This is a genomic window from Nocardiopsis sp. NPDC055551, from assembly GCF_053619415.1.
In genome coordinates this window covers 173,015-229,961 of record NZ_JBSHJJ010000011.1, presented here as the reverse complement: position 1 = coordinate 229,961, position 56,947 = coordinate 173,015, and the positions used below count along the sequence as shown (strand labels likewise).

Genomic DNA, 56,947 nt, shown 5'->3' with positions numbered 1-56,947 from the left:
GTCACCCACACCGCCACACCACCCCCACCACAGACTTCCCGCGAGATGACGACGTGAGGACCTTCGCCCCATGACCACCACGTACGCACCCGGCTCCCTGGTCTCGGCCCGGGGCCGCGAATGGGTGGTGCTCCCCGAGAGCGCCACCGACATGCTCGTGCTGCGCCCCCTGGGCGGCAGCGACGACGACGTGGCCGCCCTCTTCCCCGCCTTCGAGAAGGTCAGCGCGGCCACCTTCGACGCCCCCGACCCCACCGACCTGGGCAACGCCGAAGCCGCCGGCCTACTGCGCTCGGCCCTGCGCATCGGCTTCCGCGCCGGGGCCGGCCCCTTCCGCTCCCTGGCCGGCATCGCCGTCCAACCCCGCGCCTACCAGCTGGTGCCGCTGCTCATGGCGCTGCGCCAACAGACCGTGCGCATGCTCATCAGCGACGACGTCGGTATCGGCAAGACCATCGAGGCCGGCCTCATCGCCTCCGAACTCCTGGCCCAGGGCGACGCCAAGGGCCTGGCCGTCCTGTGCTCCCCGGCCCTGGCCGAACAGTGGCAGACCGAGCTGCGCACCAAGTTCAACATCGACGCCGAACTCGTGCTCGCCTCCACCGTCTCCCGCCTGGAACGCAACACCGACTACGGCCAGTCCCTGTTCCACAAGCACAAGCACGTCATCATCTCCACCGACTTCATCAAGTCCACCCGCCACCGCGACGACTTCGTCAAGTACTGCCCGGACTTGGTGATCGTGGACGAGGCGCACACCTGCGTGGCCGCCGACGACACCCGTTCCAACCAGAGCCAGCTGCGCTACGAACTCCTCCAGAAGGTCGCCAAGGACACCGAACGCCACCTGCTGCTGGTCACCGCCACCCCGCACAGCGGCAAGGAATCGGCCTTCCGCAACCTGCTGGGCCTGGTCAACCCCGACCTGGAAAAGGCCGACTTCGACACCAAGACCGGCCGGGAACTCCTGGCCCGCCACTTCGTCCAGCGCAAACGCGCCGACGTGCGCCAGTACCTGACCCGCGAGGGCGACGGCCTGGTCGACGACTCCCTGGCGGAGAAGACCGCCTTCCCCGCCGACCGTCTCTTTCGCGACGAGAAGTACAAGCTCTCCGCCGACTACCGGTCCCTGCTGGACGAGGCCATCGCCTACGCCGGTGAGCGCGTACAGCAGGCCGGTGCCGATGGCGGGCGTGAACGCCGGGTGGCCTGGTGGTCGGCGATCGCCATGCTGCGCTCCCTGGTCTCCTCCCCGCGTGCCGCCGCCAAGACCCTCACCACCCGCTCGGCCACCGCCATCGCCAAGGACGCCAAGGAAGCCGACGAACTCGGCGCCCCCACCGCCCGCGACTCGGTCGACTCCGACCAGCTGGAGGGCATCGACACAGCCCCCGGCGCCAAGGCCGACGAGGAACGCGACAAGCATCCCCTGCTGCGCTTGGCCAAGCGCGCAGAAGAGTTGGAGGGCCCGGCCAAGGACACCAAGCTCAAGTCCCTGGTCAAACACCTCAAGGGTCTGCTGGAGGAGGGGTACAACCCCATCGTGTTCTGCCACTACATCGACACCGCCGAGTACGTGGCCGAGCACCTGGACGGCAAGCTCAACGGCCGCGCCAAGGGTGAGAGGCCCGGCTACCGCACCTCCGTCAAGGCGGTGACCGGCACCCTGTCCCCGCAGCAGCGCGTGCAGCGCATCGAGGAGTTCGCGGAGGAGGCCGCCGCCGAGACCGCCCGCCAAGCCGAGGAGGAAAGGGCGGAGCAGGACGGGAAGGGCGCGGGCGGACCGGGCACCGAGTCCCGCCGGGTCCTGGTGGCCACCGACTGCCTGTCCGAGGGCGTCAACCTCCAGCACTACTTCGACGCCGTCGTCCACTACGACCTGGCCTGGAACCCCACCCGCCACGACCAGCGCGAAGGTCGCGTGGACCGCTACGGTCAAAAGCGCGACGAAGTCCGCGTCATCACCCTGTACGGCGAGGACAACGGCATCGACGGCAAGGTGCTGGAGGTGCTCATCCGCAAGTACCGCCAGATCCGCAAGGACCTGGGCATCGCCGTGTCCGTGCCCGATGAGTCCTCGGCCGGGGTCACCGACGCCATCGTCGATTGGCTGCTGATGCGTTCGGCGCGCGGCGAGCAGGACGCCCTGTTCGGCACCGAGGAGCTCACCACCAAGACCGACGAGCTGGACGCGCGGTGGAAGTCGGCGGCCGAACGCGAGAAGCTGTCCCGCTCCAAGTACGCCCAGCGCGCCATCCACCCCGAGGAGGTGGCCCGCGAGGTCGCCGCCATCCGCGAGGCCCTGGGCGGCAGCGAAGAGGTTCGCGCGTTCGTGGAGACCTCACTGCGGGAGTTGGAGGCCATCCTGCGCCCGGCATCGGATGGCTTCATCGCCGACGTTTCCGGCACCCCCGTGGGGTTGCGTGACGCCCTGACCCCCGTGCTGGGCATCCCCGTGGAGGACGACAAGCCCTTCCCCGCCTTCCCCTTCCGCCAGAGCACCGCCACCGCGCGCGGTGAAGCGGCCTTGGTGCGCACCGATCCGGTGGTGGGAGCGTTGGCCTCCCACGTGCTGGACGCCGCCCTGGACCCGGCCACCGCCGGTGCCCGGCCCGCCCGAAGGTGCGGGGTGGTGCGCACCAAGGCGGTGGACAAGGCCACCACGTTGTTGCTGGTGCGCTACCGCTTCCACCTGAGGCTGCCCTCCCGGCACGAAACCCGACAGCTGGTGGCCGAAGACGCTCGACTGCTCGCCTTCCGGGGAGCACCGGAGCGCGCCGAATGGCTGAGCCAGGCCGAGGCCGCCGAGTTGTTGAACGCCACCCCGGACGCCAACGTCGAACCGGAGCCCGCCAAGCGCCGCATGGGCCGGGTCCTGGAAGGTCTGCCCGGACTCTCCGACCACCTGGACGCCTACGGCCGTGAACTGGCCGGCGAACTCGCCGACTCCCACCGCCGCGTGCGCGGGGCCTCCGGCGAGATCCGTCGAGGCCTGAAGGTCGAAGCCCAAGAAGGCGCCGACATCCTCGGTGCCTACGTCTACCTGCCCGTCGCCGGCGCTTCCGCTCCCAGCGCCGTCCCCAACACCGCACTTCCCAACGACGACGCCCCCGCCGGAGGTACCGCCTGATGTCCGCCATCGCCAAGAACCAGGTGTTCACCGCCGTGCACACCGTGGGTGGGTTGCTGCCCGCCGACATGCTGGTGCGCATCGCCGAAGGCAAGGACGTGCCCGGCTCCAAACCCGCCGACTACGGGGTCATCCTGGGGTCGGTGACCGACGAGGCCGAACGCCACTGGGCCTACTTCAAGGGACTCTGGCGCGAACTGCGCAAACAGCTGCCCACCCAGGCCGACGGCACCCCCACCACCGACCACACCGGCATCGCGCTGAACCGATGGGTGCTGCCGCTCTTCAAGGAGCTGGGCTTTGGCCTGCTGCCCGAGATGGGCGAGGGCGGGCTCGTCGCCGACGACGATCCGGAAAGGGTCTTCCCGCTCAGCCACCGTTGGCAGCATGTTCCCATCCACGTGCCCACCTGGGCCACCGACCTGGACAAGCGGCCCGGGGGAGCGGGCACCACCCCGCCGCAGTCGCTGGTGCAGGAGGCGCTGAACCGCACGTCGGCGCACCTGTGGGCGGTGGTCACCAACGGGCGACAGCTGAGGTTGCTGCGAGACTCCAGCGCACTGGCCACGGCCGCGTACGTGGAGTTCGACCTTGAAGCGATCTTCGACGGTGAGCTGTTCAACGAGTTCGTGCTGCTGTACCGATTGCTGCACGCCTCCCGGTTCCAGGTGGCCGAGGGCGAGCCGCCTGCTACGTGCTGGTTGGAGAAGTGGCGCACCGAGGCGATCACCTCCGGGACGCGGGCCTTGGAACAACTGCGCAAGGGTGTGCAGGAGGCCATCACCGTCCTGGGCACCGGCTTCCTCAAGCACCCCGCCAACGCCCGCCTGCGCGAGAAGCTGGACACCAAGGCCCTGCACGCCGCCTTGCTGCGCATGGTCTACCGGATGCTGTTCCTGTTCGTGGCCGAGGACCGGGGCGCCCTGCACCCGCCCGGCGCCGATGAGCAGGCCAAGGAGCGTTACGCCGCCTACTTCTCCTCGGCGCGATTGCGCTCCCACGCGCGCAGGCGTAGGGGCACCGCGCACGCCGACCAGTACCGGGCCTTGAAGCTGGTGCTGGACGCCCTTGGTGGCAACGGTGAGGGCAACGAGAACGGGCGTCCCGAACTCGCCGTGCCCGCGCTCGGTGGCCTGTTCACCGACACCGAGGCCGACGCGCCCTTGACCGGGCTGGAGCTGTCCAACGACGCCCTGCTCGGGGCGGTGCGGCACCTGGCCCAGGTCCGTGACACCGCGTCCAAGCGCTGGCGTTCGGTGGACTACCGCAACCTGGACGCCGAAGAGCTCGGGTCGATCTACGAGTCGCTGCTGGAGTTGGTTCCCAAGCACAGCGCGGCCGAGCGGACCTTCGAGCTGGTGGAACTGGCCGGCAACGACCGCAAGACCACGGGCTCGTACTACACGCCCTCGTCGCTGATCGAGACCCTGCTGAACTCCTCACTCGACCCGGTGATCGATGACGCGGTCAAGCGCGGATCGGTCGCGGCCACTGCGGCGGGTAGGCCCGATGAGTCGGAAGCGATCGTCGCCGAGTTGTTGAAGCTGAACGTGTGCGACCCGGCCTGTGGGTCCGGGCACTTCCTGGTGGCGGCGGCCAGAAGGATCGCCAAGAAGGTCGCGGCGGTACGGGAAGGCAACCCGGAGCCCACCGTGGACGTGGTGCGCAGTGCCATGCACGAGGTGGTGGCGCACTGCATCTACGGGGTGGATCTGAACCCCATGGCGGTGGAGCTGGCCAAGGTGTCGCTGTGGTTGGAGGCGTTGGAGCCGGGCAAGCCGCTCAACTTCCTGGACGCGCACGTCAAGCACGGTAACGCGCTCATCGGTGCGACCCCGAAGCTGCTCCGGGGCGGTATCCCGGATGAGGCGTTCAAACCGATCGAAGGTGACGACAAGAAGTACGCGCGCTTCCTGGCCAAGACCAACAAGGAGGAGAGTAGCGGGCAGCTCAGCGTGCTGGACATCGCCGATCTTCCTGTGACTGTCGACAACACCGCCCACGCGCGGCAGTTGGAGCAGATCACCGGTATCACCGCTGATTCGCTGGACCAGGTGCGCCGTCAGGAGACCGCCTACCGGGAGTGGACGGAGTCGGACCAGTACGTGCGCGACAAGCGGGTCGCCGATGCCTGGTGCGCCGCGTTCATGTGGCGCAAGACCCCGGATGCTCCCAGGGCTGTCACACAGGAGATCTTCCGTAACCTGTCCAAGGCCAAGGAGGGTTACGGGGCACCCTTCACCACGGTGGAGGAGATCGGGGAGCTGAGCGAGCAGTACCGGTTCTTCCACTGGCACCTGGAGTTCCCGGACGTTTTCGCCTCGGTTGATGGTGCGAAGGCGGACGAAGGTACCGGGTGGTCCGGCGGGTTCGACTGTGTGGTGGGGAATCCGCCGTGGGAGCGGATGAAGCTCAAAGAGCAAGAGTTTTTCGCCCAGCGTGATGTGGAGATCGCTGAAGCCCCCAATGCTTCTGTTAGAAGAGAACTCATATCGAAGCTGTCGGATAGGAATCCGGACCTAGCTAGCATGTTCTATGCTGCTAAGCGCCAAGGCGATGGCGAAGCTCAGTTCATCCGTGAATCAGGAAAGTATGAACTGACTGGAATCGGCACCGTAAATACCTATGCTGCATTTTCGGAGTGTGGTTATTCCCTGGCTGGCCCCAAGGGGCGAATGGGAGTGATCGTTCCTACCGGTATCGCCACTGATGCTACCACTCAGTACTTCTTCAAGGCCCTAGTTCAGAACGGTTCTATCGCGGCCCTCTACGACTTCGAGAACGCTGCGCCACTATTCCAAGGGGTGCATCGCTCATTCAAGTTCTGCGTCCTGTCTCTCGCTGGGAGTGACCTGCGGGAGTCGGAAGCATCCTTCGCGTTCTTCCTGCACGATCCGGCAGAGCTGGATGACGCTGAAAAGGCGTTCACTATGACCCCGGAAGAGATCACCCTCCTCAATCCTAACAGCGGTACATCTCCGGTTTTCCGGGGTCGCCGTGATGCGGAGATCGTCCTGAGCATCTACAGGAGGGTGCCAGTGATTATTCAGCGCACCGGCGATTTTCAGAATCCCTGGTCGATCGACCTCGGTAGGGTGCTGCACATGTCGGATGACTCCGACGTATTTGAGATAGGGTTCCCTTCCGGGAATGCCTTTGATAAAGGTTTAGTTCCAGGTGTCGGGCTGCTCCCTGTCTATGAGGCTAAGCTTTTCCATCATTATGACCACAGGTGGGCAACTTACACATCTCAGGAGTCTTCTGATCGAATTTCCCAAGAGGACAAGAAAAATCCAGAGCTCCTCGTTTCACCCAGGTACTGGATCAAAAAGGCCGATGTCGATCGGAAGATGTCTTCCTTCCAATGGGATAGTGAGTGGGTTCTCGGCGTCAGGAAGATTTGCCGTTCCACTGACGAGAGGACTGTGATATCTTGCATTCTTCCGAGCGCTAGCCTGGGGGACTCTGGGAATCTGGCTCTCCCAGGGGATCCCAGTCATGCTCCTCTGTTTTTGGGTGGTTTGTCTTCTTTTGTTTTTGATTACATTCTGCGCCAGAAAAGCGGCGGTACTAATCTAACTTTTCTTCTTCTTGAGCAGCTCCCCTTGCCTTCCCCTGGAAGCATAAAAGGGTTTTGGGAGTTCATTGTAAATAGGGTTATTGAGTTGAGTTATGCTGCATTTGACTTGAGGTCGTTCGCGCAGGATATGGGCGATGTAGGGGAGCCGTTCCGGTGGGACGAGGAACGGCGTGCGGTGATGCGGGCGGAGCTAGACGCTCTGTTCTTCCACCTGTACGGGATCAAGCGTGATGACGTGGCCTACATCATGGAGACATTCCCAATCGTGAAGAAGAAGGATGTTGCCGAGTACGGCACCTACCGGACCAAGGAACGCATCCTGGAGATCTACGACCGGATGGCTGAGGCTGGAGTCTCTCAGGACACGCCGCTCGTTGATGGCGAGAACTTCGTCTCCGAGTTGACCCCGCCGCCTGGTCACGGCCCCCGCCACGCTCCCGCCTGATCTACCCACAACAAGGCCCCGTCTGTTCGGTGACAGGCGGGGCCAGTTGCGTTCAGGGGTGTTTAGCGCATGTTGTTCTGGGTGGGGGTGAGGAAGGATTGCCACTCGTCAGCGCTGAAGAAGAGTGCACCGAGTTCACGATTTTGGGTATCTCGGATTCCGGTGACCGGTCCTTTGGCGACTTCTACACACTCGCCGTGTGCGGCACTGTAGCTGGACTTGAACCAGGCGCATGATGCTTCATCAACGAACACAGCGTTCATCCCTTCTTGCTCCTGTGGTCTTCGGCGATGCGTTCCAGGAGTTTTCGGGTTTGTCGTCCCTTGTCAAGGGCGGCAGCTCGTAGCCTGTTGAACGCGGCCGTGTACTCTTCGATATCTTCCTGGTCGGTGAGGAAGTGGCTCGCAGTCTGTCCCTCAGCGTAAACGGCAGTCAGGCCATGATGGCTGACGCGCAGAACGACGAATCCGGCCAGTCGCATGGCCACATGTGCACCTGTGGAAAACGGTAGCACTTGGAGAGTGACGCCCGATTCGTCCACTAGCTGAATCAAGTGTTCTACCTGATCAGCCATGGTTTCGGGGTCGCCGACCTGCTGGCGTAGTGCGCCTTCGGTCACGATCAGCCATAGCTCGGGACGGTTTTCCTGCCGTAGGACCTGTTGCCGCTCCATGCGGACGGCGAGTTCACGGTCAGCGTCACCACTGGGGTGGAGTGTGGCCTTGATGATGGCTTTGGCGTACGCCTCAGTCTGAGCGATACCCGGGATGATCTGCGAAGCGTAGTACTCGATCAGGGTGGCTTGTGACTCGATGTTGGCGTAGGTGCGGTAGCTGCGCTCAAGGTCGTAAGGCTGCCACCGGTCGGGTTGGCGAGCCTCCTTCCGAAGCGCGAGCATCCTCTCCAGCTGGTCCTCCGCTCCGTAGACCTGCATGAGGCGCTCGACCGCTGCTGGTCCCGGAACGACGCCACGGTCTCCAGGGGTTTCCCACCGGGCCAGGCTGCCACCGGTAGTTCTGGTCGCCCGTACGACCTCGCTGAACTTGCGATCACCGCGAAGCCTTTTGAGTTCCTGCGCAAGCTGCCATTGAGCAAGCGTGGGGTTACGGTCCATCACTGAATCCTGCCTTCCTTCGCAGCTTGGGACAACTCGGACCACTTGTAGATACGACTTGTATTTTGATGTTGCATGAGTTTCACTGTAGCCAGTTGCCTACCACGGGTGGTGCAACTTCGGGCAACTCATGTGTCTTGGAGGCGACGTGGTTGATGACAGCGGAACGAGGAAGCGTGGTGGCGTAGCGGGTGAGGTGGGTTGGGAGAACTATGGGGGAGGGGTGTGGGGTGCGCGCAAGGAACGGGGGCTCTCCCTCTCCCTCCTCGCTGACCTGGCGTTGACCACGCCCGAAGTCCTCCAGGAAGTCGAATCAGGCGGCTGTGACCCCGGGCTCCGTATCGCCCGGGACCTCGACCGGGCTCTGAACGGTGGCGGTGAGCTCTGGAACTCCTGGGCTGCGGCGCACCTGGCCGCGCTCTTTCGCTCCGAGCGGCCGCCCACCATCAGCGACGCACTTGGTGAGGTCTTCCAGGTCCGGGCCTACGCGCCCCTCGTGCTCCCGGAGCCCTACCTCACCGACTCCTACGCCGCCGCGCTGCACCGGCTCGAAGCTCCGATGAGCCTCCCGCTCTCCACCGAGGTTCGTTCCGAGACATCCGGCCTACTCCGCCCCACCGGTACCACCACGTCCCACTGCCTGGTGGTCGACGAAACCGCCCTGACCCGGTACCTCGCACCCGCCGAAGTCCTCCGCGCCCAGCTCCTGCACCTGCACCACCTGGCCCAGCAGGACCACGTAACCGTGCACCTCATCCCCGCTATCACCGGCCCCCACCCCGGATTGCGCGGCGCCTTCTGGACGCTGTGCTACTCCCCGGCCCGCACCATCGTCTATACCCCGCACCCCTGCGGGACCGGCCACTTCCACCGCGAATCGGCCACGGTCAAGGCCTACACCGACCTGTTCGCCACCCTCCAAGGGGTCGCCCTGTCGGCCGAGGAGTCCCTGCACCGCATCGCCGAACTGGCCACGCGGCTGACCCCCAGCCCTCGCCAGGCCCTCACCGACCACTGACCGAGCACCGAACCAGCCTCACCCCGGCATGAAAAAGCTCTGGCGGGTGCTGGTAACACCCCCAGAGCAGGCCGATCGAAGTTCCAGCAGTTCCCGCTTAAAGAAACGAAGGAGTCTGACCGACATGTCCATTGTGCCTCAGCCGTTCCCGCTCGTGCACGTGCACCCGGCCCTCAACCCTGCCCCCGACCCCGCCCCGAACCCCATCCCCACCCTGGGATTCGCGGGGCGCCGCTGGCCCTGCCTGCTCTACCCGGGCGACCTGGCCCACCTGGCCACCATGCGTCAGGACCTGTACCGCGACCTGGCCCGACTGTCCGGACTGTCCACCGACGCCGCCGCCGACATGGTCCTGTGCGCCAGCGAACTCTTCGCCAACGCGATCGATCACAGCCGTTCGGGTGAGCCCGACGGCAACGTGATCCGCACCCTGACCATGCCCACCGCCACCACCCTCCGCCTGGGCGTCATCGACGACGGCCACCGCACCACCCCCGCCCCGGTCGGCCCGCCCACCGAACCGGCCATCCCCACTGACCGCACCCTCGCCGAATGGGATGAGGCCGAACGCGGCCGGGGCCTGCTCATGGTCGAACACCTTTCCCAGCGTTGGGGCAGCCGCAAGGTCCTCGGCTTCCCCTTCTGCGAGGGGCTGGGCACCTTCCTGTGGGCCGAGTTCGCCTTCACCGGCCCCCGCGCCCCCTTCGGAGCCCTGGCGTGAGCGCCGGACCTGTCACGGGTGAACTGCGCGCGGTGCTGGACGCGCCCCGGGGACAGCGCTTCTCCCGCCCCGGGGCCTCGCCCCGGCCCTTGGCCACCCCGCGTGCCCGCAGCCACGCCCGGGAACAACACCTCCTGGCCCAGATGGCGGCCCACCCCAACGCGGTCCTCCCGCTCTGCTCACCCCCGCGCTCCACCCGCACCGACGAACCCGTCACCCGCCTGGCCGAACCCGGTGACCGGAGGCCTCTGCCCAAGCGGCCCGGTGGAGTTCCACCGATCCCGCGGCCCCGGCCGGCCCCCGACGATGGCCCGCCGCCACCGCGTCCCCGACCGGAGCGCCCGCCCCTGCCCAGGCGCCCGCGCAGCCACCGCAAACCCCGGCCCCGTCGCCGCTCCCACACCGGCCGGCACCTGCTCGGCTACGCCCTGGCCACCGCCGCCGGCGCCCTGGCCCACCACCTGGCCCCGCTCCTGCCCTGACCACCACCCGACCCACGACACCCACCCACCACCGGGCCGCGCCGCCCCCCGGCGCGGCCCCACCTCGAACCCCTCACCCCACCATCCGAACTCCGCCCAGGCACCCATCCCACCCATAGAAAAGCCGCGCCGGGACACCCCGACGTGGCCCCACCCTCTCCTCACACCACCTGCTCCCACCCCACGGCTCGGGTTATCCACAGCCCCATCACCAGGCCTCGCCAGAAGCCCCCGCCGCGCCCTAACGTTGTCGATATTGGGGGAGCTCATCTTCCGACCACATCCCCCTGCCCACCTCCGACCGCCGCCGACTCCGCCCCGTCTCCCGCTCGGGCCCTTCACAGGACTGACCTCCCGGCTCTCATATCGATGCTCTTGCCGCGCAGGACCTGGATCAGCGCTCTGTCACACAAGGCGCCACTCTGATGGCCTGTGTTCATCCGCCGCACCCGGTGCTGTCGTCGGTTGGCTTGACCGAGAGATGTAGGAGGGCGTGCGGTCCGGTGTGAATCCTCAGAAAAAACTCCGTTGTTCGGGAACCACCACCTTGCTGTGTCCGTCGCATGTACAGTGATCACCTGTTAGCAGCGTTCACAGCAACTTGGAGGCCTCCTGTGTATTTGTGTCAACTAGAGCTGAAGGGTTTCCGGTCGCTCGCCGACGAGACCATCACCCTTCACCCCGGGGTGACGGTGCTGGTGGGGGAGAACAACGCCGGCAAGTCCAACGTCATGGATGCCATCCGCCATTTGACCGCGCCTCTGGACGGTAGGCGCGATATCCACCTCCGGGCGGAAGACGTCCACCGGGACGGTTGCCTTGATGGCCGTCACCACGACTCGTGCCGTACCGAAATCGAACTGTCCGCGCGGTACACCTCGGCGGAGCACAATGATCTGGCCCTGTACAACTCGGCCCTGGCCAATGACGGAAAGAGCGTCGTCTACCACCTGGCCTACACCCCGCCCGCTCTGGGAGAACAACGCGGCAAGTCGACGTGGCAGGCGGGCGACGCCGTCACGACCGACCGTGACCCCGAACCCGCGGCCCGAGAGCGTATTCGGCACCTGTACCTACCGCCGCTGAGGGATGCTCAACGGGAACTGGCGTCCGCCTCCGGCCGCTACCTGCACGGTTTCATCGGCGGGTTCCTGCTCGAAGAGGACGAGGTCGACTCGTTCCTGAGCGATGTGGGGGAACGGTTCGGACAGATCGCCGAACTCACACCGTTGACGCAGGCCGCGGACTCCGTCCGTGAACGGTTGGTCGAGCTCACCCAGGGCGCCCACACACAGACCACGGGCTTCGGATTCTCTCGACCGACCCTTCCCGCGGTTGCGCGTTCGCTGCGGCTGCGTCTCGAAGAGGAAGGGATGGGCCTCCAAGAGATCTCCGAGAGCGGTCACGGTTACGCGAACCTGCTGTTCATGGCCACGCTCTTCGCCCAGTTGCGCAACGCGGCCGAGGCCGACCTGACCCTGCTCCTGGTGGAAGAACCCGAGGCCCACCTGCACCCCCAACTCCAGAGCATCCTCATGGACCACCTCCAGGAAGAGGCCGAGCGAAGCCAACAGGCCGACGCCAGCGGCCAGGAGTGGCTGGGTCGCATTCAGGTGGTGGTGACCACCCACGCGCCCCACATCGCCACTTCGGTGCCGCCCGAGGACCTCGTCGTCCTCCAACGGCGCACCACCTCGCTGCCCTCCGACGCGCGGGAGATGAGCGATGCCCCTGCTCAAGCGAAGAAACACTGCACCACGAGTGTCGCGGTGCGGAACCTGAACATGGATGCGCGCGAACTCGGCAAGGTGGGGCAGTACCTGAATGCCACGCGCAGCACCATGCTCTTCTCTCCCCGAGTGCTGTTGGTGGAGGGCATCGCCGAGGGCATTCTGGTGCCCGCGTTCGGGAAGCTGGTTCTCGACCCGGTCTCCCAGAGGCGCTTGCGCGGAACCGCCGTGGTCCCCATCGACGGGGTCGACTTCGAGCCCTACCTCAAGGTGCTGCTCAAACGCGATGAGGTCAGTGGCCGGCGGATCGGACAGCGTGTCGCCGTCATCACCGACGGGGACTTCCACGGGACCAGCGACGGCCGAGTTCCCGATCGCCGAAAGAACCTGAACGCATTGCTCGAAAGACTCGCGGCCGGTGGAGACGTTGCACAGGTCTTCGCCAACGAGACCACCCTGGAACCCGAGCTTGTACGGGCGGCCGAAGGCAACGCCACGATCCTCAGGAAGGCCTGGGCCCGCCAACGTCCCAATGCGGGGGAGAAGGACTGGCACGAACTCATGGAACTGCCGGACGGACAGCGGGACAAGAGGTTCGCCAAGATGTTCGGCGAGTGCAAGGTGCGTAAGGGGGACTTCGCCCAGGATGTACTGGCGGTATCGGCGCAGGAGGACATTCCCGTAGTCGTGCCCGAGTACTTCGAGAGTGCGTTGACGTGGATCACCGAGGGGGTCACCAATGGTCGCTGAGTACACCCCCCTCACCACGGAGAACAACACCCTGGCCGACCAGGCGCACACGGCGCAGCGCGGCATCGTGGAGCGCGACCTGGCTCCGGGAGAGGCCGTATGGGTCCAGGCCTGTCCGGGAGCCGGTAAGACGCGGGTCATCGTCGAACGTCACCTGAACCGCCCCCTGCCAGTGAGGCGGGGCCGCGCCATCGTCTCCTTCACCAGGGCCGCCGGCCGTGAACTGCGGGCCCGGAGCCGGGACCGGGGCAAGCCCGAACTCAGCGGATACCCGCACTTCATCGGCACGCTGGACGGTTTCATCTGGCGCTATCTGGTCCGGCCATACCTGGACTCCTCAGGGGTGGGCGAGGACGGTTGGAGTCGGCTGGACAGCTGGGAAGATCACCCGGAGGCCCGTGTCGGGGAACGCGTGAGTCTGGACGACTTCGAGTACACGCCTTCTTCCCGGGGTGTTCCTCAAGCGCGGATGAAGTACTCGAAGCGTAAGAGGTACAGGCCCGAGCAGGTGGGGGTGCTCGAACAGTGGGCAGCCGAGCAGAAGGCGCAGCTCATCAGGAGCGGCTACCTGACCGGCGACGAACTGCGGGAGCGGGCGCTGCGCAACCTGGACGACCCCGGTACCGCTGCGGTGATGGCGCGGATGCTCACTGGCCGTTTCCACGAGCTGATCGTCGACGAGGCGCAGGACTGCTCGGTCAAGGACGACGCCGTGCTCCGCAGGGTGAACGAGCTGGGGCTTCGCCTCATGCTCGTGGGTGACACCGACCAGAACATCTACGGGTTTCGCGACCGAGAGGAGAGCGCCGTATCGGCGCCAAGGCTGGTGGGTGATCTTCCCCGTATGGAGCTTCGCCACAACTGGCGCAGCAGCCAGGTGATCTGTGATCTCACCGCCACCCTGCGTCAGGGGAGCGGGAGCGACACCGCGGTGGGGCCGTCCCGGGAGGACGATACTCCGATCCTGCTCGTACCGCGCGATGACGGTGACCACAGGCCACGTGAGGTGTTCCGGAGGGAAGCGGACCGGTGTGGTATCCCCCAAGACGAACGTCTGGTCCTCGCGCGGCAGTGGGGCACTTTGCCCAAGGACCTCATCGGTACCCCTTACGCTCCCCTGGATCCGCTGAACCGCTTCCTCTGGGCGGTCGGGGTGCTTCGGGCATCGGCTTCGCCGCGCAGGCGCCGGGAGAAGGCGTCACGGATTCTGCGTGAACACATTCTCGACCTGTGGTGCTCAGGAGGTGGGCTTCCCGAGGAACAGCGGATCCGCCGGTCCGGCCTGCCCAAGGTCGGAGTGGACCGGGCGGAGGCCCTGGTTCTCGCCCACCTACCCGAACTCGGTACGCCCCTGTCCTCATGGGTGCCGGAGGCGGAGAAGGTGTTCAACACCTACGGGCCGACCATGAGGGGCGACCATCCACCAGGGGCCCTCCGCTGGAAGCCCGCCGATGCGGTCTCACTCGTCGGTACCGCTGCGGAGGTGGCTGGGGCGCCCGCCCCGGACGCGGACGGAGTGGGTACGGCCGGCAGCGTCCACCAGGCGAAGGGTGGCGAGGCCGACGCGGTTCTCATGCTCCTCACCCCGCGGCAGGGATACCGGCCCGGGATGATCGACCACTGGATCAACGGCCGGGAGGATGAAGCGGTGCGCATCCTGTACGTGGCAGTCTCTCGGGCGCGCAGACTGTTGACCCTCGGAGTCCCTCCGGGTGATCTCGGACGTGTCGCCGGCCACCTCGAACAAAAGGATGTTGCTTACCGCGTTCTGGACGGCTGAGCCCGATGACGGTGAAGACGATGCGGTTTCTGCCATCGCGCCCATCGCCTTCCGGGAATCATCGGTGGCTACGGTCGTCGCCCTCGCACTGTCCGGTCGAGGCGTGACCTGGCATCACGGGGTGCGCGGCGTTATATCTAGAAGTGGACGCACACGCCCCGCAGGGCTCGTTCAAGTTCCCGGATCACATAGTTCATCCGGTTTGACCTGGAACGAAACACAAAGGCAGGCACGGGAAACCGAGATCATGTAGGTGTCTACGCCACGTGATCACGAAGGTCTGCCGTGCCTGCACTCCTATCCTCCCGATCCCGGCCGTGCTCACCAAACTCGGACCCCTGGACCCCCAATCCATTACGGACCTGCGCCCCTACCTGGACACCGTTCCCCACGAGGGCGCTGGTACTCCCTGACCTGCATCCTGCTCCTGTGTGCGTGCGCCACCATCTCCGGTGCAAGGAGCATCGACGAACTCGCAGAGTGGGGCCGACGCACACACCCCAGTGTCCTGGCCTCGCTCGGAGTACGAACCCACCCCTGGTCTGGCGGTATTCCCCGTTGGAGACGAACATCTGTTCATCTCCTTCGGAGGGGTTGGGAGCACAGTCCGCGATCAGAAGTCGACTGATGGACGGGGTACTCCCCAGTTCTCCAGACCCTCGATAGCGGTGTGGGCACCCGGTCCCCTCTCTGTCAGATTGGGGTGAAACATCCCGATATGTCTGGTTAGACAGACGGAGACGAACAGGGGAGCACCACCCGCATGACCAGCAAGAACACCACCAACCCGGCCCCCAGACCCAAACGCCGGACCTTCACCGCCGAGCACGATGCCTGCACCACCGGCACCGAACACGGAGCACTGCTACGCCGTGAGCGCCTTTACCACTCCCACATCGTGGAATGGAAGAGCGCCCGCGACGCCGGCGCCCTGGACAAACTCACCGACCGCCGCACCTCACCGGCCCGGAAGAAGAAGCACCCCGCCCAGGCCGAAGCCGAACAGCTGCGCGCCAAGATCGCGAAGCTGGAGAAGGAGGTGGCCGACCGCGATCACGCCCTGGAAGTGATGGGAAAAGCGTCCGCGCTCTTGCAGGCACTCTCCAAGAGCGCGGACTGAACACCCGGGTCGAACCCGTCCTACACCAGGCTGTTGAGAACCTGCGCCCCCACGTCGGCGTCGTCAAGGCCTGCCGCCTGACCGGCCGCTCCCGCGCCACCCACCACCGGCGCCTGAACCCGCCCGAGCCCACCGAACCGGCCCCGCGCACACCGCACCCGGCGGCCCTGACCCCCACCGAGCGGTCCCAGGTGTTGGAGCTGATGAACAGCGGGCCCTACGCCGAGCTGCCACCCGCCCAGATCTGGGCCCGGGAGCTGGACGAGGGCCGTTACCACTGCTCGGTGGCCACGATGTACCGGATCCTGCGTGGACACGGTCAGGTGGGGGAGCGCCGCCGCACGGCCACCCACCCGCCCAAGACCGTGCCCGAGCTGCGGGCCGACGGACCCGGGCAGGTGTTCACCTGGGACATCACCCGACTCAAGGGGCCCAGGCCCAGGGAGTACTTCCATGCCTACGTGGTCATCGACATCTACTCGCGCTACGTGGCCGCGTTCACGGTGGAGCGATCCGAGTCCGGGGCCCGTGCCGCGGAGCTGATCAGCGGCCTGGCCACCGCCAACGGGGTCCCGCCCGGGGTGGTGCACGCCGATCGGGGCGCGGCGATGACCTCCAAGGAGGTGTCGCAGCTGTTGCTGGATCTGGGGATCGAGCGGTCGCACTCGCGGCCCAAGAACTCCAACGACAACCCTTACTCCGAAGCGCAGTTCAAAACCCTCAAGTACGCGTCGGACTACCCCGAACGGTTCGAGTCGCTGGCGCACGCCCGCGAGTGGATGGAAGGGTTCATGGCCTACTACAACCACGAGCACAGGCATTCGGGGATCGGTTACCACACCCCTGCGTCGGTGCACTTCGGTACCGCCGGTCAGGTCCGTGACCAGCGGGCACGGACCCTGGCCGAGGCGTATGCGGCTCATCCGGAGAGGTTCTCCCGCCGACCGGAACCACCTCGGCTGCCCGAGACGGTCTGGATCAACGACCCCGCCAAACGCCGAGAGGCCGCGTTACAGAACCCGTGACCGGCTCACCGTTTCATTTGATTTGACACCCACCGCTACCGCTGCCAGATGGGGGAGCCCATATGACCGAGAACGTCGGGCGGAGCGCGCGGGCCCTCCTGTTCGAGGGAGATGGATGCCTGGTGTTGATCAAACGCACCAAAACCGGTCAAGGGCCCTACTGGGTCACCGTGGGTGGGGGAGTGGAACCGGAGGACGTCCACATCGAGGCGACGCTGCGCCGTGAGGTCCTGCGCCGCTCATGCGGTATTCCACTTGAGTCTGATCGGAGGGTCCGAGGGCCTCTCTCTGCCCCAAAGCACTTTGGTTCAGGAAACTGTCTCAATCACCCCCCACCAATGGGCCGGCTGCCATCATGAAAATGCCTCCCGCATGGCACCCGCAGCGTTCAACAGGCCACCCCCTAAGCTTGAAAGAGAGTTCGGTATGACGATCTCCTCGTGTGAGGCGGAGGTGACGCACGGCATGATCTTCAGCCAGCCCGAAGACCCGCTGCTCCGCTCCGTACTCTCCCTGTTCCGGGTCGCGCGGGACCAAGGACACAGCCTCAATCGGACCAAGATCGCCAAGCTGCTCTACCTCGCAGACCTCTCCGCGGTCGAGAGCGGAGGTGTCGCGTTCAGCGGTGCCACCTGGCGATGGGAGAACTACGGCTCCTTCGACCCCGCCCAGTATCGGGTCGAGGACGCCTTGGTCGCAGCCGGGATCATCGAACGGACACAGGATCCCCAGAGCCCCTGTGGGGAGATACGACTTCGCCTGGTCGAAGACGTCGACGCGCCCCTGGGAGCCGAATCCCTCACCGTGCTCGGCGAGGTCGTCGCCGAACTCGGTGGCCGATCCGCCGCTCAACTGAGAGACCTGACCTACGAGACCGCTCCCATGGTGCAGGCGCAGACCGACGGTGAACGCGGCGTGCTCCTCGACCTGAACCGCGCCAGACGGCGTAAACAGTACGCCGCACTCAAAGAGCGTTATCGAGCTCGGTCGGCCGACCGAGACCCCGTCGAATCCGACCCTGGCGTGGGGGAGGACCTTCTGGCAGAAATGGCCGAGTCCGCCGACGCTCGTCGCCGCGCGAACACGAAGGCGTTGGGTGAGGAGTGAAGCCCCCGATCAAACGCGGTGGGATCTACTGGGTTCCCGACCGTCTTCTCGCCCTGCCCCCTGACTACGACCGGGACCCGCATCCTCGACGTTCGGTTACACCAAGGCGGACTCGACCGCAGAGAAGCCCCCACGGTCGACGCCCGCTACGGCATCGACCAGTTCACCATGACCGAGCTGCGCTTCGACGCCTCCTGAAGTCCACGAGCCGCTCCCGGTTGGGCCGTGCCGACCCCTTCGGGTACCTCCCACCTCAACCGGCCAGCGCGGATTCTCAGGGAAGCGTGATCCCTCTCGATCCGTGCCCGAAGCAGGCCCCCAACCGGCCAAGTACGGAAAAGGGTCGCGCACACCACCTCGGGTAAGCCAGGGCTGTTTCATTCTCGGTGAGCGGTGATGTTCGTGCTGGTCAGCGAAGACCGATCACGTCCAGCGGGCGGATGAACGCCTCATACGATGCCCACCGGATCGCGTCGGGCACGGTGTCCTGCCCCAACCGGCCCAAGAACCCCAGGGCGAGAGCTCGCAGCACGGCCAGGTTGTCGGGGGCGTGCCCGCAGCGGACCTTGCAGCCGTCCTCGCCCAGCGACACGTCCTTGACGTGGTGCCAGGCCTCGATGCCCCAATGTCCACGCACCAGAGCGCCGATCCGGGCCGCGTCCGCCCGCTCCACCTCCAGCGAGGTCACCGCATAAGCCAAGGTTCACGACACCTTCCCGGTACGCAGATCTCTGACGTGGCGGCGAAGGCGCACCGCCTGGACCGCGTGCGGGAAATCCGTCCTTCCAGCCAGGTCGATGGCCTTGACGGTGCGGGTCTCAGCGCGCCCGTGGCCGTGGTCGCGGGTGGTGGCCAGCGTGGGAGCCTGAGCCCAGGGCAATGCTTTGACCTGGTCGAGCAACGTCTTCTGGTTGCGTTTGACGGTCAACACGTAGTCGGCGTGCAACTCCTCGACCAAGTACGCGGCGGTGCCGGTCTGGGTGTGCAGGGCATCGGCGGTGAGGACCACACCGGCCAGGCCCACACCCGCCCACAGGGTCTCCAGGGCGTCGATCTCGCTGGTGCCCGCCGGCACTCGCACCTGCGCGACCAGACACCGGTCCGGAGTCAGGGCGGTGAACAGGTGCACAACCGGGTCGGTGGACGTGGCCGATCCACGCAGGGTCTTACCGTCGACCGCCACCACCTCAAGGACATCGGGTCTGACCAGGGCAGCCAGAGTCTCGGGGGCCAAGGCGAGCAGGACGCGGCGGATGGTCGCCGGGGACGGAGCGGTGCGTACTCCCAGAGCCGCGCAGGAGATCCGACAGCCCAGACGGGCCAGGGGGCGGGAGGGGGCGGCGTCGGCCCACTGGCCGATCGCCCGTAGGTGGCGTGCTCCGGCGACCATCGCGCACAGGGCGCAGAGCAGGACGCTGGCCATGCTGTGGCGGCGGCCCCGCGGCGAGCGGGGGTCCTCCAGAGCGGCGATCTTGCCGACAAGGCAGACAGAGGCAGGGGAGGTCGTGGCAGACTGGGGGCGCAACGGAGCCCTTTGGAAGTCAGAGATGTGAGAGTCCCTGATCTTCTAGCGGGCTCCGTTGCTTGTTGGTGCGGGTTTCGACTGGATCGCTACGGGGCTGTGATCAGCATGGACACGCTCACGATCCCGACTTTGAAACAGCCCTGGGTCGAAACAGGTGGCGGAACGGAGCGGACCGTATGCGATCGACTCTGGCTGGAAAATCCGCCGAACTGGAGCGCGCTCGGCACCCGTACGCTTTCCTGAGCGTTCCGCCGCATACGGCGGGGGACGATCGACGCCCACTGAGCCGGTGGAAGGCCGCAGGCTTTCGACGCGCCGGCGCCTGCCTCACCCGGCTCTGTGTACACGCCGTGTTCGCCATGGCCCCGACCGATCGGATACCTGCCTGAGATGCGTGCCTACCTGTCCTTCCTGGCCACCAACCGGCGACCGCTGCTGGGCTGCTTCGCCCTCTTCCTGTTCTCCTCCTTCGGCCAGACCTTCTTCGTCTCCCTCTTCTCCGCCGACATCCGCCAGGACCTCGACCTCACCCACGGCCAGTTCGGTTCCCTGTTCATGCTCGCGACCCTGGCCGGTGCCCTGACGATGACCCAACTGGGCAAGGTGGTGGACCGTCACGGCGCCGGGAAGATCGTTCCCGCGCTCGCGCTGATGCTGGCCTTGGGCGCCGCGATCATGGCGCTGGCCACCCAGGTGTGGATCCTCTTCCTGGCCCTGTTCATCCTGCGGCTGTTCGGGCAGGGCATGATGACCCACACCTCCTTCACCCTCACCGGACGATGGTTCGATCGGGAACGTGGCCGTGCCACTTCGGTGGCCACCCTGGGGTTGAACGTCGGTGAGGCCGTCCTGCCGCTCGCGATCGTCGCCCTCCTGGCCATCGCCGGCTGGCGGGAGGCATGGTGGATCGTGGCCGCGCTGCTCCTGTTGCTGGCGTGGCCGATGTCCGCTCTCATGGGCCGGAGGCGCACGCCGACCGACGCGGTCGATGGCCGACCGGTGACCGTGGTCCGTGGCTGGACACGACGTCAGACTCTGCGCGACCCCTACTTCTACCTGCTGCTCGCCGCCATGGCCGCGCCTGCCCTGGTCGGTAACACCGTCTTCTTCCACCAGGCGTACCTGACCGAACTACGTGGATGGTCACCGGCCCTGTTCGCCTCGGCCCTGTCGGTGTACGCGATCACGACCGTGGTGTTCAACCTGGTGGGAGGCGTCCTCGTCGACCGCCTCACCGCACTGCGGCTCGTCCCCTTCTACCTGGTTCCCCTCGGCCTGGGATTGCTCGTCCTGGCGACGGTGGAAGGACCGTGGAGCGTCGTGCTGTTCATGCTGCTGTACGGGATCACGAACGGGTTGTCCCTGAGTCTGTTCGGAGCGGTGTGGCCGGAGGTGTACGGGGTGGAGCACCTGGGCTCCATCCGGTCGATCATCGTGGCGGTCCTGGTGTTGGGATCCGCTGCGGGTCCCGGTGCTACCGGGCTACTGATCGACGCCGGGGTCGATTACCCGGCCCAGATCATGACCCTGGGCACCTACTGTCTGCTGGCCTCGGCCGCCGCGGCGTGGTTCGTCTCGCGCATCCGAACTCGACTACGGGATGAGCGGATCGAGATGGTGTGAGCCGACCGAGCACCGTGGCCTGAGAAACCCGGAACCTGGACGCGGTTCCGTCTCTTCACCGACCTCGCGTGTGGCGTTCTCCTCGGGCGACCCGTCCTCCATCACGCCGCGGATGGGGATTTCATGGCCCCGGGTCTCGGCCATGAGGCGATGCCGCCACAGAGACAGGACGTTGCCCTGCCCGCCTGAACCGGACCGGGTGCTTCCGACAGGATCGACCGGAAGCACCCAGGGCACGTGTTCCTTGGGCCAGGCCGAGGCGGTAGCGGCCGGTTTCGCTACGTCGACCGTCCCGGCAGGCTGTTCGGGACGGTGGTCAAGATGAACTCGACAGCGACGCAGGAGAACAGCTCACGTCGACTGCGACCGTCCTTCTCCAAACCCTCGAAGAGTGCTCGCAGTTCCTCTTCGACACCCGGCATCACGTCCTCGTCCCAATGGACGCGCAACCGGCTCAGGAGGAGTTGCGGCGCCTCGTAGGCAAGTTCGAGTGAGACGTCGTCGAGACGGGTGATCTCCAGCGCGACCTCCTTGGAAACGGTGGCGTTCACCTTCTCCAGCGGCAACCTCAGAAGAGGCCCTTGGACAGGAAGGATGTGCATATCCAGATCCTTGCCGGAACCGATGACGCACAGCTTCTTGAGGGGCAGACCGCTGACGGGCAGCGTCGGGGACCAGACTTCGGATGTCATCGAACCTCCACGTTGCGCCGGCCGGACCATAGCCGACCGGGAGCGAACAAGCACACTCGGTGTATACGAGTAGGCACCGACAGTTGAGATCCGGTGTCTGGGTCGAGGCTCGGATGTGTGTTCGGTCGGCAGGGAGAATCGGTGCTCACTCGGGCCGGTTTCACGAGGGGCGGGTGGAACGCGGCTAACGAGACTTCACCGAATGCCTCGCCCGGGTCTGCCACCAGCTGCCGGGGAAGATGCCGAACGGTGCCCGAGAAGCCCCGTCAGGGGACCTCCACCACGGCTACCTCGGGCGCCGATTCCGCTGACAGGTCGATCACGGCCAGTTCGGTGTTCTGGGGAACGTCGAACACCAGCTCGTACTCGGTGCTGTTGCCCGGGTTGGTCTCGTCCGCGAAGGTGCAGATGTCGTCGTCCGTGGAGTACTGGGTGCCGTCTTCGGAGTACGCGTACACCCCTTCCCAGGAATCCGACGGCGGGTAGGCCGGCGTCGACCCCACGTTCTGTGCCCTGATGGTGAGCACGTGGTACTCGCCCGACGCGGAGTACTGCTCACCACACGACTCATCGTTGTAGGTGGCCGAAGCGCGCGCATCGGTGACCTCGTAGTCGAACACACCGTCGCTCGGCTCGCCTTCCGGAGGCCCGGCGGGTACTTCCGAGGGCTCTTCCTCGTACTCCTCCATCGCCTCCATGTCCGTCTCCTCGACGGGCACTTCGGTATCTTCCGCGAAGTCTTCAAACGCGGACTCGAATTGAGAACGGATGTAGGCCTGGTTTCCGAACCATCCGATACAGAAACCGAACAACAATGCGACCACGCCGATCGCGGTAGCCACGATCCAACCGGTTTTGTTCACAACAATCTCCTTACAGGGGCCGGCGCGGAGCGGGGAGAGCAACCGGCTTGGATATGGTTTTTCGTATTCTATTCGGTGTCGCGCGTGTCGCTGGATGGTTTCCGCAGGTCATGGCCGCTCTTCGTTGACCTTGGAGCGACCAGGCGGCGGGGGCTGGGCGCCATCGCGTCAGAGTCCCCAGGGAGAGCGAAACGCTCTGATCTGGCAGATCGGTTTACCCGAAAGAGCGCCAGGAATCGTAGTTCAAATCACACTCCCATTGCCGGCAATCGATGGTTGCCGAACGCATTCGTGATCATCCCGCGCCACGCTGTGGCCGCGGCGGATGTCCGGGCGGTCTTCGGCGTCGAGTCCGACCACCGACCGGCCAACACCTCGTGTTCCCGCTCGATCTGTCCGGCGAGGCCACCCTCCGGCGTGCTCCGCGTTCGTGACTCACCTGCTGGGGGCGTTCCGATTCCGCGGACATGGGTCGGACGATCCGTCCGCGCCGCGCTCTCTCGCCTTGGTCGGTGCTGTCGAGAGCACCTGTGGCGCGGATGGGGCCGTTCACGCGCCCCGATGGCCGATCGGAGTGAAGGGCGGGGAGGTCGCGGGGGTGATGGCCGCCGGCGAGGTGGAAGGGGCGGGAGGCTCCAGACGTACGGTCTCGTTTTCATCGCAGCCGGTCAGGAGTAGGCCGAGGGCGGCGGTGGCGAGGGCCAGGCGACTGCGCATGGGGACTCCTTGAGTTGATATCGAGTGTGAACTAAGGACTGTTAACTATGTTCACATAAGTCTAGTGTATGTTGTTTGTGTAGCGCAAAGGGGTCTTCCCCGCGCCGCCCGGCCCTCGGCGGAGTCGACTCCGCCGGTATCCACATCCACCAGACCGGAGTGATCCCATGAGTTACGGCCACCACCCCCACGGTCGACCCGCTCCTGGCCCCCGACCGGGCATGTCCACCGGTGCCAAGTTCGGCATCGGATGCCTTGGGTGCTTCGGCCTGGGCGTGATGGGTTTCTTCGCCCTGCTCTTTCTCGGCGCGCTCGTGTCCACCACCGATGACGGGGGCGACACCAGCGTGGCCGCCGCCCCGACCGGTACCGACGACGGGGGCGGTGCGGGCGAGGCGGAAGACGAGGGTGCGGAAGAGGCGCAACCCGAGGAAACACACCCAGGCCTGGGAGAGACCATCGAGCACGGCGACTGGGAGATCATCGTGCACGCGATCGAGTACGACGTCCCCACCGCGCAGCTCGACGAGTTCTTCGCCGAGGAGCCCTCGGGGCAGTGGGTCACCGTCGAGTTGACGGTGAAGAACCTCGGCGGTGAGCCGCGATCGTTCGGTGAGCGAGACCAGGTCCTCATGGACGAGGCCGGTTCCATGTACCGGTACGAGCTGTGGGCCTCCACGCTGTTCGGCTTCGACACCAACCCCGGTTCCGAAGAGACCGGCGTGCTCGCCTACGACGTGCCGGTCGACTTCGAGGTCGATCACATGCTGGTCAACGGACAGGGCGGTTTCACCGATGGGGTCCGCGTCGACCTGGATTGAGCGGGCCATGGGCCTTCGGCGTCGAGGTCTTGGCCCGCGACCCCTCGTCCGAGTGAGTCAAGAGTCCTTTCCGGTTCGGAATTCGGTGCGGACGGCACCGGGAAAGCGGTGATCTGCCATGTCCGATGATTCGGTGCGCACGGAGGACGGTGCACCCGACCAGCTGCGGGAGGGCGGCCGTAGAAGGCCGCCGCTGCCCCTGGTGCTGCTCGTGGTCGGGGCGCTCGGCGCGGGAACCCTCCTGGGGTGGTCCTCGCGATCCCCGGAGAGGGCCCCGGTCTACCTGGAATTGGCCGAACGGCATGAGTCGACCGGGTCCGACCTGGACCAGGCCCTGGAGAAGGAAGTGGACTACCAGGACACCATCAGCGGTCTGCGTGAACAGGTGGAACAGCTCGAACGCCCGTTCCGGGAGTTGGACGAACGCGAGGAAGGGCTGGACGATCGGGAGAAGGAGATAGGCACTCGCGAGGGTGAGCTCGACGACCGCGAAGGCGACCTGGACGAACGTTCCGAAGAGCTCGACCAACGAGAAGAGGACCTGGACACCCGGGAGGGCGAGGTCACCGACCTGGAGACCGAGGCCGAGGAGAACAGCTTCCCCGGTTCCGGGACCTTCCTGGTGGGCGACGAGGTCTCACCGGGGACCTACCGCTCCGAGGACACCTCGGACTGCTATTGGGCGAGGCTGTCCGGCACCGACGGTTCCTTGGATTCGATCATCGCCAACAACTTCGGGGGCGGCCGTCAGATCGTGACCATCAGTGGTTCGGACATGGCCTTCGAGACGAGCGGCTGTGGCGAGTGGAACCGGGTCTGAGCCTCGGGCGGCCCTGAACCCGTGGCCCCACGTCGATCTTGTTCGTTCGCCTCGTTCATGGTCGTTGAGAGGCGTGTCGTCGAAGGTCGGTGGGGCGGGCAGGCCCTTCTTCGCATCGAGATTTAATTGTTAACCACATTCACAAATTTGCTGTGTAGAGTGCTTTTTGTGAAGTGAGCGATGTCCTTGCTGACCAAGACGACGAAGTCGCCCTCTCGGTTTACCGGGGTGGGCGGAGTGTCCCGAGAAGAGACTCTTGTCCCGAACCCGCACGCCCCTGCGGCTCCGTGGCGAGAACAAGCCCTGCTTCTGACATCGATCTTTCCGACCGCCTGGTCCTCCGGCCGAACTTCGTAGGAAGGTCGCTATGGAATTCCCCGAGAAGGTCTCCGCTCTCAGCACCAAGGTGCAGAACCAGCGGGAGATGACTCAGACCGAAGAGGCGGCCAAGACCGCCTTCGTCATGCCCTTCATCGCGACGGTCCTGGGATACGACGTCTTCGATCCGCGTGAGGTGGTCCCCGAGTTCACCGCCGATGTGGGGGTGAAGAAGGGGGAGAAGGTCGACTACGCCATCATGCGCGACAACGAAGTGCAGATGCTCATCGAATGCAAGAAGTCGAACGGGACTCTGACGGTCGAGAACGCCTCACAGCTGTACCGGTACTTCTCCGTCACCAACGCACGGATCGCCGTCCTCACCAACGGTGTCGAATACCAGTTCTACACCGACCTCGACGCGCCGAATCGGATGGACTCCAGGCCGTTCATGGTGCTCGACCTCGGTGACGTCGATGAGAGTCTCCTGCCCGAGCTGCGCAAGCTCACCAAGGCGTCCTTCGACCTGAACTCGGTGATCGACGCCGCCGAGAAGCTCAAGTACATCGGCGCGATCAAGCGCACACTGGCCGAACAGTTCCAGGTACCCGAGGACGAGTGGGTCAAGTTCTTCGCCGGCCGCGTCTATGACGGTCCCTTCACCAAGCGGGCTCGCGAGCAGTTCACTCCACTGGTCCGGGAGGCCGCGTCCACCTTCCTCGACGACCAGGTCAACATCCGGCTGAAGAAGGCCCTGGAGACGACACGGCCTCAGCTCGATCCGACGTCGAGCGACAGCGCCGATGTCGCCGAGGAGGACCTGAGTAGGGGGACCGGGATCGAGACCACCCTGGAGGAGCTGGAGGGATACCAGGTCGTCAAGGCGATCGCGTGCAGTGAGGTCAAACCCCAGCGAATCGCACAACGGGACTCCAAGAGCTACTTCGCGATCCTGCTGGACGACAACAACCGCAAGCCGATCGCGCGCTTGCACTTCAACGCCAAGTCGAAGAAGTACCTCGGCACCTTCGACGCGGACAAGAACGAGACCCGCCACCCGCTGGGGTCGATCGACGAGATCTATCTCCACGCCGACAAGATCCGCGAAGCGGTACGCGGTCATCTGGAGTGACGGCCGTGATTCCTCTCCACCCCTGGCCCCTGGCCGGGGTTCAGCTGTTCGGCGCTCCCGTGTCAGGGCCCTGCTCCGTCGGTACCGCCTGTGAACCGGCCCAGGTGGTGGAGAAGAAATGGCGGGCCGCCTCGTACAGCACCCCCGGAGCACGCACGTACAGGCAGGGGGAGTGCCGCCCGTGCCTACCCCGGTCGTAGAAGGTGATGTAGGCGGCCTGATCCGTGACGATGACGCGGTAGAGGTGAGGGAGGTCGAACCGGCGAAGCTCGACCTCTCCCCTGCTCTTGGCCACCGAGACCAGATATGAGGTGTTGGCACGGATCTGATCTCGGAGCAGGTCGGGGGCGAATCCCGGGTCGGTCGGTTCCAGCTCCTCGGCCCGCATGGTCAGCCACTCGCCGGGAACCGCGTCGGGATCGGGCAGCAGCACTCGCACGGATTCGACCCGGCCGGTGGTATCCGACCACAGCGGCGTGAACACGTCCCTGGTGAGGGTGTTGCCACGGCCGGTCAACACCCCCACCCAGCGCGCCTGCGCCAGATCCCGAGCCACATCCGTCTCCGCCGACGCCTGATGGCGGTACACGCGCCGCACACCGGTTCCGGTCAATCGAGCAAGGAGAGTGACCAGCCACCAACGCGGGTGGGAGGAACGCATCCATCCCAGGAACATGAGAACCATCGTGGCCAGGATCGAGCTGAGGACACCGAGGACGAACGCGCTCACGTGATCACTTCCTTTGCTCTGGCAGGCGGGGACCGTGATGGATCAGAGCAGATAGGGGATGAGTTCGCGGACGGTGTGCGCCGCGTTGTGCGCGGCCAGAGCGTGGGCGTCGTCGTCCTTCTCTGCGTCCGCCCGATCGGAGATCCCTCGGACCACGACCCAGTCCGGGTTGCCCTCGGCCCGTACGGAGTTCTCCTGCCAGAACTGGCTGAGCCCGCCCGACTCCATGTCCACGGCCATGATCTTGTCGTTGTAGTGCTTCAACCAGTGCCGCACCTCGGAATCGCCATCGGCGATCACGGCTTCACCCGAACCGATCAGGCCGTGGTGGACCTCGAAACTGCGTTTGCGGTGCCCGTCCACGCGCCCGCGGATGACCGCGGGCTCTCCCCGGTCGGTGAAGTAGGCGTTCACCGCGTGGACGACGCGGGCCGGCGCTTGACGTTCCTCGCCACGGCGTTGAACGCTGTCGCCGGCGGTGACCTTGCGTGCGTCGTAGTAGACGATGCGGGTCGAGACGATGACGTCACCGATACGGGCGCCTCCGGTGGGAGTGTCGCCGAGCCCGCCTCCGATACCGACCAGGACCCACAGCCGGGGAGAGAAGTGGTGGCGCAGGTGGTCCAGCGCCGACATCACCGATCGTTGCCCGGGGCCGAGGGTCTGGGTGGTCACCACACTCGCGGTTCCGCTTTCGGTGGAGACGTCACCGGTGCTGAAGAACAGTCCTTCTCGTTTGTGGGGGCGTTCCAGTCCCAGTTCGTCGAGAACGGCTCGCCTCTCCACCGGCAGGATCGTGACGATCCCGATGTCCTTCCGTTGGTCGGGCTCGGCGGGAGTGCGTGTTGTGGAGGGCTTGGCGGAGGCCGAGGGTACGCTCACCTGCGTCTGGTCTCCGAAGACGGTGTTGCCGAAGCTGTTGGTTCCGCCCATGTTGACGATGCCGCTGTTGTTCGAAGCTTCGTTCAGGTTCATGTGAATCATCCGTTCTGTGGATTACCGGGACCGGGTGGGGATGTCTGTGCCTGAGGATGGACCTGGTCTCCGAAGACGGTGTTGCCGAAGTCGTTGGTTCCGCCCATGTTGACGATCCCGCTGTTGATGATCTGTAGTGCGCGATCGTCGAAGTCGGAGATGTCCACGCCGCGAGAGTCCAGAAAATCGCCGGTGGCTTTGAGCAACCGATTTTCGACGTTCTTGATGTGGCCGAGCAGCGTGGTCTTGTCGAGTTGGACCTTGCTCCAGTCCTCCGCCGGCTCCTGGCGGATGCTGATTCGACTGCCGATCTTGCTGTTGCGTCGGGGAACGAGGGTGAAATCGACGCCTCGGAGTGCCAGGGCCCTGTGCAGGAGACCGGAGAGGGCCCTGGCCAGGTAGAACGGGTAACGGGTGATGCGTCCCAACGAACGGATGTGGCGAGGGAACCGGAGTAGATCGTGCCAAGCGGCACCGACGATGGCTCGTTTCCCTTGCTGGCCGAACTCCTCTCCCTTGCGGAAGCTGTCCGGGGTGTGGGTCAACACGCAGGCCGCGAACACCAGGATCAACGTTCGGCCACGCACCCTGAGTTGGAACAGCACCGTGGCCACCAGTTCTCCCCCCGCATCGGGGACGCTCACTTCGAGGAAGTGGTGGTGCGCGGAGTCCTGCCGGTCGATGATCCGGCGCATCGCGGCCGGATCCACCGATTCCCACAGGATGGAGCGGTCAACGGACACGTCCGACTGGGAGACGTAGATACGGTCGCGCACCTGCGCCGGCAGACGGAAATTCTCATGGTCATCGCGAAGGTCGGTGACGGCCGCGCGCAAGTGGTCCATCAGTTCGTGCGGCTTGAAGGGCGGGTGCCGGTGTTCCCGTTCGTGTAAGGGCTTGTCGTCGCTTCCCTTGCGCAGGAGTTGGACGCTCATGGGCGGATTCCACTGATGGATCAGTTCCCCCGCCCCGATGAAGGGCGACTCTTCCCCGAAGAGCGTGAACACACCCGTGTCTTCGTCCTCACCGTCCTTCTTGTGGGCGGGGCGTTGGTAGACCACGCAGGGATGCCTCTGCTGCTCGTCGACGGCCCTCTCCCGATGGGAGAGGCGCCTGGGCCTGAGAGCGGTGGCCTTGTGGGCGTGGTTGATGCACGCCTGGCGCAGACCACCGACGATCGCCGTGAGGAGGGCGACGGCACAGCCCAGGTAGAGGGCCAGCGCTCCCTGAACGGGATGGGAGAAGGCCAGGACCACCATGGTGAGGGCAAGGACCAGGGCGAACGTTCCGGTGTTCTTGAGACGTTTGCTCTCCTGCCCGTACTTCCAGCTGGACCTGGAAGGCAACTTCGGTCGACGCTTCCGCCTCTTCTTCGCCGGAAAGGGCTCTTCGGGCCGCGTGAGCTCCTTGGAGATTCGCCAGGCGTGGTCTAGGAGTACGAGAAGTGCGTATCCGCCGGCGACCAACAGGGTCGTCACCGTGAATCCCCAGTAGCAGGGTGCGGCGAGTGCGGCGATCAACCCCGACCTCGACAACGACGTCAGGTGCAGGGACAACCACGCGTGGCGCATCACCGGGACGAGGTCGAATTCGTATGAGGGGGCCGCGCGTCGTGAAGGGGCCGTGCACACCTCCTTGATGACGAGGTCTCGGAAGTCCTCGTCGACGTGGACACCGGTGCAGAGGTGACGGGTGGCCCCGGTCGGTTCCTCTCCGTGGTTCTGAGGAGGGGGAGAGACGGGGGGTGGAGAGGCGTGAGCGGTGATGGACATGCACTTCTCCTGCGCCGATCCGGTTAAGGTCGAGATGACCATAAGTGGATCGGATGATTAAAGTCAAGATGACCTTTAAGGAGATCGCGGTGGACGAACGCTTGGCGCGAGCCGTTGACGTGGGGTTGTCCCTGGTCACGGTGGATCTGGCCATCTTCACCATTAGGAACGGGGCGTTGATGGTCCTGCTGATCGAGCGCGGGGAGGAGCCGTTTCAAGGACACTCGGCCTTGCCTGGTGGAAGAGTCCGAAGACGGGAGACCCTCGACCAAGGTGCTCGGCGCGAACTCTTGGAGGAGACCGGGGTCGACGGCTCCCGGCTCCACCTGGAACAGCTCGGTGCCTACGGTGATCCCGACCGTGATCCGCGGGGGAGGGTCGTCACCATCGCCTATCTGGCCTTGGGGGCGGACCTGCCCGAGGCGGTGGGGGGAAGCGACGCGGCGCATGCCCGTTGGGTGCCGGTGGAGGAGCTCATCGCGATGTCCACCCCCTTGGCCTTCGACCACGTCCGCATCCTCGATGACGCTCTGGAACGTGTTCGGGAGAAGTTGGAGTACACCACCGTCGCCACGGTCTTCTGTCCCGAACCGTTCACGCTCAGCGAGTTGCGGGCGGTCTACGAGGTGATCTGGGGGCGTGAACTGGATCCCAGTAACTTCCGACGAAAGGTCACCAAGGCGGAGGGTTTCGTGGACCCCATGGGAGAGCAGCGCGCCCAGCCGGCGGGTCGACCGGCGGCCCTGTACCGCAAAGGCGGATCCTCGCTGCTCACGCCACCGCTGTTGCGGTCGGCCTCGTGAACGTGGAGGGTCAGCCCGCGCGACCCGGTCGCGCGGGCTGAAAGGACGAACGAATCCGAACCGGTGAAGTTGCTCGACGCTACGTCCCCATGCCATCTTCAACGCGTTCGAGCTCAGCTAGGGCGGAAATCTTGTCCTCAGTGGTGATGGCGAGAGGATGCCGCTCGCCTCTGACGAAGGCGGCACGATCCTGTTCGACCGTGGTTTCCACGGGGGCATCTGCTCGGGTGCTCCCTTCGACCACTGGGGACAACACGCGGGCCGACACCCTCAACACTTGTGAACGTGCCGAAGTCGATCGGTTCTGTTTTCCGGGCGAACACGAAAGCCAGGAGAGGAACGCCCCTCCATCGTGGGCCCTCACCGGGCCGTTGGTGACCACGAAGACGGGAAAGGCTTCTCCCCACCAAAGAACCACAGGAAGAGGCAGCTATGCCCTGACCGGGAGGATGGGGTGACTCGCCGGTGTTGGCAGATGCAAGACCACGCACACGCTGGGGTCGCTACGGGCGATGACCAGCAGATCGCTGAGCTGCGTCTGGTCGTGGGGACCGCCGAGGAGGTCTGGGGCTGGATCGCCGCACCCGGGCGCCGACGTGTGCTCCGGACCATTTTCTGTCCGTCGACCGGGCCGGGATCGAACCGGCCGACCGCTGAAGCCGCCATCGCCGAGCGGGAGACGAGCACGGCACCGGCCGGTGGCCCGAGAGGGTGCCTATGGGCTACCTTGATCGGCAGTGACACGGGGTGCCCTGAATCCACTGATTCGGGCTGAGATGACACCCGTCGAACCTGATCCGGGTCATACCGGCGAAGGGATGTCCGTACACGGCCAGTGGTATCGGTGGCCGAAGGGACGCCTTCGCCCATGCCAGAAAGGCCACCGATGAGTTCTTCCCGCACCGCGCTCCCTATCGACCAACAGACGGTCGTCGTCACCGGCGGGGCCCGAGGGCTCGGGTCCCGGCTGGTCCAGGCCTTCCTGGGGCAAGGCGCCCGGGTGGTGATCAACTACCTCCACAGTGCCGAAGCAGCCGGCGAGCTCGCCGCCACCCACCCCGACCGCGCCCTGGCTGTGCGAGCGGACGTACGCGACCCCGAACAGGTCGCCTCGATGATCCAGACCGCAGAGGGACATTTCGGCTCCTCCGTCTCCACCGTCGTCAACAACGCGCTCGCCGGCTTCTCCTTCAACGGCGACGCACGACCCCACGCCGACACCCTCACCCTGGAACACCTTGACCAGCAGTTCAGCGGTACCGTCCACGGCGCACTGAACACCGTCCAGGCCGCCCTGGCCTCCATGCGCGGCCAAGGGTTCGGCCGGGTCATCAACGTGGGCACCAACCTGTTCCAGCACCCGGTCGTCCCCTACCACGACTACACCGCGGCCAAGGCGGCGCTGCTGTCGCTGACCCGCACGCTCGCCCATGACCTGGGCCCCGACGGCATCACCGTCAACATGGTCTCCGGCGGTCTGCTGCGCACCACCGACGCCAGCGCCGCCACCCCCGACGAGGTGTTCGACATGATCGCCTCCACCACACCGCTGCGCCGGGTCACCACCCCGGCCGAGTTCGCCGACGCGGCCCTGTACTTCGCCTCCCCTTGGGCGCGCGCGATCACCGGCCAGAACCTCGTCGTCGACGGCGGGCTGGTGATGAACTGATGGCCACCGCTTCCGCGCCTGACCAGGCTCCCGATCGCCGGATGCACCTCAACCTGTTCATCTTCGGCTGCGGCCACCACAAGGCCGCCTGGCGCCACCCCGACTCGCCGGCCGAACGGATCGGTGACATCACCTACTTCGAAGAACTGGCCCGCACCGCCGAACGCGGCTGCCTGGACGCGGTGTTCTTCGCCGACGGCCACGCCACGGGCGACGTCGCCGGTGGCCCGTGGTGGTTCCTCGAACCGTTGACCACTCTGGCGGCCATGAGCCGGGCCACCCGGCACATCGGTCTGGTCAGCACCGTTTCCAGCACGTTCTACACGCCCTTCCACGCGGCACGCCTGTTGGCCTCCCTGGACCACATCAGCGGAGGCCGAGTGGGCTGGAACGTGGTGACGTCCATGTTCGACGCCGAGGCCCGCAACCACGGATACGAGCAGATGCCCGCGCACCAGGAGCGCTACGCCCGAGCCGAGGAGTTCGTGGAGGTGGTGCTGGGGCTGTGGGACTCCTGGAGCGACGAGGCCTTCCACTACGACCGGGACGGGGTCTTCGCGGACCCGGACCAGGTACGCCCCATCGGCCACCGGGGAGAGCACTTCCAGGTCGAGGGCCCGTTGAACGTGCCGCGCCCGGTACAGGGCAACCCGGTGCTGTTCCAAGCGGGTTCGTCGGAGCAGGGACGCACGCTGGCGGCCCGCCGCGCCGAGGCCATCTACTCCGTGGCCTATGACCTGCCCAGCGCCCAGGACTACTACGGCGACGTCAAGGCGCGGATTCGTCGGGCGGGCCGCGACCCCGGGTCCGTCGCCATCATGCCCGGACTGGTCACCTACGTCGGTTCCACCGAGCGGGAGGCCCAAGACAAGCAACGTGAACTGGACGAACTGCTGCCGACCGAGGAGTCATTGCAGCAGCTGGGGCTGTTCACCGAACAGGACTGTTCCGATTGGGAGCTGGACGCGCCGGTTCCCGAGCTGCCGCCACTGGAGGAGTTCACCGGTCCCAAGGGGCGCTACGAGACCATCCTGCGCATCATCGACTCCGAAAGACCCACGGTGCGGCAACTGCTGGGCCGTCTGGCCGCCGGCGGCGGACACTGCACCATGGTCGGAACGCCCGAGCAGATCGCCGACCGGATGACCCGGTGGTACGAAAACGGTGGCGCGGACGGGTTCAACCTCATGCCGCCGTCGTTGCCGGGCGGGATCGAGGACTTCGTGGACCATGTGGTCCCTGTCCTGCAACAGCGGGGGCTGTTCCGTCACGAGTACGAGACGGACACACTTCGGGGCCATCTGGGTTTGGAACGGCCACCGTCACCGTACTGAGAACGGGAGGCAGGTCCGGGAGGTGGGAGGCTCGAAAGGCCGTCCTTGGCCTGTCCGGACCTCCTCATCTCGTAGGAAGGGCGCGCGGCAGGAACCGTTGCGGGGTTGCTGAGGATCGGTAGGCCACCGAGCACGTCACCCTGTTGGAGAAGGTGGGCTTCCGGAAGGGGGACCCACCGCTGTAGCGCACCTCATGGAGGGAGGGCGTTACAGCGGCGGAAATCGCTTTCCCCTATCGTGTGATCACGGGATGACCGCTGGCGATCGAGACCCGGTTGAACGCGTTGATGAGCGTGGTCGTCCACTCCACCGCAGAGATCTGTGCGGTGGTCAGGTGGGCGGCCGCGCGGGCGTTGATCTCCTGCCGGTCGACGGCGGGGTCGATGACGGTGAGGGACTCGGCCAAGAGCAGCGCGGCCTTTTGCATGTCGGAGAACACGCCGGCCTCACGCCAGGACGGCAGTACGTCCAGGACGCTCTGCTTCACCCCGGCCTTGCGGGCCTTGGGAACGTGGATGCTCAGGCAGGTCGGGCACCCGTTGATCTGGGACACCCGGACGTTGATCAGCTCGATGGTGTCGTCGCCCAGGCCGGCCTCGTGCGAGGCGGCTCGAGAGGCCACGGCCGCCTTGCCGAGCGCCTTGTACACCGTGGGGTGTTCCTTGTCGATGTAGGGACGCTCCGCGTTCATGCCTGCTCCTCGGTCGTCTTCTGGACCAGGGCCAGGTCCGCGGGCCTGGGCTTGCGGAACTTGCCGCCCTGGGCCGTGTACTCCTCGCCGTGCTCCTTCAAGTGCTTGGCGAACAGTGGGCACACGGGGACGACGGTGATGTTCCTGCGGACGCTGTCGGCCAACGCCTCGCGCAGCAGGAGCCCGGCCAGGCCTCGTCCACCGAATTCCGGTGAGACCTCGGTGTGGAAGAAGACGCGCTCTCCGTCTCCCTGCACTGGGTCGACGAAGTCCGCACGGCCGGCGAGGGTGCCGTCATCCAAGGTCACGGTGTAGGCGCTGATGACGCGCGCTTCGTCGAGGGCGATATGCACGACAGCGCCGGTTTTGTCGGTCTGTGGCTCGGTCATGGCGAAGACCTCTCCAGGGGGATCGTGCCGGGCCGGTTGATGGTGGGCACGACGGTGTCTCGGCCCGGCGGGGTGGGTGATCGGGGTGGTTCAGTCCTGGATCTGTGCGTGAGGCGGTGGGTTCTTCCTCGGCCTCATCCTGACCGGTGGCAGTTCAGGGGCGGGGATCCACCCCATTCCTTCGCGGTTCCTTCCCGGGCCGCCATGCCCCACGTAGCCTTCGACGCGACCGAACCGCTCACCGTGGTTCTGCCATTCCTCCCGGTACTGCCGGATCTCCTCGGTGGTACGGCCCAGGAAGTTCCACCACATGACGAGCTCCTCGTCGAAGGGGGTGCCTCCCACGAGTACGAGCCTGGCCGGTTCGGTACCGCCGTTGGCGATACGCAGGTTCCGGCTTCCCACCCCCGTGTAGCCCACGGCGTCCTTGGGTACGCGCACGCCCTCCAGCGTGATGGCCTCGCCCGTGTCCACCAGCAGGCCGTGCTCGAATCCGGAATCGACCGTCAGGTCGAGGGCCGCGCCGGGATCGAGCCTGATCTCGGCCCCCACCAGCGGCGAATACATGCTCACCGGGGACTGTGAACCCAGCAGTGAACCGAGGAAGACGAGCGCGGAACCGCCGTCGAAGGTGACGGGCTCGGGGACGAAGTGCTCGAAGTCGCGGCCCGGCCGGTTGCGCGCCTCCTCGGGGAGGGCGATCCAGAGCTGCACCCCGTGGAGTCGGTCGGTGTCCTCCGTGGAGGTCTCGGAATGGCAGATGCCGGCGCCGGCGGTCATCAGGTTCATCTCACCGGGAAGGACGTGGGCGCTGTTGCCACCGGAGTCGATGTGGGCGACGGTACCTTCGAACAGCCAGCTCAGCGTCTGAAGTCCCGTGTGCGGGTGCGGAGCCACGTCCATACCGCCGCTGGCCGATACGTCGTCCGGCCCGTAGTGGTCGATGAAGCACCACGCGCCGATCAACGAACGCTGCCGTTGCGGCAGGGTACGGCGCACGTTCATGGCACGCGGTCCGCCCAGGGGCACGTCGCGGGCGGTGATGAGCTCGACGGGAGCTCCACCCTCCCGCTCGGCCCACGGCCCTGGAAGGCCACCATCGACGCACACGTGGGTGTCCGGGTTCGCCTCTGGGTTGGTCATCGCGGAGTCCCTTCCGCCGCGGGGTCGGATACGACGGTTGTGATCTTGATGATCTCTCCTCCAGGCCAAGCAGGTGTGGGAGCGGGCAAGCTCCACCTGTACTCAGCCCCAAGGTACGCGCACGCGCCTTCCTCGCGCCAAGGCCCTACCGGGAGGTAACGGGCGGACTACGGCGTGGAATGACAGCGGCCGCCACAGTCCGGGCTGTGGGGCCTTGCACCCGATGTCAACGAACCAAGATCACGATGCGAAATCTCCGTGAGTGACCAGCGGTCGAGGCATGAGCCTTAGGGTTCGTTCGATGTTCCTGCTCAGCTCACCTGCGACGAGTGCGGTCTGTTTTTTTCAGGTAGAAGGGTCGGTCTGCCATGGAGTTCTGTGAAACCACAGGTACCCGAATCCCTATACGTCCGCTTCCCCAGCGAGCTTTTGTCGGAGCCAGGTGGGTATGTGTTCGTAGTCGCGAGGAAAGTACTTGAGGTCGTTGGTGTATCCCCATGCCGCGGGAAAGAGAATGTGAGGGTCTTCGTCGTAGTTATATTCGACCTGGAAATTTCCAGGTCGAGTGATTGTGAATTTAATCGAAAACCAGGTTCCCTCGCCTTCTCGATACATCCCTGCGCGCAAGTTGTCGAGTAAAGGTCCGATAGTATTAGGACCCCAGCCTGCTATGTTTTTTCCGTATGTATCGCGCACCTGAAACTTAGAAGAACTGTGGTCGATTACGGCGTTGCTTCTATACATTATGTTTTTCCATCCTTGTGGTGCCCGCAAAAGAATGGACTGGCAGATCTTCTTGATTAGGTCAAGCTGTTGAGTTTGATTAAGGTGTCCCCTTTTGAAAAATTTGCTTACCAAAGGATGTTCCTTGTGTCAATTAAGCGGTGGTAGGTTGCTGTACCGCTGAGGTTCCAGTGAGGTGATCCCAGCGGGTTTCATTTCAGGCGTCCATGCTCGAAACACGTGAGAACGAGCGCGGCTCTGACGATGCCTCCGATCTTGCCGGGGCTGGCGGTGATGACGCCGATGCCAGCACCCTGATATCCCAGGTCGGCCAGCGTGGGCAGGCCTTGGGCCGCAGGGGCGTAGAGCGCACTGAGCACGTGGGCGCGGGTCGGGGGCAGGCCGTTCGCTGATCGGGGCTCGACACCATTGATGAACAGGGGAAATCCGTCCGGTTCCATGACGCCTTGGAGGTTGCCTCCGTGGTGGCGGGACTTTCCCGAGTACCAGAGGTCGATGCTGCGACCCTTGAGGCTGGTGGTCTTCTCCAGGCAGCGGTCGGTCAGGATCACCATGTCGTCGAGTACTAGGTGGCCCGCGCTCGCCTTGTGGGCCTCGTGCCGTGCTTGGCGAAGGTCACGGTCCTGATCGGCGAGTTCGTAGGTGGCTTGGTCGATGTAGCGGTAGCCGGTGGAGCGGCCGATGCCGTGGTCGCGTGCCAGGGTGGCAGGACCGGTCCCCTCGGGGAAGTGGCGCAGGGCCATCACCGCTTGGTGGAAGCAGGTCAGGGCGCGGGTTCGGTTACGGGTACCACGGAGCTTGCGTTCGGCGGGCAGAAGGCGGGAGAGGAAGAGAACGGCTTCCCTGGGGACGTCAAGGATGGCACTATAGGCGACCAGGTGGAGCCTTTCACGGTAGCCCGGCAAGATTCGATACCTCGCCTTCTGCCTGGGGCTCACGTCTATGTCTGCCGAACGGTCATATCTCCACTCGAGTCCCGATTTCCGCTTTCCTCCTATCTCAGGGACGCTGGGATCACCTCATTGTAACTGAATCCTTCCGAATTGGCTTCAGGGGTGACTATTCCATATTTTTCTGGTTCGGCAAAATAAGTGGGGTCTCCCGGGATGGTATCGGTCCCTAGTATCCCCTCGATTTCCTTGAGTGCTTCAGATAGGCGCGTTTTGTTGTTGTAGTAAACTTTTGGATGTGGTTTTCCTGAAAAATCGAACCACATCCAAATGTCATGTCGGACTCCGAGTGCCACACTGATATCATCTGGATCCAGGAGAATTGAGACATCGACAAGACGGTTTACTCTCTTCTTCTCCCCATCAGCGTTGATCCAGTACCCTGAGCCCAGAAGTTCGATCTGGCCCACATGTGTATCCGTATGGCCTACCGGTTGGCTCTCCGTGATTCGCTCAGTAATGAACTCTTCGTTCAACCTTTGGAGATCGCAAAGGGAGACCCGGGAGCGAAATCCGATCGAACCTTGTCCGTGTCGGTGCCAGGATATTTGTATCCCGGCAAGTTCCATAAGGGCTTTTTGGTCGAGGGCTCTGGATATTGACAGCGTCATAGCAGAAGCACTATCAAGGACTTTTCCATTCTCAATTTCGACATACCAGTCCCAGGAAGCAATTTCGCTAGATGCGCTGAGTATCTGAGTCATTTAAGACCTAGTCCGGGTAGATTTGTGCGTCTTCCGGAACGGTCATGACTCCGTCTAACCTGCGGCAGGTTCGGTCTGTTTCGTCCAGGCGGGAGAAATGGGATTCCGTGGTGTTCTGCGAAGCGATATGCAACCGAATCCCTACCCATCCGCTTCTCCATCGAGCTTTTGTCGGAGCCAAGCAGGGATGTGTTCGTCGTTGCGAGGAAAATACTTGAGGTCGTTGGTGAAGGCTGGGCCGGTGAGAGTCGGGATTTCAGGATCCTCATAGTTGTATTTTACGGAGAATCGTCCGGGACGGGTGACGGAGTAGCGAACCGAGAACCAGGTTCCTTTTCCATCTTGGTAGAGGCCCGCCTTCAAGTCCTCGAACAACAGGTTGATCTCAGCTGGTTCGCTGGATTCGAGGGTGTCCCCGTTTTGGTGTTTGACCGTGTACGTGGTGAACGACTGATCGGCTACCGAAGCGCGGGTGTAAAAAATCTCAGCCCAGTTGTCAGGTGCCTCTTCGACCATTTTCCGGCCAATTTTCACCAAAAGCTCTTGTTGCTTTGCTGGATCCAGTTGCTTCCCGGTGAGTTCGAGAAGTCCTGCATCTGAGTATCGTTTTCCCATGGATTACTCCTCTTCTTGGTGAGAGATGGTCGTGGCAGTCGGCCCCGAGACTGCTTCGCAATCCATCACTCGCTCCTATTATCACTCGGATTGCATGCGGGGTTCCTCGCTGAGTTTCTGTTGGAGCCAGGCAGGGATGTGATCGTCTTCTCGAGGGAAATACTTAAGGTCGTTGGTGTACCCCAATGCGGCAGGGAAGAGGATATGAGGATCTTCATCGTAGTTATATTCGACGTGGAATTTTCCAGGCCTGAGGATGGTATAGCACATTGAGAACCATGTGCCTTCTCCTTTTTGGTACATGCCAGGGCGAAGCTCCCTTAATAGAGGATTCAGTGTGCTTGGCCCCCAGCCGGCTATATTGGCGCCATGTTCATCTTCCACACGATAATCGGACGAGCTGTGATCGAATACTGAAGCCCTTTCGTATACAATTTTCGCCCACCCTTGGGGTGCCTTGTCTAGAAGTTCATGGCCAATCTTATTGAGGAGTTCTAGCTGCTGATCGTGGCTTAGGTGCCCCCTTTTGAAATGCTTGCTGGCCAAGTTTTACTCCTTGTTCTAATGCAATGGTGGAAAGTTCTCATAGTCTAGTGGCTTCATGGGTACGCCATTAATGCTCCATTCGATATGGAAGGAGGATGGCGGTGGGTTGATGAACTTGCCAGATTTGGGTGGATATTCGATCCGAGGCATGCTTGGATCGAACTCGCTAGTGATCTTCGCCTGGATGTCGGGCTTTCCAGGTTTTAGGGCAACCGCATCGTTCCATTCACCATTATTGAAATCCGGATTATTGAAATTATGCCATTCGTCTCCATGTTTCAGTAGTCCGCGCCAGCTGCGCTCCAAGTTATAGAATGACCCGTCGATCGTCCCGTGTTCTTCGGGGAGTCGGTCCGAGAAGGCGGTATTGGTTTGATTTTGGTTGATGTCGAAACGCATGGGAGGCATATTAAGAATCTCTCCCGGCCCAAAGAACTGTGTGCCGAAGAGATGTCCTCCCTGAAATTCAACTTTCTGATATTGAGGAACCTCTCCCGGTCCTAGCTATCGTTTTTCTGTCCCTGGGCTCCTCGTAGGATTTTCGTTGGAATCGGTCAGAGGGGAGGCAGACTACTTCAGGGGAGGTCTGTAAACCAAGGGGTGATCATCATTATCGAACCGTGATGCTATCTCCCATTTTGTCCTCCGGGCGAGAAGGTCAAAGAAGGCCTGAACCTTTTCGGGTGCGTCCATCCATCGAGCCTGGTCAACATCTATGACCGTGGGGTAGTCGTCGCTGACGTCGGCTTCGATTCCGATCGTAATTCTTCCCACTTCTGGGCGCACCCCCTCGAAGGAAAATCGGAAATCTCCTTCGATGATTTCCTGCTCTGAGGTCAATTCTGGGAAGTCTCGAATTTCATTCAAAGCATCATTGAGCTCAGCGGAAATCCAGATGAACTCTACTCTCGACATGTCACTCCTTAGGGCCAGACAATCACGTAACCGTCGCCAATGATGATCAATTCATCTAGGTCTCCTCCATTTTGATGCAGGGTTCGCCCAATGGATTTCATGACTGTTTCGCTGTCGACTTGAGGCCCACGCAAATCCAAGGCCATCATGCTCGACTGCTTCCTCCCTTTTCGGATGTTCGCTTCAATGGCTCGGGGGCTACTGGATTCGAGAATTTTGAATTCAATTGTTTTTTCTGTGCCCGAAATGACGGCATCCGGAGTTGTTCTCCCGTCCACTGTCGATTCAGTGACCGACTGGACCCTTAGCCCGTGATCCAAGAGGAATTGAGCAACTTCTCGCTCCTTGGACTCAAAGCTTTCCCAACCTTCATCGATCAGGCCGTCGCGTCGCAGGTCGTCAACCGAAACTTGGGATTCTGAATATCGGCCCGGAGCAGTCTGATCGGGACGAGGGACTCTGCCTTCCGTGTCCACCTTATTCGGAAAAACATCCAGTAGTCTTTCCTGGTTTTGCGTCGGCGAGTTCGTGGCATCCTCGCCATCGCCGGTGCCGTCACCACGGTCGTTGGTGCCATCATCGCCGAGTCCGGTGCGGTCGTGGGGAGGTTGGTCGCCCCCACCTTCGCCTCCGCTGCCGGTGGCGGGTGTGGGTTGCTCGGTCTCCTCGCGTGGACCGGTCCTGCCCCGTGCATCATTATCGTGGTGCTGGTCGGGAACGTCGTCCTGGCGGTCGGACCCATCGTCGCGGGGTCCTTGACCGCCCTCCTCATTCCGGGGAGTGCTGGAGCCCTCGGATTGGGGGTCGTTGCCAGAACGCGGCTTCGACGTGGAAGTCTCCAACTCCCGGTCGGGGTTTCTCTGTGCGTCCGTGTCTTCGCGTCGAGACGGGGATGCTGACTGATCGTCCCCAGCAGGACGACGTTGAGAGTCTTCGCTGCGGGGGCGGTCGCTCGACCCCTCGCCTTCCTGCGACGGGCTGCTCTCGTCCCGATGTGGTGTGGTCGGGGCCTGAGGGGCCGAAGCGTCACCGGAAGCGGGGCGGTCAGGAGAGGTGGATGGCGTGGGTCGGTGCTGGTTCGGGTCCAGCAGCGATTCCCGCGTCATCGTGAGTTGGTCGGCGAAGCGCTCGGTAGTCGGTGTGGCACCATTCGGACGATCCTGAGGGAGCGGGCTGCTGGGCCAGCCCTCGGCCCCGGGCCCACCACGCGCCCTGAAAACGTCGGAGCTCTCTGAACCGGATCCGCCAGAGCCGGTGCCAGGGGACGCGCCGGAGCCGGAATCCCCGGAGGGCATGTCCACCCCCGACCCGACCACGATCTTGACCAGCTTGAGCGGTAGGCCACCGGTCATCATCACCGCGTTGGTGGCGATGGTGGTGTTGGAGTAGGCGACGCCGTCCTCACGGGTGGACCAGGCGGTGTGGCCTTCGATCAGCTCGTCCTTGGTGTCTCCCATGTTGTCGACCCACCGGTCCCACCCGGCGCCGGCCCCTTCTTGCCCGCCTTCGCCTGGTTCCCACAACCACCCGTGTTCGTCGTGGATACCGACCAGAGCGGCTGTGTCCATCCCCGCGTCGATCCAGGCGGCCTTGGCGTTGTCCTTACGGCCGGTCAGATCGAAACGCCACCCGTTGTCTGGGTGCCAGAAGCCGAGTTTGGACTGGAACCCCACTGCTGTTCCCCACAGCACGTCGGTGATCACCGTGTCCCACACGGCTTGGCCGTAGGGGTTGTCGAACTTCGCCAGGTCGGGATGGAACTCTTCCCTCGCCCAGTTCGCGACGTTGTTCACCGTGTTGTTCACGTAATCGAAGGACAGTTCCGGGTCCAGCGGGTCCATGTCGACGTCACCGGCGTCGGTGGGCAACCCGTAGACGAGAACGTCATCTCCGCTCGCCTGGTCGGGGGAGGCGTAGGCGGGTCCGTCGAAGAGGTTCGAGATCCGGGTGGCGCAGTCGTTCTCGGCCTCGTTGAAGGTGGCCCAGGCTGTGTTGACCGCGCTCTTGAGTCGGAGGTTCTCCTGCAGGGCCCACTCGTCGGTTTCGTCGTCCTTGTCCAGCCACCACAGCTTGTTGTCGTGGTTGCGGTTCCAAAGACTCTGAGCCTCGATCCTGAGGGTGTTGAGCTCGCCTCGGGCTGTCTTGGCGGCTTCGGCGAGATCCTCCAACGCGCCGGCGACGGTGGCCAGGTCGGTTTCCAGGCCATCACCACGGTCCACGACCGGGTCCATCTTGGCGAAGAGCGTCTCGCTCTCGGGGGCCTCGTAGTGAGCTTGGAGTCCCTGCCAGGTGGAACGCATGTCCTCGGCCCCACTGGCGATGTCCTCCCCGCCGCTGCGTAGCGTTTCAGCGGCGTAGTTGAGGGACCACACGTCGGTCAGGGGATAGGGGATGGCCTCAGGGTCGATCAGCGTGAACGGATTGGGGTCCACGCCGTCCTGGGGCTCGGTGGGTTCGAAACTCACCAGGAAGCCTTCCGGGGAACTGGAGCGGGGGTGGGGGTGGGAGTGGGGTTGGTCAGGGGGAGGTCAAAGGTCGAGGTTCTCCGCGGTGCCCGCCTGGCGTTGTGCTTCGGCGGCCATGTCCTCTTGGCCCTGGGTGTAGGCCGTGGTGGCGTCGGTGGCCCCTTGCAGGCACGACAGGCTCCGTGTGAACATGGCGTCGGTTTCGCCGCTGAAGTGTTCGAAGAACCCGGATAGGGCGGATTCCACCGGTGGGCTCTTGGCATTGGACAACGCCATGTCGATCCCGTCCGAGGTGGAGTCGATGGTGGAGGAGAAACCTCCTCCTTCCAAACCGAGCTGGTCTCCGAGGTCGGTCAGTACCAGTGAGACCCCGTAGACGTCGATGCTCCATTCGCTCATCCGTCCTCCTTGCCGGGGGAAGGGGTGAAGCGGTGGGGGTGGAACTCCGCCCCGGGGTCGCTCTCCACCTGACCGGCGGTGATACGGCCGGCCTCGACCATGTCCTGCTCGATGACGTGAGTTCTCAGGCGGTTCAACGAGGAGCGAACACCGCTGACGGCCTTGGCCATCCGCTTTCCAATGGGTTTGGCGCCGAGCCGCTCCTTACCGGTCTTGGTGAGCTGTGGTTCCTTGAGATGCTCAGCCGTGGACGTGGGGTGCGTAAACCCGGAGGCGGCAACGTCGTCGATACCCTCCGGAGGCTCGCCCATCTCGAATTTCATTCAGAAGCCTCCTCGGTCCTTTACCGACCCCGCGGGGTCTGTGGCGTTGCCTCAGCAGTATGCACATAGGGGGTGACTCTCCATGAAGGGCCATGGTTCGTGGGAAAGGTGCATCGATACGAATGAGGAGGTAGCGCACCGGTATTCGTCGCAGAACATGCAGATGAGAAAGCCGAAACCCTCAAAAAAGTGATGCACGGCACTTTTTCTCGTTGATGGTTTTCGTTGGAGTCAGGGACGCCGAGCCGGCTGCAACGGGCGTGCCTCGCCTCAGGTCGACGCGAACAGGTGGGCCGATTGCCGCTGGGCGAGATCCAGTGCGCGCAAGGGGGCGCTCGCGTCCGCCAACACCGGATACCAAACCGCCTGCTTGTCACCCTCCCCAAGGAGCACACCCGGAATGGGTCCGGCCTGGGCGGCGCCAGACCCGATACGGAGCAGGTGGTCAGGTCCTATCGCGAGCCCGACCGGAACGGCGGGTCCCGTCCATACCGGTTCGTAGGTGAGGTCGGAGCGACCGGGAAGCCGGCGCACACGTAGCGCCTCCAAAAGCCCCGCCCCTGCCAAGGTCTCCACCAGGGTGGGGAGTTCCTCGAAAGGCACCGTGTTCTCGTTCTCGAACCCGATGACCACCGAAATCCGCTCCAGGACCTGCCTTCCACGCCAAGAGAGACGGAACTGTCCTGAGAACGCGGGTTCTCGCCCCAGTGGTCCGGACAGGTACAGAATCCATGGTCGGGGCCTGCGGCGAAGAGCCGCTTCGATGATCCGCGCACGATCCCAGGCCAAGAGCGCGGGCTCGTGCGGGCCCCAGACCGATGGTTTCGCTCCGGCCAAGTGCTCGGTGATGATCTGCGTGGCCCGACCCAACTCCGGGGTGAAAGGGTCTGGGTGCAGAACGGACACATCCACCACCAGGTGAGTCCCCGATGTTTCGGCGAAGCCGGCGAGGAACCCGGAGACCGGTGCCGCGTCGGGGTGCTTCTCGGTCCAGTTCGGCCCGACCGGTTCCTTGACCGGCCGGAAACCGTAGGTCTCGTCCCAGTGCACGGCCAACCCGGTGAGGCCGTCGAAGTGTCCACCATCGTCGCCCTGAACGACCCAGCGTCCCAAAGGGCCGGCCAGAAAGGTGCGGGCTCCGTAGGTGAGCCGTGTGGTGGCGGGGGTGAGCACCTGCAGCGTTTTGTCCCGTCCGTGTGTGGCCACCGCGTCGCTGAGCCAGGAGGAGAGCGGGACCACGGCCCGGTCCTGGGCGACCAAGAGCGCCCGCTCGGCGGTCCGTTCGGTGGTCGGATGTTCGGGTTCCTCCCACAGGTCGAAGTCGGCGCTGCCCGAAGTCCACACCGCCCCGCCGAGTCGCAGCGCGAGCCTGTCGGAGAATCGGTGCGCGACCTCACGGCCCTGTTCGTCGGGACGGGCACGGGTCTCCACCCACCAGTAGGTCTCAGGAAGACCGGCGACGACGTCCTCGCCGAGCAGGCGGACCACGTCGTCGGGTCGTTCCACCTCTTGACCCGGTTCCAGGGTGGCCAGCAGCCGGCCCTCCTGATCCCGAATCTGTAAGACGTCGGTGTTTCCGTGCACATGTAGGCGCAGTTCTGGGTCGACGTCCTGCAAGGCGTCGACGATCGCCTGTTCATCGGGGCGTCCACCGACCAGGGCCACCACGTCGTAGCTCAACGACTCTCCTTCGTTTCGAGGTACGGGTGACCGAGATCGTCCGAAACAGGCATGGGACGGGCCACTTTTCGTGGGTGAGCATAACCAGATCCTCACGGAACATCCGACGCGTCCCCTGAGCCCTCGACGCCCGCCGGCTAGCGCGGTCGGCTTCCGATCTGGGAAGCCGACCACCGTAGGTGTTCGCGGATCCTGTCCCGGTCCTTGGGAAAGACGGTTTCCCAGTCGTGCTCCAGCGGGATCCAAGCGGCCGGTTGGCCGTCCTCCTCGGACAAGGGGAGGGCGCGGTCGATGGTCGTCACGTATGAGAGACCCAGAGTGGGTTCCCAATCCGAACGGTAGGAACGCACACTGGCGGCGGCGGGCACGGGATCGAGATCCCCGGCCACGCCGGTTTCCTCCAGGAGTTCGCGAGCGGCCGCTTCGATCGGTGTTTCCCCGAAGTCGACCTTGCCCCCGGGAGGTACCCAGCCGCGCCGGCGGTGCCGAACGAGCAGGACATGGCGGTGCTCGTGATCGAGTGCCCAGACCTCCGCCGCGATGGGGGCCATGGGTCCGTGGCGGGCTTCCTCCAACCAGGCTCGGGCGTCGTCGAACTCGCGGGTGGCCCGAAGAGTGTCGGTCAGCACCGAGCCGAGGGTCCGTGGTGAGAGGGGAGTGCGAGTCATTGGAGCCACTGTAGGGAGCACACTCACGCGCCAAGGCCCCAGGCTTCGAAACCGGCCTAGGTGGAGACGATGGCCGGGCGATCGATCGGTGGGCACCGGTCCGGTCGCATGTGCCCGGTGGTGTGGGCGGGGTGTCATCCGGGTCCCCACCGGAAACCGAGGCGGGTTCTAGGATGACGGGCATGACTGAGGAGAAGGTACGGCGTGGGCGTCCGCGCAGTGAGGCTTCGAGGCGGGCCGTCCTGGAGGCGACCGCGAGGTTGGTGGGGTCCAAGCCCTATGACGATCTGACGATCGAGGGGATCGCCGCCGAGTCGGGGGTCGCCAAGACGACGATCTACCGGCGGTGGAACTCCAAGGCGGAGATCGTGCGCGAGGCGTCCCTTTCCGGGTTTCTTCGGGTCGGTGGTCTGGAGGTGGGGGACACCGGGGATCTTCGTGCCGATCTGCTCGCCTGGGTGTTGGGGTTGCGACAGGAGGCGTTCGATCCCGGTCACATGAGCCTGGCGCGCGCGGTGCTCTCGGCGGACCTGGACGCGGTGGGACGCAGTACCGAGGGCTACGTCGGGGTGTGGGACGACCGGCACCTCGTTCGACGGCTGCACAGTGCGGCCCAGGGCGGTGTCATCGAGCCCAGGGAGGACTTCTCGGCGGCGGCGGCCTCGCTCAGCCACACCATGGCGATTCGGATCCTGGCCGGGGTCCGGCCCTCGAAGCAGTGGTGTGAGGATCTCGTCGGCCTCGTTCTCAGGGGTTTGTCAGGGTGAACCCTGATATTCGATACGCTACGTAGCGTTTAATATTTCCGGCATGGCACTACTACTCCATCGTCTTGGTCGCCTGGCCGCGCGCCGGGCCAAGACCGTCATCGCCTCGTGGTTCGCACTGCTGTTACTGGCCTTCGTGGCCGTCGCCGGCTTCGGTGGGCAGCTGACCACCGAGATATCCCTGCCGGAGCTGGAGACACTGGAGGTGGCGGACCGTGTCGCCGAGGAGTTCCCCGACTCCGAACTCGCCGGCGGCAGCGCCGCCGTGGTGGTACGAACCACGAACGAGGTTCCGTTCACCGACGATCAGGAAAGCGCTCTCAGGCAACTGATGGAGCGACTCGAAGACCACGAACCCGTCACCACGGTCGCCGACCCGTTCGCCACCGAAGCCGACATCGCCGCCGGATACGACGAGATCGACACCGGACGCGAGGAACTCGACTCCGCCCGAGCGGAGATCGACACCGGACAAGAGGAGACCGAACCCGCGCGGGAACAGATCGAAGACGCACAGCAGGACCTCGACGAGGCGGTGGAACAGGCCCGGGACGACGGAACCCACGAGGTCGCCGCAGCCGAGTTCGAACAGCGCCAGGAAGAACTCGACCAAGCCCGCACCGAGATCGAGGCCGCCGAGCAGGACCTGGAACAGGCCGAGCGTGAGCACACCGAGGGCGGCGCGGAGTTGGAGCGCGCCGAGGCGATGCTGGAACTCGTCGAGGACGCGGCACTGGTCTCCGACAGCGGAGACACCGCCATCATCACCCTGCGGTTCGACGGTGAACTCGACGGCGTCGACCCCGAACGTCTCGACGAACTCACCGACACGCTCACCGAAGCCGACATCGACGGCGTGGAGTTCCTCGCCGGTGAGGAACTCTCGGTCCAGGAACCGCACCTGATGAGCATCGTCGAGGTCCTCGGCCTCGTGGTGGCCACCGTCGTGCTGTTCGTCATGCTGGGCACGTTCATCGGTGTCGGTCTTCCGCTGCTCAACGCGCTGCTCGGCGTCGGGGTGGGCGTGCTGCTGACCGTGTCCGCCTCGGCGTTCGTGGACATGATGGCCATCACGCCGACCCTCGGTCTGATGCTCGGCCTGGCGGTCGGCATCGACTACGCGCTGTTCATCCTGCACCGGCACCGCACCCAGCTCAAACAAGGCATGAGCGTGGCGGACTCCATCCCGCTGGCGAACGGCACGGCCGGCAACGCGGTGATGTTCGCCGGAGCCACCGTCATCATCGCGCTGTTGGCGCTCAACGTCACGGGCCTGCCCTTCCTCGGCATGATGGGGACGGCGGGCGCGTTCTGCGTGGCCATCGCCGTACTCATGGCGATCACGATGACCCCGGCGCTGCTGTCCCTGGTCGGCCCGCGGATCCTCGCACGAAGGGAACGCAGGGCCCTGGAAGAGGTGCGGGGCGACGCCGCCGCCGGCAAGACGCCCGCGACGCCCGCGCGCGAAATCGCGATCGACCGGCCGATGAGCACCCCCAAGGCGATCGGTGTCGTGGCGCTGAGCCTGGTCGGACTGGCCGTGCTCGCGGTGCCCACCTTCGACCTGCGTCTGGGCCTTCCCGACAACAGCGCCCAACCGGAGGACACCGCCCCCTACCAGGCCTACCACGCCACGGCGGAAGCCTTCGGAGCCGGCTGGAACGGCCCCTTCCTCGCCGTCGCGGACCTTCCCGGTGGTCTTGGGGACGAGGGCGCCGAACAGTACCGGATCGACATCGCCGAGGAACTCGGGCGGCACCCCGACATCGTTTCGGTGATGCCGGTCGCCCTCAACGACGAGAACACGGTCGCGGCCTTCCAGATCATCCCCGTGGACGGCCCCACCGCCGAATCCACCGAAGCGCTGGTGCACGAGTTTCGCGACGGCGACCCGCTGGAGGGGACCCGACTGGACGACGCGGAGCTGTCGGTCGCCGGTTGGCCCGCGGCCAACATCGACATCTCCGACATCATCGCCGACGCGCTACCGCTCTACCTGGTGTTGGTCATCGCCCTGTCCCTGGTGCTGATGATCATGGTGTTCCGGTCCCTGTTGTTGCCGGTCATCGCCACCCTCGGCTTCATCGGATCCTTCGCCGGTGCGATGGGGGTCGTCGTCGCGGTGTACCAGTGGGGCTGGTTCGGCGAGCTCTTCCCCTTCGGCGATCCCGGGCCCGTGCTCACCTTCATGCCGGTCCTCGCGGTCGGTGTACTTTTCGGACTGGCCATGGACTATCAGCTCTTCACCGCCTCGGGGATGCGTGAGGCCTATGTCCAGGGATCGGATCCACGGCTCGCGGTCCGCCAGGGTCTGCGCGCGGGACGTTCGGTCGTCGTCGCGGCCGCGCTGATCATGGCGTCGATCTTCGCGGGTTTCGCGTTCAGCCCGGACCCGATGTCGGCTCCCTTGGGACTGGGGTTGACCGTGGGTGTGCTCATCGACGCCTTCGTGGTCCGACTGCTGTTGGTGCCCGCCCTACTGCACCTGTGCGGGCCCGCCGCCTGGTACCTCCCGAAGTGGCTCGACCGGATCCTGCCCGGCGTCGATGTCGAGGGCGCGGCACTGGAGCGGCCGCAGCCCACCAAGGCCTCGGACGAGTCCTCTGAACGAGTCGGGGCGGACCGGCCCTGATCCCGTTTCGTCAGGGTGGTGGCCATCGAGTCGACGACGACCGGTGGCCACCGGTCCGCGTGAGCCCGCCGTGTCGGCGCGTCGACTCGCGTGTGGGCGGGGAACCGAGGACGAGGTGGGCTCGGGGTGGACCCCTTGGTGCCGTGCGTGACCCGAGTGGCGGAATGGATACACCCGGGGGTATGTTGTCATCCACAGGGTGAAAGGAGACCTGCATTGAAGCCTGAAATGGTGGGCGACGCGATCACGCGACTCAAGCGCGCCCAAGGCCAACTCTCCGGTGTCATCTCCATGATGGAGGAGGGGGAGGACTGCGCCGCCGTCCTCCAGCAGTTGGCGGCGGTCTCCCGCGCCCTGGACCGGGCCGGGTTCAAGATCGTCGCGAGTGGTATGCGGCACTGCAACACCGCGCGCGAACGGGGTGAGGAACCCGAGCTCACCGAGGAGGAGCTGGAGAAGCTCTTCCTGGCCCTGGCCTGACACCGCGCGGGCGCACGACCTTACGGGTCCGCGTCCGTGCGGCCGACCTCTGTAGGGACATACCTGTTCTCGGCCGGGGTGTATCCCTGGCTTTCGGATACTCCCCCCGGTATGGGGGAGGCCCCGGTGGGCCGACGCTGTCCCGCACCAAGGTCCCCATCCGCTCTCCCGATACTCCCCGGGGTATCTGGATCGGATTCACCACGACGGAAGGAAAACCATGAGCGACCACGGCATCGACCCGCGCGCCGTGCGCGACCTGATCGAAACCGATCCGCACACCCTGCTCGTGGACGTGCGTACCCCCGCCGAATACGAGAGTTCCCACATCTCCGGTGCGATCAACCTGCCCCTGGGGCGCGTGGACGCGCACCTGGAGCGCATCGTCGCCGAGGCCGGCGGCCGCCTCGTCCTGGTCTGTCAGTCCGGAGGTCGGGCCGGGCAATGCCGGGACAAGCTGGCCGGGGCCGGGCTGAGCGACACGGTCGTGATGAACGGTGGCATGAACGCCTGGGCGGCCCAGGGTGCCCCCGTCGTTCGGGGCCCTCAGAAGTGGGCGCTCGAACGCCAGGTTCGGTTGGTGGCCGGCACCATCGTCCTGACCTCCGTACTCGCCTCCTTGGTGTGGCCCCCCGCGGTGGCCCTCGCCGGGATCGTCGGTGCCGGACTGGCCTTCGCCGCCATCACCGACACCTGTGCCATGGGCATGGCACTGGCGCGCCTGCCCTACAACCAGCCCTACAACGACGTCGACATCGAGGACTCCCTCTCCCGGATCGGCGCTCGCCGTTGAGCGACGTGGGCAGGGCCGACCCTTGTCTCTTCGATACTCCCCGGGGTATGCGGCCCGCGCGAGCACCCTACATCCGACTCTCCACACCGAACTCTTCGTCCAAGGAGTGACCATGTTGCTGGAACGTGTCTACGACAACGACCTCTCCCAGGCCGGCTACTTCATCGGCTGTCAGGCCAAGGGAGAGGCCATCGTGGTCGACGCCCGTCGAGACATCGACGACTACCTCGACCTGGCCCGCGCACACGGCATGCGGATCGTGGCCGTGACCGAGACCCACATCCACGCCGACTACCTCTCCGGCACCCGCGAACTCGCGGCGGCGACCGGCGCCACGGTGTACGTCTCCGGGGAAGGTGGCCAGGACTGGCAGTACGGCTTCGATGCGCGGAGGCTCCGCGACGGCGACGCCATCACCATCGGCAACGTCACCGTGCGGGCACGCCACACACCCGGACACACACCCGAACACCTGTCGTTCCTGGTCACCGATGGCGCCTTCAGTCAGGAACCGGGCTACATGCTCTCCGGCGACTTCGTCTTCGCGGGGGACCTGGGCCGCCCCGACCTGCTCGACGAGGCCGCCGGAGGGGTCGACACCCGGTTCGAGGGCGCACGTCTGCTCTTCACCAGTCTGCGCGAGGTGTTCTTGACCCTGCCCGACCACGTACAGGTCATGCCCGGGCACGGCGCGGGCAGTGCCTGCGGTAAGGCCCTCGGCGCGCTCCCGGCCACCACGGTCGGCTACGAACGGCTCAACGCCTGGTGGGGTCCGTACCTGCGCGAAGACGACATGGACGGCTTCGTCGAGGAACTGCTCGACGGCCAACCCGACGTCCACGCCTACTTCGCGCGGATGAAACGTCAGAACAAGGAAGGACCGCGGGTCCTGGGCCCGCTCACCCCGCCGCCCGAACTCGGCGCCGAGGAGATTCGACGGTCCCTGGACCAGGACGAGGTCGTCCTCGTCGACACCCGATCCCACACCGATGTCCACCGGGGAACCATTGCCGGGGCGCTGAACATCCCCGGCCCGGACAAGGCCGCGACCTTCGGGGCCTGGGCCTATGACCCCGAGACCGAGACCCGGCCCCTGGTGTTGCTCACGTCCGACGCGGACGCCGCCCGGAAGGTGCGCGACCACCTGCTCCGTGTCGGCATCGACCACGTGGCCGGTCATACCACGACGATGGAGGGCCTGCCGACGTTCGTGCCGGAACGCGTCACCCCGGATGAGCTCGCCGAGGCCGACGTCGCGCTCGTCCTGGACGTGCGCGACAAGGCCGAACACGCCCAAGGACACATCCCGGGATCAATGCAGATCAGCGCCGGTCGGATCCTGTGGAACCTCGATGCTCTGCCGAGCGAGGGCACCATCGTGAGCTACTGCCGGTCGGGTGCGCGTAGCTCGGTGGCGGCCGGGGCGCTGCGTCGTGCCGGATACCACGTCGTCGAACTCGACGGAGGTTACTCGGACCGGCCGGAATGGGGGCGAGTCCGGTCCGCCCCCGAGACGATCAGCGGTTGATCACCCTGACCGGGACGGTGCCGGACCCGCTGTCTCGTCCGACAGGGGGAATGGCACCGCCCCGCTCCCTTGACGGTGGTCGGTCGTGCCCACGTCGCCCGTCCTCGAAAAGAAAGTCGAACATGGAGTTCCAACCCGTCCTTGTCCTGGGCCTCGCGGTGGTGGTCGGGCTCGCGCTCGGTCTGCTCGGAGGCGGCGGTTCCATCCTGATGGTCCCGCTGTTGACCTACGTCGCGGGGATGGAGCCCAAGGAGGCCATCGTCGCGTCCCTGTTCGTCGTCGGTGTCACCTCATTGGTCAGTACGTTCACGCACGCGCGGGCGGGCAACGTCCGTTGGCGCACCGGACTGGTGTTCGGAGCCTCCGGTATGGCGGGGGCCTTCCTCGGCGGCCTGGCGGGCGGGTACTTGCCGGGCACCCTGTTGATGATCGCCTTCGCCCTGATGATGGTCGCCACCGCCGTGACCATGCTCGGGGCCAGAGCCGGGGGCACCGATCGGGACGCGGAGTCCGGAGCGCTTCCCCTGCGACGGATCATCCTGGACGGTGTGGCGGTCGGGGCGATCACCGGACTCGTCGGCGCCGGGGGAGGGTTCCTCGTCGTGCCCGCGCTCGCCCTGCTCGGTGGCCTGGCCATGCCGGCGGCGGTGGGAACCTCCCTGCTCGTGATAGCGATGAAGTCCTTCGCCGGACTCACCGGCTACCTGACGAGCGTGAGCCCGGACTGGGCATTGGTGGCGATGGTGACCGCCGCCGCGGTCGCGGGGTCGCTCGTGGGCTCGCTCCTTACCTCCCGAGTGCCCGAGGCCGCACTGCGTAAGGGCTTCGGGGGTTTCGTGCTGGTCATGGGAGTGCTCGTGCTGACGCAGGAACTCCCGGATCCCTTCGGCCCGGTCCCGGCGGCGGTCGTGGTGTCCCTGGCCGGGGTGGTGCTTTTGTGCCGCATGGTCGGGGCCCACTGCCCGTTGATGCCGCTCCTGCGACCACGGACCTGACATCGCGTTTCCGGTAGGCGGACACCTCTTCGTCGGATCCACGCATCGAATAATGGGTGGTCTTGGCGGAAAGGCGGAGTCGTTCCTGAGGTTCAGGGGTTCCCGGGATTCGTGCGAGCCGCGCTCTCAACCGGCCCTCGCCGTACCTTGGCCGGCCCCTACCCTCGGGACCCTCGGGAGACCTCCGGGAGCCGGCCGCCGCCGACCACCCCGGCCAGACCCAGGGTGGCGAGGAAGAGCAGCGTCCACTCCACGCCGAGGAGCGTCAGCAGCGAGCTGAGACCGCCGACCACCAGCAGGATCAGTCCCATCGCCGAGTTCGACACCGCAACGTAGGTGGTGCGCAGGTCGCCTTCGGCCATGTCGATGACGTAGGTCTTGCGGCCCACCCTGATTCCCGTGTGCGTCAGCGTGAGCAGGAAGTACGCCCCGATGAACACGGCCGACCCCCACGCGCTCTCCCCGCTGAAACCGGGCAACGACACCACCAGCACCAGTACGAGGATGATGGCCGAGGCGATCGCGGCACCGAACGTCATCAGTCTGCGGCTCGACCAGTCGGCGAGCCGGCCCGACAGGCGACCACCCACCAGGGCCGCGACCCCGGAGGCGATGACGTACCCGCCCAGCCCGGACAGACCGGTGGTGCCCGAGTCGGTGGCCAGGGTGACCACGAACGGTGGGCTCAGCGCCGAGACCAGCAACAGACCGCGCACCGTGACGAAGTGTCGGAAGGAACGGTCATCGCGCAGCAGACGAAGGGTCTGGACGAACCAGTCGTGCCATCGCACCGGCTCGTCGTCGGATGCCCTCCCCGATCCTTCGATCGTCGAAGCCGACGCGTCGGCGGGTTCCCGAACCCCCGCGTAGACCCAGGCCACACCCACCCACAGGACGGCGCCACCGGCCAGGACCCAGGCGAGCCGGCCGGCGTCCAGGTCCTCCCCACCCAGCACTCGGATCGCCACCCCCAGGGTGATGGCCACGAGCCCGGCGGCGGTGGTGGCCAGCCCGTTGATCTGGCCGCGTTCCCCGCTGGGAACGGTGCGCCCTTGGACGTCCTTGGAGGAGATCGAGCACAGACACCGGCCCAGGGAGAAGAACGCCAGGGCCACCACGATGACCACACCGGCGGTGAGCCCCCGCGCGAGCGCGGCCGTCGCCGCCATCACCGCCACCGACAACGCTTGGACCAGGGCACCGAGGACGAACACCCACTTGCGATACCGCACCCGCAGGATCAGCGGGGTCAGCAACGCCTGCGGCAGCATCGAACCGGATTCGCGGATGGGCACGAGCAACCCCACGAGCGCCGTGGGCACCCCCAAGGAGTGGAACAGCCAGGGCAGCACGGTCGAGGCGTTGACCGTCTGGTCACCGGAGGACTGCAGAGCGTTGGCCGACACCAGGCGCAGCCCATTGCGCGCGACGTCGGCGCGCACGGGGGCGGGCAGCTCGGACTCGCTCTCCCGATCACGTCTGAGCAGAGCTGAGTAGATTCTCTCGGTCGGGGTCATGTCCTCAACGCTAGGGATGAAAGGTGTCGTGGCCCGGGTGCGCCACTCCGCCATCGGAGCCGGCTCGGGCGAATAGTGGGACCCCTACCCCTGAGCAACGATCGAAGGCCGACTTCTACGAGGAATCGGCTCTGGAGGAGGAGTGCTGGATCTGGGGTACCGACGCCGCCATACGCCCCGAGGGCCTCCCCACCGCGATGAAGCTCTGAACCTTCCCGGGGAAGGGGCGCACCGGAGGGTGCGGCCGGACTGTCTCGGGCGGATACTGGCCCCATGGCGATCATCTACGACGCGACTCTGACACCGGACAAACCGACCCTGATCGGCTCTTGGCTGGATGGTAGGCCGTGGGCAGGAGAGGGACCCGATGAGGTCCTGGGCACCTATCGGTTCGACGACCCGAAGGGGGAGGTCGGGGTGGAGGTGTTCCTGCTGCGACGCTCCGGCCGCCTGCACCACCTCCCGTTGACCTACCGGGGCGCGCCCCTGACCGATCACGAGGAGCACCTCGTGGGCACCCTGGACCACTCCGTCCTGGGGCAGCGCTGGGTTTACGACGGCACCGCCGACGAGGTGGCGCTCGACTGTTTCCGACGGGCCCTGAACGGTGCGCAGGAACAGGCGGAACTGGAGATCTGGAAGGACGGCGGTCGGGTGGGGCAACGTCCACAGAAGGTGCTGATCACCAGGGAAGCCGGTGCGGAGCCCGAGGTCGGTGAGCCCGGCGATCGGATCCTGCTCCCGCACGTGCTGGAGTCCGAGCCCCGAGGAAGGTGGCGGCTGCGTGCCCGGTGGGATGGGGAGGAGGCGGTGGTCGCCGCGCTGACCTGATCCTTGGTCCGAACCGGCCCTGTCCCCGCACGCCCCCGTCCCACCGGCGAGGGCGTGCGGCGGATAGGTTCGAACCCGTGAGCGTCGACACACGGAATCGGGCCGCCCGCGTCGACCGGAGGGCACGGATCGCGGGCGCCGCTCTGTTCCTGACCAACGGTGCCCTGTTCGCCAACCTCGTCCCCCGGTTCCCCGAGATCAAGGCCGACATCGGCATCGACAACGCCGTCTACGGTGTGGCCGTGGCGGCCTTTCCGGCGGGGGCGTTCCTGGCCGGCCTGGTCGCCGCCGTACTGGTACGGCGGCTCGGGTCGGCGAACGTGGCCGTGGCGGGCACCGTCCTCACCGGTCTCGGGTCGATCGCCGCCGGTCTGGCGCCCTCCACCGCCGTCTTCATGGCGGGACTGTTCTTCGCGGGGACCATGGACGCGGTCACCGACGTGGCCATGCATGTTCACCTGATTTCTGGGTGTGGAAGCCCGGTCCTTCAGGGCCGGGAGGAAACACCCCCGCACACTCTTCCCGGCCATCGAAGACCGGGAAAAGGCGGAGAAGTTCTCTGATTCGGCCCCACCTCCTGGTCGGGGTGGTTAGCGTGTTCGGTGATGAAGCTGGTGGTGCGGGTCAAGTTGCTGCCTTCGCCGGAACAGGCGCAGGCGCTTGAGGCGACCCTGCACGCCTGTAACGAGGCCGCCGACCACGCCTCCCGCATCGCTCAGACCACCGGGGCTCGCGACAAGTACACCCTGCAAAGGGCCCTCTACCACGAGCTGAAAGCCAGGTTCGGGTTGTCGGCGCAGCCCACGGTGCGGGTCCTGGGCAAGGTCGCGGACGCCTACACCACCCGGCACGCGAACCTGAAAGCCGGAAACCTGGGCCGGAAGGATTCTGCGCGGCGGGCGCGGATCGAGTCCACCCCGATCTGTTTCCGCTCCGATGCGGCGCAACCCTTCGATGATCGGTGTCTGTCCTGGCAGATGGACGCGCGCACCGTCTCGATCTGGACCGTGGTGGGGCGGATGAAGAATCTGGGCTTCACCTCTTCGCCTGATCAGTTGAAGCTGTTGGCCGAGTGTCGCCAGGGTGAGAGCGACCTGCTCTGTCAGGACGGGCAGTGGTTCCTTGCGGCCACCTGTGAGGTGCCCGAGGCCGAGGAGAACCCGGATCCGGTGGGGTTCGTAGGGGTGGATCTGGGGATCGTGGAGATCGCCACCACCTCCACCGGGGACCGCTTCGCCGGACGCCACCTGAACCGGCAGCGCAGGCAACAGAACGAGCTTCGCGCCAAACTCCAGGCCAAGAACATCAAGAGCGCCAAACGCGTGTTGAAGCGTCTGCGCCGCCGGGAGGCACGGCGGGCGCGGGATGTGAACCAC

General features: G+C 65.2%; 54 protein-coding genes and 1 riboswitch (1 of these 55 only partly in view). Of the genes, 29 read left to right on the top strand and 25 right to left on the bottom strand.

The annotated features are described in order from the left end of the window. Positions 1 to 70: 70 nt before the first annotated feature. Both ACWGSK_RS20720 and ACWGSK_RS20715 read left to right on the top strand, forming a co-directional pair. Positions 71 to 3,130: a helicase-related protein gene (locus ACWGSK_RS20720; protein ID WP_452456494.1), complete on the top strand. Its 3,060-nt coding sequence runs from the start codon at positions 71 to 73 to the stop codon at positions 3,128 to 3,130. Beyond that, positions 3,130 to 7,155, top strand: coding sequence for an Eco57I restriction-modification methylase domain-containing protein (locus ACWGSK_RS20715; RefSeq protein ID WP_452456493.1), 4,026 nt, complete (start codon positions 3,130 to 3,132; stop codon positions 7,153 to 7,155). Before ACWGSK_RS20720 ends, ACWGSK_RS20715 begins: the two co-directional genes overlap by 1 nt. A 62-nt stretch (positions 7,156 to 7,217) precedes the next feature. Here the strand turns inward: ACWGSK_RS20715 and ACWGSK_RS20710 are convergent, their stop codons facing one another. Beyond that, entirely contained in the window at positions 7,218 to 7,418 is a 201-nt protein-coding gene (locus ACWGSK_RS20710) for a DUF397 domain-containing protein (RefSeq protein WP_452456492.1), read from the bottom strand. After that, the gene (locus ACWGSK_RS20705) at positions 7,415 to 8,269 is read right to left on the bottom strand and encodes a helix-turn-helix domain-containing protein (RefSeq protein ID WP_452456491.1); all 855 of its coding nucleotides are present in this window, start codon (positions 8,267 to 8,269) and stop codon (positions 7,415 to 7,417) included. The genes ACWGSK_RS20710 and ACWGSK_RS20705 overlap by 4 nt, the downstream gene beginning before the upstream one ends. Positions 8,270 to 8,417: 148 nt before the next feature. Between ACWGSK_RS20705 and ACWGSK_RS20700 the strand changes: the two genes are divergently transcribed. The 11 genes from ACWGSK_RS20700 to ACWGSK_RS20650 all read left to right on the top strand — a co-directional run bounded on the left by ACWGSK_RS20700 (position 8,418) and on the right by ACWGSK_RS20650 (position 18,200). Beyond that, positions 8,418 to 9,287, top strand: coding sequence for a DUF5753 domain-containing protein (locus ACWGSK_RS20700; RefSeq protein ID WP_452456490.1), 870 nt, complete (start codon positions 8,418 to 8,420; stop codon positions 9,285 to 9,287). A 124-nt stretch (positions 9,288 to 9,411) separates the two neighbouring features. Beyond that, the gene (locus tag ACWGSK_RS20695) at positions 9,412 to 10,008 is read left to right on the top strand and encodes an ATP-binding protein (protein ID WP_452456489.1); all 597 of its coding nucleotides are present in this window, start codon (positions 9,412 to 9,414) and stop codon (positions 10,006 to 10,008) included. Beyond that, positions 10,005 to 10,490 carry a hypothetical protein gene (locus ACWGSK_RS20690; protein WP_452456488.1) on the top strand — a complete coding sequence of 162 codons (486 nt, stop codon included), beginning with the start codon at positions 10,005 to 10,007 and terminating at the stop codon, positions 10,488 to 10,490. The genes ACWGSK_RS20695 and ACWGSK_RS20690 overlap by 4 nt, the downstream gene beginning before the upstream one ends. A gap of 620 nt (positions 10,491 to 11,110) precedes the next feature. Further along, complete coding sequence (locus ACWGSK_RS20685; RefSeq protein WP_452456487.1) at positions 11,111 to 12,970, top strand: ATP-dependent nuclease; 1,860 nt, start codon at positions 11,111 to 11,113, stop codon at positions 12,968 to 12,970. Continuing rightward, positions 12,960 to 14,750, top strand: a complete 1,791-nt coding sequence (locus tag ACWGSK_RS20680) for a UvrD-helicase domain-containing protein (protein WP_452456486.1) — start codon at positions 12,960 to 12,962, stop codon at positions 14,748 to 14,750. The genes ACWGSK_RS20685 and ACWGSK_RS20680 overlap by 11 nt, the downstream gene beginning before the upstream one ends. 253 nt (positions 14,751 to 15,003) lie before the next feature. Beyond that, positions 15,004 to 15,378 (top strand): transposase family protein, encoded by a 375-nt coding sequence (locus ACWGSK_RS20675; protein ID WP_452456485.1) that lies wholly within the window; start codon positions 15,004 to 15,006, stop codon positions 15,376 to 15,378. Positions 15,379 to 15,513: 135 nt separating this feature from the next. Further along, the gene (locus ACWGSK_RS20670; RefSeq protein ID WP_452456484.1) at positions 15,514 to 15,870 is read left to right on the top strand and encodes a hypothetical protein; all 357 of its coding nucleotides are present in this window, start codon (positions 15,514 to 15,516) and stop codon (positions 15,868 to 15,870) included. Then, complete coding sequence (locus tag ACWGSK_RS20665; protein ID WP_452456515.1) at positions 15,867 to 16,895, top strand: IS3 family transposase; 1,029 nt, start codon at positions 15,867 to 15,869, stop codon at positions 16,893 to 16,895. Before ACWGSK_RS20670 ends, ACWGSK_RS20665 begins: the two co-directional genes overlap by 4 nt. Positions 16,896 to 16,957: 62 nt before the next feature. Further along, entirely contained in the window at positions 16,958 to 17,254 is a 297-nt protein-coding gene (locus ACWGSK_RS20660) for an NUDIX domain-containing protein (protein ID WP_452456483.1), read from the top strand. A gap of 67 nt (positions 17,255 to 17,321) precedes the next feature. Continuing rightward, a complete protein-coding gene (locus ACWGSK_RS20655; protein ID WP_452456482.1) occupies positions 17,322 to 18,002 on the top strand; it encodes a hypothetical protein in 681 nt (226 codons plus the stop codon). Positions 18,003 to 18,020: 18 nt separating this feature from the next. Then, positions 18,021 to 18,200, top strand: a complete 180-nt coding sequence (locus tag ACWGSK_RS20650) for a hypothetical protein (protein ID WP_452456481.1) — start codon at positions 18,021 to 18,023, stop codon at positions 18,198 to 18,200. A 211-nt stretch (positions 18,201 to 18,411) separates the two neighbouring features. On the opposite strand, the gene ACWGSK_RS20645 is transcribed toward ACWGSK_RS20650, so the two are convergent. After that, positions 18,412 to 18,702: a hypothetical protein gene (locus ACWGSK_RS20645; protein ID WP_452456480.1), complete on the bottom strand. Its 291-nt coding sequence runs from the start codon at positions 18,700 to 18,702 to the stop codon at positions 18,412 to 18,414. Positions 18,703 to 18,705: 3 nt separating this feature from the next. Beyond that, positions 18,706 to 19,527, bottom strand: coding sequence for an ISAs1 family transposase (locus ACWGSK_RS20640; protein ID WP_452456479.1), 822 nt, complete (start codon positions 19,525 to 19,527; stop codon positions 18,706 to 18,708). Positions 19,528 to 19,917: 390 nt separating this feature from the next. On the opposite strand from ACWGSK_RS20640, the gene ACWGSK_RS20635 reads away from it, so the two are divergent. Further along, on the top strand, positions 19,918 to 21,150 hold the full coding sequence (locus tag ACWGSK_RS20635; RefSeq protein WP_452456478.1) for an MFS transporter: 1,233 nt from the start codon (positions 19,918 to 19,920) through the stop codon (positions 21,148 to 21,150). 278 nt (positions 21,151 to 21,428) lie between these two features. On the opposite strand, the gene ACWGSK_RS20630 is transcribed toward ACWGSK_RS20635, so the two are convergent. The 3 genes from ACWGSK_RS20630 to ACWGSK_RS20620 all read right to left on the bottom strand — a co-directional run bounded on the left by ACWGSK_RS20630 (position 21,429) and on the right by ACWGSK_RS20620 (position 23,422). After that, positions 21,429 to 21,842 carry a hypothetical protein gene (locus ACWGSK_RS20630; RefSeq protein ID WP_452456477.1) on the bottom strand — a complete coding sequence of 138 codons (414 nt, stop codon included), beginning with the start codon at positions 21,840 to 21,842 and terminating at the stop codon, positions 21,429 to 21,431. Positions 21,843 to 22,108: 266 nt separating this feature from the next. Further along, positions 22,109 to 22,705 carry a hypothetical protein gene (locus ACWGSK_RS20625; protein WP_452456476.1) on the bottom strand — a complete coding sequence of 199 codons (597 nt, stop codon included), beginning with the start codon at positions 22,703 to 22,705 and terminating at the stop codon, positions 22,109 to 22,111. Positions 22,706 to 23,254: 549 nt separating this feature from the next. Further along, on the bottom strand, positions 23,255 to 23,422 hold the full coding sequence (locus ACWGSK_RS20620) for a hypothetical protein (RefSeq protein WP_452456475.1): 168 nt from the start codon (positions 23,420 to 23,422) through the stop codon (positions 23,255 to 23,257). A 167-nt stretch (positions 23,423 to 23,589) separates the two neighbouring features. Here ACWGSK_RS20620 and ACWGSK_RS20615 point away from each other — a divergent pair, with 167 nt between their 5' ends. The 3 genes from ACWGSK_RS20615 (at position 23,590) to ACWGSK_RS20605 (ending at position 26,513) form a co-directional block, all read left to right on the top strand. Further along, positions 23,590 to 24,243, top strand: a complete 654-nt coding sequence (locus ACWGSK_RS20615; RefSeq protein WP_452456474.1) for a DUF4352 domain-containing protein — start codon at positions 23,590 to 23,592, stop codon at positions 24,241 to 24,243. Positions 24,244 to 24,361: 118 nt separating this feature from the next. Further along, a complete protein-coding gene (locus ACWGSK_RS20610) occupies positions 24,362 to 25,063 on the top strand; it encodes a hypothetical protein (protein WP_452456473.1) in 702 nt (233 codons plus the stop codon). Between the two features lie 367 nt (positions 25,064 to 25,430). After that, positions 25,431 to 26,513: a type I restriction endonuclease gene (locus tag ACWGSK_RS20605; RefSeq protein ID WP_452456472.1), complete on the top strand. Its 1,083-nt coding sequence runs from the start codon at positions 25,431 to 25,433 to the stop codon at positions 26,511 to 26,513. 40 nt (positions 26,514 to 26,553) lie between these two features. On the opposite strand, the gene ACWGSK_RS20600 is transcribed toward ACWGSK_RS20605, so the two are convergent. The 3 genes from ACWGSK_RS20600 to ACWGSK_RS20590 are packed head-to-tail and all read right to left on the bottom strand — an operon-like array spanning position 26,554 to position 29,990. Continuing rightward, positions 26,554 to 27,243, bottom strand: a complete 690-nt coding sequence (locus ACWGSK_RS20600; protein ID WP_452456471.1) for a hypothetical protein — start codon at positions 27,241 to 27,243, stop codon at positions 26,554 to 26,556. 42 nt (positions 27,244 to 27,285) lie between these two features. Continuing rightward, entirely contained in the window at positions 27,286 to 28,227 is a 942-nt protein-coding gene (locus ACWGSK_RS20595; protein WP_452456470.1) for a 5'-methylthioadenosine/S-adenosylhomocysteine nucleosidase family protein, read from the bottom strand. Beyond that, entirely contained in the window at positions 28,224 to 29,990 is a 1,767-nt protein-coding gene (locus ACWGSK_RS20590) for a hypothetical protein (protein WP_452456469.1), read from the bottom strand. Before ACWGSK_RS20590 ends, ACWGSK_RS20595 begins: the two co-directional genes overlap by 4 nt. A 68-nt stretch (positions 29,991 to 30,058) precedes the next feature. Here ACWGSK_RS20590 and ACWGSK_RS20585 point away from each other — a divergent pair, with 68 nt between their 5' ends. The 3 genes from ACWGSK_RS20585 to ACWGSK_RS20575 all read left to right on the top strand — a co-directional run bounded on the left by ACWGSK_RS20585 (position 30,059) and on the right by ACWGSK_RS20575 (position 33,796). Beyond that, complete coding sequence (locus ACWGSK_RS20585; RefSeq protein WP_452456468.1) at positions 30,059 to 30,793, top strand: NUDIX hydrolase; 735 nt, start codon at positions 30,059 to 30,061, stop codon at positions 30,791 to 30,793. Positions 30,794 to 31,526: 733 nt separating this feature from the next. Next, a riboswitch (TPP riboswitch) is annotated at positions 31,527 to 31,629 on the top strand. Between the two features lie 50 nt (positions 31,630 to 31,679). Continuing rightward, complete coding sequence (locus ACWGSK_RS20580; protein WP_452456467.1) at positions 31,680 to 32,462, top strand: 3-oxoacyl-ACP reductase; 783 nt, start codon at positions 31,680 to 31,682, stop codon at positions 32,460 to 32,462. Further along, complete coding sequence (locus ACWGSK_RS20575) at positions 32,462 to 33,796, top strand: LLM class flavin-dependent oxidoreductase (protein WP_452456466.1); 1,335 nt, start codon at positions 32,462 to 32,464, stop codon at positions 33,794 to 33,796. Before ACWGSK_RS20580 ends, ACWGSK_RS20575 begins: the two co-directional genes overlap by 1 nt. Before the next feature lie 232 nt (positions 33,797 to 34,028). On the opposite strand, the gene ACWGSK_RS20570 is transcribed toward ACWGSK_RS20575, so the two are convergent. From ACWGSK_RS20570 to ACWGSK_RS20505, 14 genes are all read right to left on the bottom strand, one after another. Further along, complete coding sequence (locus ACWGSK_RS20570) at positions 34,029 to 34,487, bottom strand: carboxymuconolactone decarboxylase family protein (RefSeq protein WP_452456465.1); 459 nt, start codon at positions 34,485 to 34,487, stop codon at positions 34,029 to 34,031. Continuing rightward, positions 34,484 to 34,876: an N-acetyltransferase gene (locus ACWGSK_RS20565; protein ID WP_452456464.1), complete on the bottom strand. Its 393-nt coding sequence runs from the start codon at positions 34,874 to 34,876 to the stop codon at positions 34,484 to 34,486. The genes ACWGSK_RS20570 and ACWGSK_RS20565 overlap by 4 nt, the downstream gene beginning before the upstream one ends. Before the next feature lie 90 nt (positions 34,877 to 34,966). Then, complete coding sequence (locus ACWGSK_RS20560) at positions 34,967 to 36,019, bottom strand: pirin family protein (RefSeq protein ID WP_452456463.1); 1,053 nt, start codon at positions 36,017 to 36,019, stop codon at positions 34,967 to 34,969. A 935-nt stretch (positions 36,020 to 36,954) separates the two neighbouring features. Then, a complete protein-coding gene (locus tag ACWGSK_RS20555) occupies positions 36,955 to 37,668 on the bottom strand; it encodes an IS5/IS1182 family transposase (RefSeq protein ID WP_223809096.1) in 714 nt (237 codons plus the stop codon). 89 nt (positions 37,669 to 37,757) lie between these two features. Next, a complete protein-coding gene (locus ACWGSK_RS20550; RefSeq protein WP_452456462.1) occupies positions 37,758 to 38,417 on the bottom strand; it encodes a hypothetical protein in 660 nt (219 codons plus the stop codon). Between the two features lie 141 nt (positions 38,418 to 38,558). Continuing rightward, positions 38,559 to 39,032, bottom strand: coding sequence for a hypothetical protein (locus tag ACWGSK_RS20545; protein WP_452456461.1), 474 nt, complete (start codon positions 39,030 to 39,032; stop codon positions 38,559 to 38,561). 81 nt (positions 39,033 to 39,113) lie between these two features. Further along, the gene (locus ACWGSK_RS20540; RefSeq protein WP_084392283.1) at positions 39,114 to 39,578 is read right to left on the bottom strand and encodes an antitoxin YezG family protein; all 465 of its coding nucleotides are present in this window, start codon (positions 39,576 to 39,578) and stop codon (positions 39,114 to 39,116) included. Positions 39,579 to 39,593: 15 nt separating this feature from the next. Further along, entirely contained in the window at positions 39,594 to 39,977 is a 384-nt protein-coding gene (locus tag ACWGSK_RS20535; RefSeq protein ID WP_157090940.1) for a hypothetical protein, read from the bottom strand. A 171-nt stretch (positions 39,978 to 40,148) separates the two neighbouring features. Next, on the bottom strand, positions 40,149 to 40,493 hold the full coding sequence (locus ACWGSK_RS20530) for a hypothetical protein (RefSeq protein ID WP_067599129.1): 345 nt from the start codon (positions 40,491 to 40,493) through the stop codon (positions 40,149 to 40,151). A gap of 8 nt (positions 40,494 to 40,501) precedes the next feature. Further along, entirely contained in the window at positions 40,502 to 42,958 is a 2,457-nt protein-coding gene (locus ACWGSK_RS20525; RefSeq protein ID WP_452456460.1) for a CdiA C-terminal domain-containing protein, read from the bottom strand. Between the two features lie 63 nt (positions 42,959 to 43,021). Further along, positions 43,022 to 43,357 carry a DUF6507 family protein gene (locus ACWGSK_RS20520; RefSeq protein WP_452456459.1) on the bottom strand — a complete coding sequence of 112 codons (336 nt, stop codon included), beginning with the start codon at positions 43,355 to 43,357 and terminating at the stop codon, positions 43,022 to 43,024. After that, positions 43,354 to 43,680, bottom strand: coding sequence for a hypothetical protein (locus ACWGSK_RS20515; RefSeq protein ID WP_452456458.1), 327 nt, complete (start codon positions 43,678 to 43,680; stop codon positions 43,354 to 43,356). The genes ACWGSK_RS20520 and ACWGSK_RS20515 overlap by 4 nt, the downstream gene beginning before the upstream one ends. Positions 43,681 to 43,950: 270 nt before the next feature. Then, the gene (locus ACWGSK_RS20510) at positions 43,951 to 45,360 is read right to left on the bottom strand and encodes a DUF6177 family protein (RefSeq protein WP_452456457.1); all 1,410 of its coding nucleotides are present in this window, start codon (positions 45,358 to 45,360) and stop codon (positions 43,951 to 43,953) included. 137 nt (positions 45,361 to 45,497) lie between these two features. Then, positions 45,498 to 46,028, bottom strand: a complete 531-nt coding sequence (locus ACWGSK_RS20505) for an NUDIX domain-containing protein (protein ID WP_452456456.1) — start codon at positions 46,026 to 46,028, stop codon at positions 45,498 to 45,500. Positions 46,029 to 46,210: 182 nt separating this feature from the next. Here ACWGSK_RS20505 and ACWGSK_RS20500 point away from each other — a divergent pair, with 182 nt between their 5' ends. The 6 genes from ACWGSK_RS20500 to ACWGSK_RS20475 all read left to right on the top strand — a co-directional run bounded on the left by ACWGSK_RS20500 (position 46,211) and on the right by ACWGSK_RS20475 (position 53,223). Continuing rightward, positions 46,211 to 46,795 carry a TetR/AcrR family transcriptional regulator gene (locus tag ACWGSK_RS20500; protein WP_452456455.1) on the top strand — a complete coding sequence of 195 codons (585 nt, stop codon included), beginning with the start codon at positions 46,211 to 46,213 and terminating at the stop codon, positions 46,793 to 46,795. Positions 46,796 to 46,838: 43 nt separating this feature from the next. Further along, on the top strand, positions 46,839 to 49,427 hold the full coding sequence (locus ACWGSK_RS20495) for an MMPL family transporter (protein WP_452456454.1): 2,589 nt from the start codon (positions 46,839 to 46,841) through the stop codon (positions 49,425 to 49,427). Between the two features lie 228 nt (positions 49,428 to 49,655). Then, the gene (locus tag ACWGSK_RS20490) at positions 49,656 to 49,907 is read left to right on the top strand and encodes a metal-sensitive transcriptional regulator (protein WP_358507974.1); all 252 of its coding nucleotides are present in this window, start codon (positions 49,656 to 49,658) and stop codon (positions 49,905 to 49,907) included. A gap of 220 nt (positions 49,908 to 50,127) precedes the next feature. Then, the gene (locus tag ACWGSK_RS20485) at positions 50,128 to 50,700 is read left to right on the top strand and encodes a rhodanese-like domain-containing protein (RefSeq protein WP_358507833.1); all 573 of its coding nucleotides are present in this window, start codon (positions 50,128 to 50,130) and stop codon (positions 50,698 to 50,700) included. Positions 50,701 to 50,812: 112 nt separating this feature from the next. Then, complete coding sequence (locus ACWGSK_RS20480; protein WP_452456453.1) at positions 50,813 to 52,228, top strand: MBL fold metallo-hydrolase; 1,416 nt, start codon at positions 50,813 to 50,815, stop codon at positions 52,226 to 52,228. 122 nt (positions 52,229 to 52,350) lie between these two features. Next, positions 52,351 to 53,223, top strand: a complete 873-nt coding sequence (locus ACWGSK_RS20475) for a sulfite exporter TauE/SafE family protein (RefSeq protein WP_358507829.1) — start codon at positions 52,351 to 52,353, stop codon at positions 53,221 to 53,223. 158 nt (positions 53,224 to 53,381) lie between these two features. Here the strand turns inward: ACWGSK_RS20475 and ACWGSK_RS20470 are convergent, their stop codons facing one another. Then, a complete protein-coding gene (locus tag ACWGSK_RS20470) occupies positions 53,382 to 54,740 on the bottom strand; it encodes an MFS transporter (protein ID WP_358507827.1) in 1,359 nt (452 codons plus the stop codon). Between the two features lie 273 nt (positions 54,741 to 55,013). Between ACWGSK_RS20470 and ACWGSK_RS20465 the strand changes: the two genes are divergently transcribed. The 3 genes from ACWGSK_RS20465 to ACWGSK_RS20455 all read left to right on the top strand — a co-directional run. After that, positions 55,014 to 55,571 (top strand): maltokinase N-terminal cap-like domain-containing protein, encoded by a 558-nt coding sequence (locus ACWGSK_RS20465; RefSeq protein ID WP_452456452.1) that lies wholly within the window; start codon positions 55,014 to 55,016, stop codon positions 55,569 to 55,571. 77 nt (positions 55,572 to 55,648) lie between these two features. Further along, positions 55,649 to 56,134 carry an MFS transporter gene (locus ACWGSK_RS20460; RefSeq protein WP_358507823.1) on the top strand — a complete coding sequence of 162 codons (486 nt, stop codon included), beginning with the start codon at positions 55,649 to 55,651 and terminating at the stop codon, positions 56,132 to 56,134. A gap of 42 nt (positions 56,135 to 56,176) precedes the next feature. Further along, positions 56,177 to 56,947, top strand: the 5' portion of a protein-coding gene (locus tag ACWGSK_RS20455) for an RNA-guided endonuclease InsQ/TnpB family protein (protein WP_452456451.1). It continues 396 nt past the right edge of the window; the window shows 771 of its 1,167 coding nt (coding positions 1-771); it begins with the start codon at positions 56,177 to 56,179; its stop codon lies beyond the right edge, outside the window.

Coding starts and splice junctions, on each gene's coding strand:
- ACWGSK_RS20720 (WP_452456494.1), top strand. CDS start 71: ATGACCACCACGTACGCACCCGGCTCCCTGGTCTCGGCCCGGGGCCGC.
- ACWGSK_RS20715 (WP_452456493.1), top strand. CDS start 3,130: ATGTCCGCCATCGCCAAGAACCAGGTGTTCACCGCCGTGCACACCGTG.
- ACWGSK_RS20710 (WP_452456492.1), bottom strand. CDS start 7,418: ATGAACGCTGTGTTCGTTGATGAAGCATCATGCGCCTGGTTCAAGTCC.
- ACWGSK_RS20705 (WP_452456491.1), bottom strand. CDS start 8,269: ATGGACCGTAACCCCACGCTTGCTCAATGGCAGCTTGCGCAGGAACTC.
- ACWGSK_RS20695 (WP_452456489.1), top strand. CDS start 9,412: ATGTCCATTGTGCCTCAGCCGTTCCCGCTCGTGCACGTGCACCCGGCC.
- ACWGSK_RS20680 (WP_452456486.1), top strand. CDS start 12,960: ATGGTCGCTGAGTACACCCCCCTCACCACGGAGAACAACACCCTGGCC.
- ACWGSK_RS20670 (WP_452456484.1), top strand. CDS start 15,514: ATGACCAGCAAGAACACCACCAACCCGGCCCCCAGACCCAAACGCCGG.
- ACWGSK_RS20660 (WP_452456483.1), top strand. CDS start 16,958: ATGACCGAGAACGTCGGGCGGAGCGCGCGGGCCCTCCTGTTCGAGGGA.
- ACWGSK_RS20655 (WP_452456482.1), top strand. CDS start 17,322: ATGACGATCTCCTCGTGTGAGGCGGAGGTGACGCACGGCATGATCTTC.
- ACWGSK_RS20635 (WP_452456478.1), top strand. CDS start 19,918: ATGCGTGCCTACCTGTCCTTCCTGGCCACCAACCGGCGACCGCTGCTG.
- ACWGSK_RS20630 (WP_452456477.1), bottom strand. CDS start 21,842: ATGACATCCGAAGTCTGGTCCCCGACGCTGCCCGTCAGCGGTCTGCCC.
- ACWGSK_RS20620 (WP_452456475.1), bottom strand. CDS start 23,422: ATGCGCAGTCGCCTGGCCCTCGCCACCGCCGCCCTCGGCCTACTCCTG.
- ACWGSK_RS20615 (WP_452456474.1), top strand. CDS start 23,590: ATGAGTTACGGCCACCACCCCCACGGTCGACCCGCTCCTGGCCCCCGA.
- ACWGSK_RS20610 (WP_452456473.1), top strand. CDS start 24,362: ATGTCCGATGATTCGGTGCGCACGGAGGACGGTGCACCCGACCAGCTG.
- ACWGSK_RS20605 (WP_452456472.1), top strand. CDS start 25,431: ATGGAATTCCCCGAGAAGGTCTCCGCTCTCAGCACCAAGGTGCAGAAC.
- ACWGSK_RS20595 (WP_452456470.1), bottom strand. CDS start 28,227: ATGATTCACATGAACCTGAACGAAGCTTCGAACAACAGCGGCATCGTC.
- ACWGSK_RS20590 (WP_452456469.1), bottom strand. CDS start 29,990: ATGTCCATCACCGCTCACGCCTCTCCACCCCCCGTCTCTCCCCCTCCT.
- ACWGSK_RS20585 (WP_452456468.1), top strand. CDS start 30,059: ATGACCTTTAAGGAGATCGCGGTGGACGAACGCTTGGCGCGAGCCGTT.
- ACWGSK_RS20580 (WP_452456467.1), top strand. CDS start 31,680: ATGAGTTCTTCCCGCACCGCGCTCCCTATCGACCAACAGACGGTCGTC.
- ACWGSK_RS20575 (WP_452456466.1), top strand. CDS start 32,462: ATGGCCACCGCTTCCGCGCCTGACCAGGCTCCCGATCGCCGGATGCAC.
- ACWGSK_RS20570 (WP_452456465.1), bottom strand. CDS start 34,487: ATGAACGCGGAGCGTCCCTACATCGACAAGGAACACCCCACGGTGTAC.
- ACWGSK_RS20565 (WP_452456464.1), bottom strand. CDS start 34,876: ATGACCGAGCCACAGACCGACAAAACCGGCGCTGTCGTGCATATCGCC.
- ACWGSK_RS20560 (WP_452456463.1), bottom strand. CDS start 36,019: ATGACCAACCCAGAGGCGAACCCGGACACCCACGTGTGCGTCGATGGT.
- ACWGSK_RS20550 (WP_452456462.1), bottom strand. CDS start 38,417: ATGACTCAGATACTCAGCGCATCTAGCGAAATTGCTTCCTGGGACTGG.
- ACWGSK_RS20545 (WP_452456461.1), bottom strand. CDS start 39,032: ATGGGAAAACGATACTCAGATGCAGGACTTCTCGAACTCACCGGGAAG.
- ACWGSK_RS20535 (WP_157090940.1), bottom strand. CDS start 39,977: ATGCGTTTCGACATCAACCAAAATCAAACCAATACCGCCTTCTCGGAC.
- ACWGSK_RS20530 (WP_067599129.1), bottom strand. CDS start 40,493: ATGTCGAGAGTAGAGTTCATCTGGATTTCCGCTGAGCTCAATGATGCT.
- ACWGSK_RS20520 (WP_452456459.1), bottom strand. CDS start 43,357: ATGAGCGAATGGAGCATCGACGTCTACGGGGTCTCACTGGTACTGACC.
- ACWGSK_RS20515 (WP_452456458.1), bottom strand. CDS start 43,680: ATGAAATTCGAGATGGGCGAGCCTCCGGAGGGTATCGACGACGTTGCC.
- ACWGSK_RS20505 (WP_452456456.1), bottom strand. CDS start 46,028: ATGACTCGCACTCCCCTCTCACCACGGACCCTCGGCTCGGTGCTGACC.
- ACWGSK_RS20500 (WP_452456455.1), top strand. CDS start 46,211: ATGACTGAGGAGAAGGTACGGCGTGGGCGTCCGCGCAGTGAGGCTTCG.
- ACWGSK_RS20495 (WP_452456454.1), top strand. CDS start 46,839: ATGGCACTACTACTCCATCGTCTTGGTCGCCTGGCCGCGCGCCGGGCC.
- ACWGSK_RS20490 (WP_358507974.1), top strand. CDS start 49,656: ATGGTGGGCGACGCGATCACGCGACTCAAGCGCGCCCAAGGCCAACTC.
- ACWGSK_RS20485 (WP_358507833.1), top strand. CDS start 50,128: ATGAGCGACCACGGCATCGACCCGCGCGCCGTGCGCGACCTGATCGAA.
- ACWGSK_RS20480 (WP_452456453.1), top strand. CDS start 50,813: ATGTTGCTGGAACGTGTCTACGACAACGACCTCTCCCAGGCCGGCTAC.
- ACWGSK_RS20475 (WP_358507829.1), top strand. CDS start 52,351: ATGGAGTTCCAACCCGTCCTTGTCCTGGGCCTCGCGGTGGTGGTCGGG.
- ACWGSK_RS20470 (WP_358507827.1), bottom strand. CDS start 54,740: ATGACCCCGACCGAGAGAATCTACTCAGCTCTGCTCAGACGTGATCGG.
- ACWGSK_RS20465 (WP_452456452.1), top strand. CDS start 55,014: ATGGCGATCATCTACGACGCGACTCTGACACCGGACAAACCGACCCTG.